The 57,671-nt window shown below is 33.0% G+C and carries 48 protein-coding genes and 1 tRNA gene (1 of these 49 running past the window's edge); 11 read left to right on the top strand and 38 right to left on the bottom strand.

The features are described 5' to 3' along the window. Both NTX22_17945 and NTX22_17940 read left to right on the top strand, forming a co-directional pair. Positions 1-1,171, top strand: partial view of a short-chain dehydrogenase gene (locus NTX22_17945; protein MCX6152413.1) — the 3' portion only. The gene continues 530 nt to the left of window position 1, outside the view; only the last 1,171 of its 1,701 coding nucleotides appear in the window; its start codon lies off the left edge, out of view; the stop codon is at positions 1,169-1,171. 67 nt (positions 1,172-1,238) lie between these two features. Beyond that, entirely contained in the window at positions 1,239-2,162 is a 924-nt protein-coding gene (locus tag NTX22_17940; GenBank protein MCX6152412.1) for a hypothetical protein, read from the top strand. Positions 2,163-2,405: 243 nt separating this feature from the next. Here the strand turns inward: NTX22_17940 and NTX22_17935 are convergent, their stop codons facing one another. From NTX22_17935 to NTX22_17885, 11 genes are all read right to left on the bottom strand, one after another. Next, positions 2,406-2,891: a tetratricopeptide repeat protein gene (locus NTX22_17935; protein ID MCX6152411.1), complete on the bottom strand. Its 486-nt coding sequence runs from the start codon at positions 2,889-2,891 to the stop codon at positions 2,406-2,408. Between the two features lie 156 nt (positions 2,892-3,047). After that, on the bottom strand, positions 3,048-3,461 hold the full coding sequence (locus tag NTX22_17930) for a hypothetical protein (protein MCX6152410.1): 414 nt from the start codon (positions 3,459-3,461) through the stop codon (positions 3,048-3,050). Positions 3,462-3,603: 142 nt separating this feature from the next. Continuing rightward, positions 3,604-4,146: an archaemetzincin family Zn-dependent metalloprotease gene (locus NTX22_17925; protein ID MCX6152409.1), complete on the bottom strand. Its 543-nt coding sequence runs from the start codon at positions 4,144-4,146 to the stop codon at positions 3,604-3,606. Continuing rightward, complete coding sequence (locus tag NTX22_17920) at positions 4,146-5,489, bottom strand: sigma-54 dependent transcriptional regulator (GenBank protein MCX6152408.1); 1,344 nt, start codon at positions 5,487-5,489, stop codon at positions 4,146-4,148. Before NTX22_17920 ends, NTX22_17925 begins: the two co-directional genes overlap by 1 nt. Positions 5,490-5,497: 8 nt before the next feature. Next, positions 5,498-7,090, bottom strand: coding sequence for an ATP-binding protein (locus NTX22_17915; protein ID MCX6152407.1), 1,593 nt, complete (start codon positions 7,088-7,090; stop codon positions 5,498-5,500). A 246-nt stretch (positions 7,091-7,336) separates the two neighbouring features. After that, positions 7,337-7,840 (bottom strand): cytochrome c family protein, encoded by a 504-nt coding sequence (locus tag NTX22_17910; GenBank protein MCX6152406.1) that lies wholly within the window; start codon positions 7,838-7,840, stop codon positions 7,337-7,339. After that, on the bottom strand, positions 7,837-8,580 hold the full coding sequence (locus NTX22_17905) for a hypothetical protein (GenBank protein MCX6152405.1): 744 nt from the start codon (positions 8,578-8,580) through the stop codon (positions 7,837-7,839). Before NTX22_17905 ends, NTX22_17910 begins: the two co-directional genes overlap by 4 nt. A gap of 1 nt (position 8,581) precedes the next feature. After that, positions 8,582-9,751, bottom strand: coding sequence for a Ni/Fe-hydrogenase cytochrome b subunit (gene hybB, locus NTX22_17900; protein MCX6152404.1), 1,170 nt, complete (start codon positions 9,749-9,751; stop codon positions 8,582-8,584). Between the two features lie 5 nt (positions 9,752-9,756). Beyond that, positions 9,757-10,515: a 4Fe-4S dicluster domain-containing protein gene (locus NTX22_17895; GenBank protein MCX6152403.1), complete on the bottom strand. Its 759-nt coding sequence runs from the start codon at positions 10,513-10,515 to the stop codon at positions 9,757-9,759. Positions 10,516-10,527: 12 nt separating this feature from the next. Then, positions 10,528-11,190, bottom strand: coding sequence for a hypothetical protein (locus NTX22_17890; GenBank protein ID MCX6152402.1), 663 nt, complete (start codon positions 11,188-11,190; stop codon positions 10,528-10,530). A gap of 504 nt (positions 11,191-11,694) precedes the next feature. Then, the gene (locus NTX22_17885) at positions 11,695-12,057 is read right to left on the bottom strand and encodes a hypothetical protein (GenBank protein MCX6152401.1); all 363 of its coding nucleotides are present in this window, start codon (positions 12,055-12,057) and stop codon (positions 11,695-11,697) included. Positions 12,058-13,105: 1,048 nt separating this feature from the next. Here NTX22_17885 and NTX22_17880 point away from each other — a divergent pair. The 4 genes from NTX22_17880 (at position 13,106) to NTX22_17865 (ending at position 16,822) form a co-directional block, all read left to right on the top strand. Further along, complete coding sequence (locus NTX22_17880) at positions 13,106-13,336, top strand: AbrB/MazE/SpoVT family DNA-binding domain-containing protein (protein MCX6152400.1); 231 nt, start codon at positions 13,106-13,108, stop codon at positions 13,334-13,336. Beyond that, a complete protein-coding gene (locus NTX22_17875) occupies positions 13,333-13,740 on the top strand; it encodes a type II toxin-antitoxin system VapC family toxin (protein MCX6152399.1) in 408 nt (135 codons plus the stop codon). Before NTX22_17880 ends, NTX22_17875 begins: the two co-directional genes overlap by 4 nt. Before the next feature lie 256 nt (positions 13,741-13,996). Further along, positions 13,997-14,587, top strand: a complete 591-nt coding sequence (locus tag NTX22_17870; GenBank protein ID MCX6152398.1) for a DUF3575 domain-containing protein — start codon at positions 13,997-13,999, stop codon at positions 14,585-14,587. A gap of 258 nt (positions 14,588-14,845) precedes the next feature. Then, a complete protein-coding gene (locus tag NTX22_17865) occupies positions 14,846-16,822 on the top strand; it encodes a DUF2075 domain-containing protein (protein ID MCX6152397.1) in 1,977 nt (658 codons plus the stop codon). Positions 16,823-17,053: 231 nt separating this feature from the next. Here the strand turns inward: NTX22_17865 and NTX22_17860 are convergent, their stop codons facing one another. From NTX22_17860 to NTX22_17815, 10 genes are all read right to left on the bottom strand, one after another. Continuing rightward, positions 17,054-18,424, bottom strand: a complete 1,371-nt coding sequence (locus tag NTX22_17860) for an aminotransferase class V-fold PLP-dependent enzyme (protein MCX6152396.1) — start codon at positions 18,422-18,424, stop codon at positions 17,054-17,056. Positions 18,425-18,539: 115 nt separating this feature from the next. Continuing rightward, positions 18,540-18,803, bottom strand: a complete 264-nt coding sequence (locus NTX22_17855) for a hypothetical protein (protein ID MCX6152395.1) — start codon at positions 18,801-18,803, stop codon at positions 18,540-18,542. Between the two features lie 243 nt (positions 18,804-19,046). After that, on the bottom strand, positions 19,047-19,529 hold the full coding sequence (locus NTX22_17850) for a hypothetical protein (GenBank protein MCX6152394.1): 483 nt from the start codon (positions 19,527-19,529) through the stop codon (positions 19,047-19,049). A gap of 37 nt (positions 19,530-19,566) precedes the next feature. Continuing rightward, positions 19,567-20,280, bottom strand: coding sequence for a hypothetical protein (locus NTX22_17845; protein ID MCX6152393.1), 714 nt, complete (start codon positions 20,278-20,280; stop codon positions 19,567-19,569). Positions 20,281-20,358: 78 nt separating this feature from the next. Further along, positions 20,359-23,364: an efflux RND transporter permease subunit gene (locus NTX22_17840; GenBank protein MCX6152392.1), complete on the bottom strand. Its 3,006-nt coding sequence runs from the start codon at positions 23,362-23,364 to the stop codon at positions 20,359-20,361. 4 nt (positions 23,365-23,368) lie between these two features. Then, positions 23,369-24,295 carry an efflux RND transporter periplasmic adaptor subunit gene (locus NTX22_17835; GenBank protein MCX6152391.1) on the bottom strand — a complete coding sequence of 309 codons (927 nt, stop codon included), beginning with the start codon at positions 24,293-24,295 and terminating at the stop codon, positions 23,369-23,371. Between the two features lies 1 nt (position 24,296). Further along, positions 24,297-25,562, bottom strand: coding sequence for a TolC family protein (locus NTX22_17830; protein ID MCX6152390.1), 1,266 nt, complete (start codon positions 25,560-25,562; stop codon positions 24,297-24,299). Between the two features lie 68 nt (positions 25,563-25,630). Continuing rightward, a complete protein-coding gene (locus NTX22_17825) occupies positions 25,631-26,635 on the bottom strand; it encodes a hypothetical protein (protein ID MCX6152389.1) in 1,005 nt (334 codons plus the stop codon). Between the two features lie 35 nt (positions 26,636-26,670). Further along, positions 26,671-27,918, bottom strand: a complete 1,248-nt coding sequence (locus tag NTX22_17820) for a HAMP domain-containing sensor histidine kinase (protein ID MCX6152388.1) — start codon at positions 27,916-27,918, stop codon at positions 26,671-26,673. Next, a complete protein-coding gene (locus NTX22_17815) occupies positions 27,915-28,592 on the bottom strand; it encodes a response regulator transcription factor (GenBank protein MCX6152387.1) in 678 nt (225 codons plus the stop codon). Before NTX22_17815 ends, NTX22_17820 begins: the two co-directional genes overlap by 4 nt. Positions 28,593-28,816: 224 nt before the next feature. Here NTX22_17815 and NTX22_17810 point away from each other — a divergent pair, with 224 nt between their 5' ends. Further along, positions 28,817-30,064 carry a dipeptidase gene (locus tag NTX22_17810; GenBank protein MCX6152386.1) on the top strand — a complete coding sequence of 416 codons (1,248 nt, stop codon included), beginning with the start codon at positions 28,817-28,819 and terminating at the stop codon, positions 30,062-30,064. A gap of 28 nt (positions 30,065-30,092) precedes the next feature. Here the strand turns inward: NTX22_17810 and NTX22_17805 are convergent, their stop codons facing one another. The 4 genes from NTX22_17805 to NTX22_17790 form a co-directional block, all read right to left on the bottom strand. Beyond that, entirely contained in the window at positions 30,093-30,848 is a 756-nt protein-coding gene (locus NTX22_17805; GenBank protein MCX6152385.1) for an MBL fold metallo-hydrolase, read from the bottom strand. Beyond that, a complete protein-coding gene (locus NTX22_17800; protein MCX6152384.1) occupies positions 30,848-31,624 on the bottom strand; it encodes a hypothetical protein in 777 nt (258 codons plus the stop codon). The genes NTX22_17805 and NTX22_17800 overlap by 1 nt, the downstream gene beginning before the upstream one ends. A 717-nt stretch (positions 31,625-32,341) precedes the next feature. Further along, a complete protein-coding gene (locus NTX22_17795) occupies positions 32,342-32,539 on the bottom strand; it encodes a DUF2892 domain-containing protein (protein MCX6152383.1) in 198 nt (65 codons plus the stop codon). Positions 32,540-32,746: 207 nt separating this feature from the next. Further along, positions 32,747-33,145, bottom strand: a complete 399-nt coding sequence (locus tag NTX22_17790) for a plastocyanin/azurin family copper-binding protein (protein ID MCX6152382.1) — start codon at positions 33,143-33,145, stop codon at positions 32,747-32,749. A 183-nt stretch (positions 33,146-33,328) separates the two neighbouring features. On the opposite strand from NTX22_17790, the gene NTX22_17785 reads away from it, so the two are divergent. Both NTX22_17785 and NTX22_17780 read left to right on the top strand, forming a co-directional pair. Continuing rightward, positions 33,329-33,829 carry a cupin domain-containing protein gene (locus tag NTX22_17785; protein ID MCX6152381.1) on the top strand — a complete coding sequence of 167 codons (501 nt, stop codon included), beginning with the start codon at positions 33,329-33,331 and terminating at the stop codon, positions 33,827-33,829. Between the two features lie 72 nt (positions 33,830-33,901). Continuing rightward, complete coding sequence (locus NTX22_17780) at positions 33,902-34,426, top strand: O-acetyl-ADP-ribose deacetylase (protein MCX6152380.1); 525 nt, start codon at positions 33,902-33,904, stop codon at positions 34,424-34,426. On the opposite strand, the gene NTX22_17775 is transcribed toward NTX22_17780, so the two are convergent. Continuing rightward, entirely contained in the window at positions 34,418-35,308 is an 891-nt protein-coding gene (locus NTX22_17775) for a DMT family transporter (GenBank protein ID MCX6152379.1), read from the bottom strand. The two genes, NTX22_17780 and NTX22_17775, sit on opposite strands and share 9 nt — an antisense overlap. Positions 35,309-35,578: 270 nt before the next feature. Here NTX22_17775 and NTX22_17770 point away from each other — a divergent pair, with 270 nt between their 5' ends. After that, entirely contained in the window at positions 35,579-36,817 is a 1,239-nt protein-coding gene (locus tag NTX22_17770) for an MFS transporter (GenBank protein ID MCX6152378.1), read from the top strand. A gap of 38 nt (positions 36,818-36,855) precedes the next feature. Here NTX22_17770 and NTX22_17765 read toward each other — a convergent pair whose 3' ends face one another. The 3 genes from NTX22_17765 to eno form a co-directional block, all read right to left on the bottom strand. Continuing rightward, complete coding sequence (locus NTX22_17765) at positions 36,856-37,245, bottom strand: hypothetical protein (protein MCX6152377.1); 390 nt, start codon at positions 37,243-37,245, stop codon at positions 36,856-36,858. A gap of 50 nt (positions 37,246-37,295) precedes the next feature. Further along, positions 37,296-38,678: a type I glutamate--ammonia ligase gene (gene glnA, locus NTX22_17760; GenBank protein ID MCX6152376.1), complete on the bottom strand. Its 1,383-nt coding sequence runs from the start codon at positions 38,676-38,678 to the stop codon at positions 37,296-37,298. A gap of 112 nt (positions 38,679-38,790) precedes the next feature. Then, positions 38,791-40,086, bottom strand: a complete 1,296-nt coding sequence (gene eno / locus NTX22_17755) for a phosphopyruvate hydratase (protein MCX6152375.1) — start codon at positions 40,084-40,086, stop codon at positions 38,791-38,793. A 153-nt stretch (positions 40,087-40,239) separates the two neighbouring features. Here eno and NTX22_17750 point away from each other — a divergent pair. Next, positions 40,240-40,316: transfer RNA gene (locus NTX22_17750), tRNA-Arg, on the top strand. Positions 40,317-40,539: 223 nt separating this feature from the next. Here the strand turns inward: NTX22_17750 and NTX22_17745 are convergent. From NTX22_17745 to NTX22_17705, 9 genes are all read right to left on the bottom strand, one after another. After that, positions 40,540-42,066 carry a beta-N-acetylhexosaminidase gene (locus NTX22_17745; protein ID MCX6152374.1) on the bottom strand — a complete coding sequence of 509 codons (1,527 nt, stop codon included), beginning with the start codon at positions 42,064-42,066 and terminating at the stop codon, positions 40,540-40,542. A 231-nt stretch (positions 42,067-42,297) separates the two neighbouring features. After that, on the bottom strand, positions 42,298-45,228 hold the full coding sequence (locus NTX22_17740; GenBank protein MCX6152373.1) for an aryl-sulfate sulfotransferase: 2,931 nt from the start codon (positions 45,226-45,228) through the stop codon (positions 42,298-42,300). A 7-nt stretch (positions 45,229-45,235) separates the two neighbouring features. Beyond that, entirely contained in the window at positions 45,236-46,264 is a 1,029-nt protein-coding gene (locus NTX22_17735) for an ROK family protein (protein ID MCX6152372.1), read from the bottom strand. Between the two features lie 55 nt (positions 46,265-46,319). Then, positions 46,320-47,324: an ROK family protein gene (locus NTX22_17730; protein MCX6152371.1), complete on the bottom strand. Its 1,005-nt coding sequence runs from the start codon at positions 47,322-47,324 to the stop codon at positions 46,320-46,322. A 248-nt stretch (positions 47,325-47,572) separates the two neighbouring features. Beyond that, positions 47,573-49,312 carry a family 43 glycosylhydrolase gene (locus NTX22_17725; protein MCX6152370.1) on the bottom strand — a complete coding sequence of 580 codons (1,740 nt, stop codon included), beginning with the start codon at positions 49,310-49,312 and terminating at the stop codon, positions 47,573-47,575. A 34-nt stretch (positions 49,313-49,346) separates the two neighbouring features. Next, entirely contained in the window at positions 49,347-51,911 is a 2,565-nt protein-coding gene (locus NTX22_17720; GenBank protein ID MCX6152369.1) for a T9SS type A sorting domain-containing protein, read from the bottom strand. A 242-nt stretch (positions 51,912-52,153) separates the two neighbouring features. Continuing rightward, positions 52,154-53,029 (bottom strand): hypothetical protein, encoded by an 876-nt coding sequence (locus NTX22_17715; protein MCX6152368.1) that lies wholly within the window; start codon positions 53,027-53,029, stop codon positions 52,154-52,156. Positions 53,030-53,088: 59 nt separating this feature from the next. Next, positions 53,089-55,584: an aryl-sulfate sulfotransferase gene (locus NTX22_17710; protein MCX6152367.1), complete on the bottom strand. Its 2,496-nt coding sequence runs from the start codon at positions 55,582-55,584 to the stop codon at positions 53,089-53,091. A gap of 78 nt (positions 55,585-55,662) precedes the next feature. After that, on the bottom strand, positions 55,663-57,477 hold the full coding sequence (locus NTX22_17705) for a family 16 glycosylhydrolase (protein MCX6152366.1): 1,815 nt from the start codon (positions 57,475-57,477) through the stop codon (positions 55,663-55,665). Positions 57,478-57,671: the final 194 nt, after the last annotated feature.

Here is a 57,671-nt window from a genome sequence, read left to right as displayed (position 1 = left end):
CGTACAAATTCTTTACTCATCAATGCACGAAGCAAAAACAAAAATTTATGTAAAGATTGGAACAAGCGGAACCGGTGGAATGGGATTAAACATTCCTTATACCCACAGCGAAGAAAAACCTTCGCGTGTATTGTTAAGCAAGTCAGCAGTAGCAGGTGCTCACACCTTGCTTCTCTTTCTGATGGGAAGAACACCTGAAGGTCCAATCACAAAAGAAATAAAACCTACAGCAGCAATTGCCTGGAAGAAAATTGCTTTTGATGAAGTGAAGAGAAAAGGAAAACCAATAGAATTAGTTGATGTTCCTTTAGATTTAGCTACTCCGCTTGAAGGTAAATTTAAGTTCAAGCTCGAGAAACAACTTCCTAAAACAGGAAAAATGTTAAAATCTGTTTTTATTGATACCGGTGAAAATGGTACATTCTCCCGCGGTGAGTTTGAAGCAATCACTGCTCAAGGACAAATGGAGTATGTTACACCAGAAGAAATTGCTGTTGATGTTATTTATGAAATAAGAGGCGGCAATACTGGACATGATATTATTAATGCGCTTGATAATGCAACGATGGAACCATCTTACCGGGCTGGTTTCTTACAACACTCTGCAGTTGAAAAACTTGCTGAGTTAGAAAAAGAACATAATGTTGAAAGTATTGCTTTTGAATTATTGGGTCCCCCAAGATTATCCAAACTGCTCTATGAGATACATCTTTTAAACAAAGTTGCCGGTAACATGAAACAAATTCTTGGTAAAACTCCAGAAGAACTTTCTGCACTTTGCGCGGATTTGATTTTGAATAATGAAAAACTCAGAAGCCAGATCGTTTCTATCGGCATTCCGATTTTACTGCCAGATAGCAAAACATTATTAAGAGGAAATGAAATAAAAATACCACCATACCGTGGAGAAGATGAACTTGACATAAATGAAAGCTCAATAAATCTTTGGGCAAAAGATGGATGGGTGGATTTGAGGATTTCCAACATGGAATTATGGAGATCGAGATTGAAAGCGATAATTGGTGAAGCAGAAAATATTCCATCGATTGATACCAGCTCTATGCATGTAAGAACAAAAGGCTATTGGAATTACTTTGAAAAAATTGATCCAGGTAAAATTGTAAGCTGGCTTTTTATACACGAAGAAAAAGGTAAAAGGATGAAAGCGTAAATTGGTTGTTAGCTTACTGAATATTAATCCAATATTAACCAATATTTGCACAATCAATGGTTAAGATATGAAGAATGAATTAAAAAAACTGATAGGCACAATTCCATCTGAAAATGATTTCAGAAAGAAGAGGATGAGATTCCATCAAGCCTGGTGGAGAGCGTTTGTCTTAGCTGAAAAAGAAGGGCAGCATCCGATTAGAAAAGAGGAATCTGTCTGCAATACAATTTTAAATGGACAAACCAACACGAAAAATTTTTTGTCTTCAAAAATAACTGAGGCAGTGAGGCAAACAATTCAAGAAAGGCAAGTGGCTAATTCAGGCATAATTGAAGAAGGCAGGTTATTTAATAATTTACTGTCCAGTCAACCCCTTTGTTTCAATTTTTTTGGTGAACTCAAAATTGATACAGATTTTGCATTGCCAGTTTTGCAGCAGTTCTGGCCAGAGTTGACCAAAGTTAATCGAGTTACATTTGAATTTGCTCCCGTTAAAAATTACACTCATGACAATTCTGCTTTTGATGTGGCTTTTGAAGTGATGTCTGATAACCAAAGTGGATTGATAGGTCTCGAATGCAAATATACAGATACTTTTTCCTCAACGGAATATGATAAGACAGAATATCGGAACATCTTTAACCAAAGGAAGGAGAAAGTATTCGCCGCAGGTTATGAGGAGTTTACGACGGCAAGATTTAATCAACTATTTCGCAATCAGTTATTAGCAGAAGCACTTTTACAACACGGTTACTATGATTTTGTTTATACTGGATTATTTTGTCATCAAGATGATAGTAGTGGTTTTCGCACTGGCTCAGAATTTCAACGTATGTTGAAAGATGGTGACAAATTTTTTAAGATAGTTACGTATCAGGATTTTATTGAAAAGATACAGCAGTTAGAGATAAGTTGGGAACGGCGAGAGTTGAGTATGTTACTCTGGGCTAGATATTGTGGAACACAGTTAAGTAAGCATGCTTTTGAATAAAATTATTCAACAAAGATATTTTGCTAAATAGGCAAGTTAACAAAAGTTTGTAATCGATTTGCTAACTTGCCTGGTTTATTTACCATCCTGTACTAGACATTATTCTTTTGGTTGGGTAAGTTTTGCTGCCCGGCAAGCGAATATAAAACAGAGTTAATACTCAATCAAGCGTTTTCAGATTTGCTTGTTTTATTCTCCACCGTTCTCTAAATCAAAGATTGAAATAGGAATGATGTGGAGGATTTAATTTAAAAGCGTAGTAATCTTTACAACTGCTTTTTGAGCAGGTTCATACTTGGGGTTTATTTTAACAGATTCTTTGTAAAACTTTAAGGCTTTAAACCAGTCACCTTTCTTTTCAAATACTTTCCCAAGATTATAATATGGTAAATGCGGTAGATTGTAGCGGGCAGCTTTAATTGCTTTTTCGAACCACTGAATTGAATCATCATACTTTTCTAAACTAACCAGGTAACTTCCAATATCATTGTAAGGATTTCCGTAATCTTCATCAATTATAATGGCAGAACAACATTCCTCAATTGCTTCATTGAATTTTCCCTGCATACTGTAAGCCCAACCTAAAAACGTATGCGCTTCTGCTGTCGGACAGAAATCGATGGATATTTTATAATAGTCTATGGCTTCAATAATTTTTCCCTCAAGATGCAGTTTATACGCTTTTTGTAAAAAGTCCTGAGCCATTTCTAATTTATTGCTTTCAATCATTTCAATGCTTAAAATAGTTAAAGTGGTTAAAAATACCCGACACAAAATAAAAACTATTTTAATTAAAAAGCAATACGTTTTTTTATTATACCCACAAAGAATTATGGGTAGATATTAGATAAGTTAAATGACTTGGTGGGAATATCTAACTGAACTTCAACTGGATGAGCTTCCTGAAACCATAAATTTATAACTTACATCATTAAAATTATTATTAGATGGAAGAGGAAGATGGTTATTCACATCATTTACAATAGTAAATCTTCCCGGCTTAGGTCTATTATTCGTTTCTGTAATTACAGGAATAGATTGTTTTACTATATACGGAACGTGTGAATTATTAGAATTTGCTACCTCTCTTGTATGAAATGAAGTTGGGTCTTGAGTCGTTTCATTTTGAACTTTTCTTATAAAATTACTATCAGATACACCAAGGTTATAAGTCGGCACTTTTTCTAATTGTTTATTCGCATTACCAAATTTGTAAGTTATATAGGAAAATAAAAGAACTATTATTAGTATTCCGATAAATATGAAAAGAGAAATTTCTATAATTGGTATCAAATCCATTTTTTACCTTTCAGTTTACTATTAATATTCCAACAATAGTGCCACTATATTTTAGGGAGATTTTCCAGTAATGTTTAATGGATTGTGTTCTAATATGAACCAGAAGTTGTATATGATACAGTAAAGTTACTTTTGCTTTATTCTAAAAGTGTTTTAGGGAAATTACTTGTTCAACTTTTTCTACACAAGATTTACAATAAGTTTTTCCTTTAATATCAATTTCTTCAATACCCTGGGAAACGTGCATAACACAATCCCAGTTCTTGCAATGAAATAGTCCAAAGTTATGTCCTAATTCGTGCATAATTTCCTTTATTGTCCGTTCAAATAGTAAAGCATCATTTGTAATTCCGGAATAGAATTCTTCGTGAAGCCTGCATACAGATACAATTGAATGCTTGCCATTAAGTTGAGCTTCCCCAAATACATAAGTAAATACAGGAACAAACAGATCAAATTCAACAATAACTAAAACTTTTCCATTGTATTTATTTGTAAGCTTAATTGAATCTGAAATAAGCTGAGTTGAAAAATATTGTTCTCTTTCCTTTGAGTATGCAGGTAAAATATCTAACGGAATATTAATTAATTTAATTTTTGAGGAAAAATAATTCGATAATTCTTTTATAACATCATTTAACAACGATGTGTTTGAAAAATGAATCGGAGCAATATGGAGATTCATTAACTTTTTCGGAAACCATATTTGTTTATTTTATTATAAAGTGTAACTCTATCAATTTGCAATTTTTCTGCACTTCGTGAAATATTCCAATTGTTATCTTCAAGAACATTATAAATATGTTTCCTTTCCACGCTAGATAAACTAACATCGCCATCATCTATTCTATTTGGAAAAACATGGAACGGCAGATCTTCAATTTTTACTGCATCTGTTTTACCAACAACCAATGCTCTTTCAATTGCATTTTCCAATTCGCGCACATTTCCGGGCCATTCATAGTTAACTAAAAACTCCATCGCTTCCGGAGAAATACTTTTAATATTCTTGTTCATCGATTCGTTAAATTTATTCAGGAAAAAATAAGCAAGGATAGGAATATCATCTCTCCTTTCACGTAGCGGCGGGATAAAAATTGTAAATACATTTAAGCGATAGAACAGATCTTCCCTAAACTTCCCTTCTTTTAATAAATCCTCAAGCGGTTCGTTTGTAGCGGCAATAACTCTAAAATCGCTGTTAATTGTTTCATTACCGCCAACGCGTACAAATTGTTTTGTTTCTATTACACGGAGTAACTCTACCTGCATCTTTGGAGATATAGAACCAATCTCATCAAGAAAAATTGTTCCACCATCTGCCATTTCAAATTTACCTTTCCGCCTATAATGTGCTCCGGTAAAGGCTCCCTTCTCATGACCAAATAGTTCGCTTTCCAGTAATGATTCTGCAAGTGCGCCGCAGTTAACCGTTATTATTGGAAAATATTTTCGTTTGCTGTTAATATGAATTGCTTTAGCAACCAATTCTTTTCCAGTTCCGCTTTCACCGCGAATCATAACAGTTGTATCAGTTTGTGAAACTGTATTAACCAGATCAAATATTTTTTTCATCTGGCGGCTTTCACCAATCAAATTATCCGGTTTGATGATCTCTTCAATTTTATCTTTCAATTGAACATTCTCATCTTTCAACTCTTTCTGATGAATTGCTTTTTCGATAATGTGTGTAAGTTCATCTGGATCTATGGGTTTTGTAATGTAATCGTAAGCTCCATTTTTAAGTGCTTTAATTGCAGATGGAACCGAAGCAAAGGCAGTGATCATAATAAAAATACAATCAGGATCTATTTCCCTAACTTTGTCAAGAAGATCGAGTCCGCTCATTCCAGGCATTTTCATATCGACAAGCATCAAATCAAATTTCCCTTTTTCAAAGTTTCTAAGCGCAGTTTCTCCATCCTCCGCAATTTCAACTTCGTATCCTTCTTCAATAAACCAATGGAATAAGGAATCTCTAACTATCTTTTCATCATCAACTATTAAAATTGTTTTTTTGTCTTTCATTTTTTTGCTCAATTATTGGTACAACATAATGGTAAAGTTACTTTGAAGGTAGTTCCTTTTAATGATGTGCTTTCAACTTCTATTTTTCCTTTGTGGTGTTCAATTATTCCATAAGCAACAGTTAAGCCCAATCCGGTCCCTTTTGCTTCCTGCTTTGTGGTATAGAATGGTTCAAAAATGTGAGGTAAATCTTTTTCCGAAATTCCATATCCCTCATCAATAATTCTCAAATATATTTTGTCTTTATCATTCTCAACTTTTAATTGAAGTGTTCCGCCATTTTGCATAGATTCGATTGCATTTATCATCAAAGAAATTAAAGCTTGCTGTATTTTCTGGGAATCACCTTTTATCTTCAATGCCACATCTGGAATTTCTTTAATCAATTTTACATTATTCATTTCAAGATGATGATTTATGATCATGACACACTTTTCAATAATTCCGTTAAGTTCTTCCGGACAAAACTCTTCTTCCCCACGATGCGAAAACAAAAGAAGGTCCTTCACAATTCTTCCGCAACGGGCTGATTCATCGGAAATAAGATTTAAATAGCCAAGAATTTTCTCATGCTCTCCATCCTTTTGCTGCTTAATCAACAGGCGCGCTATCAATTTGCTGTAAGTAAGAATTCCTTCCAGCGGATTATTTAATTCGTGTGCAACCGTAGCTGATAATTTACCAAGTGAAGCCAATTTTTCTATTTGAATAATCTGATCGTATATTTTCTTCAGTTCCTCTGTTTTCTCATTAACTTTATCATTTAATGTCTGCGTCCATTGCTGGATTTCTTTATAAGCAGAATCTAATTTACCAGACATATCATTAAACTGATTAGCCATCTCTCCTAATTCATTTTTTGCTTTAACATCAATTTTATAAATAAGATTTCCTTTACCAATCTCTTTAATTCCTTTTACAAAAATTTGAATGGGACGTTTTACGAGTATGGAAATAAAAAGCCAGATTAATCCAGAGATGATAATCGTAATTATTATTGAATTGGAAATAATTCTTGAAGTGTTCGCTTCAATTACTTTATCAATTTTATCCATCGACATTACAACATCTAGAACACCAAGCATTTTAACATCCGATTGATGGGCATGACAAGCTGAGTTTGAACAATCCTGTTCGTTATAAATGGGATTGATTAAGCCCATTACCCTTTGGTTAGAGGCATTTTTAAATATTCTTATTTTATTTTGAACCGGAAGACTTGAAACCATTTTGCCTTCAGTATGACAAGCCACACAAGCTTCTTCTTTCATATCTACTGTTTTAAAAACTTCAGTGCTATCAGTAGAAAATATTATTTGTCCCTGCTTATTATATATTCTAATTTTCTCAACACCGGGTTCAGTTCCAATTGTATTAATAATATGATGAACATCGTCACTTCGGTTTAAAAGCATACTATAGCGGGTTGATTTTTTAATTATATCACTAATGTTATAAGCATTGCTGGAAAGAGAACTGGTAAAATCCTCTTTTAATTTTTCAACTGTAAATAATGTTTGAAAGGCAAAATTGGCTATCAGAACAACAGATATTACAAGAGTTAATTGAACGCTTAGTCTATTATAAATTTTTACATTCATTTTCTATAAAGATGCTTGAATCCGTCCCAAAATTATCTAACAGATGTTTCAATAGCAAGCGGAAATGAAAGAAATTATAAACAATATCAACATTGTTGCGTTTATAATTCTTGAAAGTTGGAATTTACAGGTGAATCCTTATTTATAATGTAATGATAGAAAGCTGGAATAACGTATTAAAAAAATCCATTTAAAAGAAAATCCATTTAATCCATTATTCCTGCATTCAACTGTCCAATTATTAAATCATTTAGTAGGATGTTTTACAATTTCCCATTTAATTTTATAATCGAATGGCTTGTAAGTTGGACTTTTTTGATTGTGGCATTTTTTACATAAATCAGCGTCTCCTTTACCAAGAATTAAACCTTTTTGCTTGGCTAATTCCCTTTTTTCCATTACAGTTTTAGCTTTGTAGTCAGACCCGGCTCCATGACAAGATTCGCAGCTTATACCTTCTTCTTTCTTTGTTAAATTAGTTACATGGCAAGATAAACATTTATCAGAGGCAGATGGATCGGAAATACCCATCTTCTTTGCAATTTCTTTTGATTTATTATTTTTCAAAGTTTCAAACGCTTTTGAATGATCAGAAGCTGACCATTTTTCAAACACATTTTTATTCTTTTCTCCTTTATGGCACGCACCACACATTTTAACACCAACAAATTTTGCCTGTGCATTTGTGTTAATGAATAAAAACAAAAAAGATAAAACCGAAATTGAAATGAGTAAAACTGTTTTTTTCATAATTGTGAACCTTTAATTGATTTGTAGAATAAAGTTTTTAAAATATTAAGATATTTTTCTTTTCCAATAACTTGATATAAGAATTTAACTTCAATACCGCCATCCATCATTGTTTCACCAACATCGGCATAATGAAGTTTAACCTGGGTTAATTCTCTTGTAACACCAAGAATATCCTTCATATAATTTTCGCCCGAAAGAGAGTTTGCAGTTAATTCTTCTTTTGGTACTTCAATTAGCCCAAACCACTTCTCAGCATTGCTTTTGATTTCCTGGTTGGTAATCTTTCCAAGGCTACTAAAACTAATTGGAGAAGTAACATCGAGGCTTCCCCAATCGCCATTTACTTTTATTAATGATTGTCCTTTTTCAATTTTATCTTCATTATAACAATGTTCTATTGAATTACAATTATCTAACAAATAATTGGCAAGTGGGCTGAATCCAAGGTAGTAAGTATTGGCGAATAAATTTTTAACCATCAGGTGATTGTTCAAATATATATAATCTCTTCTAAGCTCCTCTCTGCCAATATCATTTATTAGTCTTTGTACAATATTTTCTATTCGCGAATCATCCATTTGCTCACCACTAGCCAGGGCACGGGACGAATTCATCATCGCTTTGTCGAACGGGCAATTGCTGCATTCAAAATTTCTATCGCATAGTTTATAATCAACAATTGAACCCAACATCCAAATGCATTTTAAATTATTATAAATATTGTTTTGGTTGCTCATATTATTCACTTAAAATTATTTCTCTTGCATCAAGAGCAACTTCATTTTCGTTTGTTTCATGCTCTTCAAATACAGGAAAGTTTTTAACTATTAAACCAAATGCCCACATACCAAGAACTATGATCATCAAAGTAATGCTTATCTCAGAAATTGATGGGAAGTAAGTGGAATTAGAATAACCGATAATTGAAGTAATACTTACATTCATCCGGTTCAATAAAAATCCCGCAATAACAAATACAGAAATAATGTAGAGCCACATTCTACTATTTCTAAACTTGCTTCTGCTAAGCAATGCAACTGGAATTAAAGTTCCGATTAACATTTCCAAATAATACATATATGTTTCGGTGGAAGGAATTACCAGGTAACCCAATTTATTGGAAAAAGTAAGATCGATCATCTTTACTACAAAACTTAAGACCAGCATAAAGAGCGTTACTTTTGCAATTTTGGAAAGTAAATTTAACTTTAAACCGTGCTCGAATGCTCTTGCGCTTAAGTAAGCTTCAAAAATAACCATTGCCAAACCTGTACCTATTGCGCTTAAATAAAAATAAACGGGAAGAAGCGGTGAGTACCATAACGGATGCATTTTTTGCGGCACTATTAAGTACAAAGATCCTAATGATGATTGATGAAGCGTAGAAAGCAAAACTCCAAGAATCATAATTGGAATTAAAAATTTCTTAAGAATATTTAATACTTTGTGAAGCTTGAATCGTTCAAGAATAATTGGACTGAATTCTAAAAATAGAACTGTTGTATAAAGCATTACACACCAGGCTACTTCGAACATAACAGAATGTGGATTCCACATTATTATTGCATGCCAGATGTTATATGGTTTTCCAAGATCGATAAGAAGTCCGACTATAACTAATACATAACCAAGAAAAGCTGTTAATATTGCTGGGCGTGTTAGTGGTTTAAATTTTTCTAAGTTGAAGATATGTGTTAATGCACATATAGTAAATCCACCTGCGGCCAATCCAACACCACAAAGAATATCGAACCCGATCCATAATCCCCAGGGAAAAGAATCGCTTAAATTAGTTGCGGCTCCCAGTCCTTCAGTAAAACGAATAAAAGTAGAATACAAACCTGCTGCAACAATTATTACTGCAATTGTTTTCCAGAAGGTGAATTTAAGAATAGATGTATTTTTCATAATTATTAATCCTTACCCGAGTTTTTTTCTTCTTTAGCAATTTCATTTTTGCGTTTGGTTAACCAATACATACCTGTTAAGAAAACACCGCCTACAGTTACCACACCTGGGATTTTCTCTAAAGCTCGTGCAGTAAAATTCGGTAATGGTTCATTCGGTAATTTGGATGTAAATCCTAATTTTTCAAACGGGACCGGAGATAAAATCATTACATTGCTGCCCCCGGCTTCTTCCATTCCATATACATGCGGATAATAAGTATCAGGATTTTCTTTAATTCTTTTTAATGCTTCGTTCTTTAGATCGTCAATATCACCGAATAAGGTTGCACCAGTAGGGCAAACTTCTGAACAAGCAGTACCTTCTCCTTTTTTTATTTTATCGTAACACATAAGGCACTTACGTACCTGCGGATTATTTTTATCCCATTCATATCTTGGTATATGATGAGGGCAAGCCTGCATACAATATCTGCATCCAAGGCATTTAGATGCATCATACACAACGGGACCAAGTTCTGTTTTTTCGAATGCACCCACGGGGCAAACGGAAACACACGTAGGATGAGCACAATGCATACACATCTTCCGAGTATAAATATCGCCATACTGCTCAACAACAGTGTATGTTTCGGCAGAAAGATGATCTTTCAAAAAATCTTTATTTGTCTCTGGATTATTATTTTGTTTTTTGCAAGCATTGTAACACTCTCCGCAGCCTGCGCACATTGTGGCATCAAAGAGGATTCCTTTTTGTTTCAACATTATTTTCTCCGCTTAAAAGGTTAAGAATTCTTTTTCAAAATCGTGGATTCCTTCTTCATTAATATTGGAAACTGCACCTTCCACAATATTGCCTCCATCGTGCATAGTTGCCCCAGCTAATTCCAGTTTTGGCATGTTTGAACTTAAAAAATCCTTTAACCTGGTAACTTCTTCTTTAAGCCATTTAACAAGTTCATCACCTGTTTTTAAGTATTTAAAATTCTCCTCACCTTTAGAAGGTGCCACAACCAATCCCCAGTTTGTATTGTAAGGATCAGTAACAAGCTTACCTATAATATCGCTGTTAACAGATTTAATAATACCCTCAAGCGGTGAACGGAAAGCTACCTTTTTTCTTCCAAAAGCAGCTTGAAGAATAACATCACCTCTTTTAATAATTGTGTCTTTTTGGGCAATATCAGTAATTGAAATTTTACCAAGAGCCTTAACGGCAAAGTCATCAATGCCAATTTTTACTAAGCCATCCTGAAGGACTTTTGCCCAGGTGTGACCCGGTGAAACAAATATTTTTTCTGGAAAGTTAAAACTCTTTTTATTAAATACCGCTGTTAGCGATGTTTGGAATGCGGGATGTTTTTTTCTTTGTGCTTTTAACACTAAAATGTCAATTACTATAAACAATACAAAAGTAATTGCGACAAATAAAGCTACCATGATTTTCCTCAGTTTTTATTTAATATCTGCATACTTTAAAGCAACCATAGTGCCACGAATTTGAAATTTTCAATTTTTAAATGAAAACCTTCTTTTATAACGACTTAAAGGTCAAACATGAAATATTTTTTATTTATAAAATATTTGTGTGAGTTTAATAATTCAACACTAATTCGCACATAGATTTAAATAAGTGTAAATATTTAAACGATTCGACATTAATTAGTGTTGAATTATTATGCGGCTGTGTGTTGAATGTTTATACAAAAACTTACCGATTCGAAATCTATATTTGTAAAATGTGAACAAATGAATTTGTAAAGATTGAGATTGTTTGATGTAGGATAGATTAAAAAAGATATTGAATTAAAAATTTAGTAAATGGAATAATTCGGTTGATAAAAAATGTAATAAGTTTAATTAAATAGTAATCAATTTCCCCCTGGTAAATAAATAATGCTTTTTCATAACAAAATTATAAACAGCAGGGGGAAAAAAGAATAATTATTTTACATCTTCTTTTTTAGGAGTACGGCCTTTAGGTTTTTGATACGGTTTCAAACCAAAATCCGCTACAACCTGATTTTGTTTACCGTAGAACCCATAGATCTGGAAGCAGTAAGCAGCAAAGGCAGTTTCCAACTTATCGAACTGCGTTTTGTACTCATCGAATTTAATCCTTGCCTGGTTCTCAATCATATCATATTCCGCTCGTTTTGCAATAATCTCAGTTTGCATTTGCTGGATTAGTGCTTCAGTAATATTTGGCGGAAAATTAGTATCTACAACATGAATTTTTACTCCTGCTGCAAATTTTCCCAGACTTCCGGTTAACTCGTTGTGGATTTTTAGATCTTCAGTAGCCATAATGCACCCCACTAATAAAGTTGGTAGAAATTATTTATTAAACGCAAAATTAAAATAAATTAGAATTTTGCGTTTTTAATTTGAAATATTTAAATATAATTGTCAATGGTTAAGTCTATAATAAATTTAAATTATTTTTGATTAGTCGGGAACTTTGAATAACAAACGTACTCATTTTGAACAAATTAAATTGATGATTATTATTTATCTATTAAGGAATGATTATAATGAATGAATTATTGATTATTATTGATTGCTGTTTGAATAATAACAATAAAGGAATATTTATTTGTATTAAGGTATTGAGCAATATCCGAGACGGAATTACAATTACCTTGCAGGAATTGAACAATTTAAACCTTTGAATGGGCAATAATTGATAATGAATAAATTAAAATTGTTAAGGAATGAATAATAATCTTTAATTAATGGTCAATAATTTTGAATCGCCAAGCATTATTTGTTTGAAACTGAGGTAAAAACGAAGAAAAACGAGAAAAGTAATGCTGAATTATGAATTACAGAGCTCTAAGATTTATCAAGAACAATTTGGGGATTGAGGATGTGAATAACAATGTTGTAAAGTTAAGTATATTTTTACATCAACAATCATTATTCTATTTCTGTATCATCAATCGTGGATTTGTTGTTGATAACTTTCTCATTAAATCCGGATTTTTTTTATTTTCCTCAGCCTTAATATTAAAACAATTATAAATTTTACATTCTAAATTTTACATTTATTAAATCAATTTATACTAAACGCACTTACAGGAAAGAAAAATAAAAGAGGATGTTATTTATGGGGGAATGAAACAATTAAACAATGTACACCGAGAACCGCAGAGGATCACTTAGCAAAAACAAATTGAAAATCAGGCTGCGGTAATAAATGCCAGATACAAAACTAAACTATTTTAATGCGCCTGATAGCAATTACTACTAAGCATAAATATTACTACAAAATTATTATTTCCTACAAAATAAGCGTTGACTTACTTTTTAATTAATGTTATATTTATAACAGATAATAGGAAAGGAATTAAAATTGGAAACAGCAATTATAACTTCAAAGGGGCAGATGGTAATACCTTCTAAAATCAGGAACAGATACGGAATTAAAAATGGCACCAAAGTTCATATTATAGAAGAGGAGGAAGGAATAAGAATAATTCCGATAACACATGAAACCATAGAGCGTAATAAAGGAATGTTCAAAACGGGGGGCAAATTATTAAAAGCTTTAATGGAAGAAAAGAAGAAGGAACGTGAATTATGAAAAAAATAAAAAGGTATGTTCTGGATTCATATGCATTAATATGTTACCTGGAAGGAGAAAAAAATGCTGATATAGTTGCTGACGTATTAAGAAAAGGTATTGATAATGAAGCTGAAATATTCTTATGTGTTATTAATTGGGGCGAATTATACTACATATTTTTAAGGGAACAAGGTAAGGAAGCCGCTGATTTGTTTTTAAATACGCTTAACAGATATCCCATCACAATTGTTGAAGCTAATAAAAATTTAACTATTGAAGCTGCCGAAATAAAAGCCTTTAACAAATTATCGTTCGCAGATGCATTTGCTGCTGCGCTTGCAAAAAATAAACAAGCTGCTCTTGTAACTGGTGATAAGGAATTTAAGCAGCTTGAAAATAAAATAAAAATTGTTTGGTTATGAATATTCATGAGAAACTTCTGAAAAATTGATAATTAGTTTAGCGTTATTTCCACTCCCACCCACCGTTGACAAGTTGATTAAATGTTAGATTGTTTGATGTTTTATTGACTGGACAATTATTTTGAGATTCTTTAAACTCATTCTCATCTTATGGCTTTATACCTGCTCTCTGGCAGATAGGAAATAATTATTGTTTTAAAGGTTTGATGTTTGGAATTTTTCTGAATCATTTAAATAATAATCGAGGGGATTAAAAATGAAATTCTTAAGATCATTCTCTATTCTGTTCATTTTATTATCAGTTTACTTTTATGCACAAACTCCGGTTAGTAAAGGTGTATATAGTTTATCCGGCAGTTTATCTTATTCCAGTATATCTGTACAGTGGCAATCGTATGAAGATACAGAAACCAGGTTTAATCTTAATCCCGGGGCAGATTACTTTATAATTGCTAACCTTTCGCTTGGACTTTCAATAAATTACAACCGTTCTTCATTTAATGATTTCTGGGAGTATTCGATTGGTGCAGGACCAGCTATAAAGTATTATTTTAGTGTGGAAAAGGTGATTCCATTTGTTGGTGCATTTTATAATTATACAGCAATTAATAAAGCAAACTCTTACCGTTACGGTCCTGACGTGGAGAGGAAAGTTTATAAAGTACACACTAATGTATTTTCATTCTTTGCAGGAATTGAATATTTCCTTGGAAGGAATGTTGCTCTTGAACCAAAAGTAACTTATACAATTTACAAAGAAAAGGAAGATGCAGGCACTTACTATCCGCTTGTAACTACCACAAAAATATTTGCTGTTGGAATTGGGATTAGTGTGTTTATTTATTGAATACTAATAACAAAACAATATTTGAATTTGTCTTTATAAAATATGAAGGTATAAATTCAAAATTTCCACTGCAGATGTAAATAAAACCCGAAGTTTGCAAAGAGGAAATTGAAAAGAATAAGAGAAGTATTTAAAACTAACGGAACGTTGTTAAAGGCTTTTATGAATGTGAAAGAAAAAATAAAATTGCATCTAATTATCCATGGGTTTAGTTTTCTTGTAAGTAATTTCAAATATTCCTAAAAATCGACCTAATAAATGCAACGATATTATTATTCGTCTTCCATTTCTGATTTTCTTCAAGATTCCACTAATAGAATTTTAGGTAAGCTCACTACAAACATTGAATATTCCTTAGAACAGACCCAGATATTCGCTTGGACTATTCAAATTGAAATTCTAAAAATAATTTTAGAAAATCTAAAGGGTTCAATTTTCTTTGAATATTCAATTCCAAGAATGGGAAGAAGAATTGATGTTATTTTGATTATTCAAAATGTGATTTTTGTTTTAGAATTTAAGATTGGCGAAAAAGAATTTTCAATGGGTTCTATTGATCAAGTTTTTGATTATGCACTTGATTTGAAAAACTTTCATGAAACGAGTCACAAACTTTTAATTGCACCAATTTTAATTGCAACGGAAGCAAAAAAAATTTCTTCAATTATAAATTTAACACCACATAATGATAATCTTCTTTTCCCTATTAGAACAAATTCTGCCCTACTTTACAAAGTAATAAATGATGTATTACAATTTGCGAAGGGTGAAAACATAGATTGCGAAAAATGGTCAGTAGGAAGATACTGCCCCACTCCAACAATTATCGAAGCAGCAATGGCACTTTACAATAATCATTCTGTCACTGAAATAACGCGAAGTGATGCCTCAGCAATTAATTTAAGTGAAACAAGTAGTGCAATAACTAAGATAATTAATAATTCAAAACAGAATAGAAAGAAATCAATTTGTTTTGTAACAGGTGTTCCTGGCGCAGGAAAAACATTGGTAGGATTAAATGTTGCGACAAAACATTTAGATAAAGAAAAAGGAATTACAAGTGTATTTCTTTCTGGAAATGGACCTCTTGTAAATATTTTAAGGGAAGCTTTAACCCGTGATAAATGTGATAGAGTAAAACAAAATGGGGCTAAAATAAAAAAAGGAGAGGTTTTAAGAGAAGTAAAAATGTTTATCCAAAATGTTCACAATTTTAGAGATGAATGTTTAATCCAATCTACAATTCCTCCATTTGATCATGTTGCAATTTTTGATGAAGCACAGCGTGCATGGAATTTGAAGCAGACTGCAAATTTTATGAAGCGGAAAAAAAATCAACCAAATTTCGCTTATTCTGAACCAGAATTTTTAATCTCATGTCTGGACAGACATAAAGATTGGGCAGTTATTATTTGCTTAGTTGGTGGCGGTCAAGAAATTAATACTGGAGAAGCTGGTATAAGTGAATGGATAGATTCATTAAATAAATCTTTCCTAAATTGGGATGTTTATCTTTCATCGAGATTGACAGATACTGAATATGCTGCTGGTAATGCAATTAAGCTTTTAGAAAACAGGAAAAATGTTTTTACAAATGACTGTTTACATCTTGCAGTTTCTATCCGATCATTCCGCGCCGAAAATCTCTCTTCTGTTATAAAAAACTTACTTGACTTCAAAATGGAAGAGACAAAAAGAAATTACGAACAAATAAAGGACAAATACCCCATAGTACTTACACGTAATTTGTGCATTGCAAAAAAATGGTTAAAGGAAAGAGCCAGAGGAAGTGAGCGTTATGGAATAATAGTTTCATCTCAAGCCCAAAGATTAAAACCCTTTGCTATCGATGTCAAATCACCAATGAATCCTATTCATTGGTTTCTAAATAAAAAAGATGATGTACGTTCTTCATATTATTTAGAAGATGTTGCAACTGAATTCGATATTCAAGGATTAGAGCTAGATTGGACTTGTGTTACTTGGGATGCAGATTTTCGTTATTCAAAAAATGGTTGGGGGACTTACTCCTTTGTAGGAAATACATGGAATAATATCAACCAAGAAGAAAGAAAACAATATTTGAAAAATGCTTATCGTGTCCTTTTGACTAGAGCTAGACAAGGAATGGTAATAGTTGTTCCGGAAGGTAATCCGGAGGATGCAACCCGAAAATCGGAATATTACGACTGCACATTTAATTATTTAAAAGAAGTGGGATTTTCAGTTTTATAATTTTATATCAATTCGTTTAATAAAAGTATTAAAATTAAATAGTGAAAAAAGTAAGAATTACTTTTCGCTTTTATCGTTTGACATTTGCCATTTCACAATTGAGATAGAAACTAAAATGGGAAAAAACGGTAACCCGGTGAATCTGGAATAAAAGCATTTAATTATAAATTATACATTGTACATTATAAATTATTATACATTGTGCATTATAAATTGTGGGAGCGTAAATAGTTAAACTTGTTGCCGGGAGTATTCTCTAACTTTCTTGGCTATTCTTATCATTGCTTCCAGGGATTTTTGAACATCTTCTTCAGTTGTTGCCCACGAAGAAATGCTTATTCGCATAGCTGTTCGTCCCTGCCATTCAGTAATACCGCACCAGCATGTTCCATCTTCCTGTAATTCTTTTATTATTATTTTTGTTTCATCAGGAGTTCCGAATGAAACAAGTACCTGATTTATTACAACCTCGTTCAAAATTTCAAAACCAGCTTTGCTTAAACCCGCTGCAAACATCCCGGCATAATTACAAGTCCTCTCAATCATATCACTTAAACCAGATTTACCGAGAGAATACAATGCTGCCCATACTTCAATTCCTCTTGATCGTCTTGATAATTCAGGCGAATACTGCGAAGGTTCTCTATGTCCTCCCTGTGGAAGATAAGCTGCTGTTAAAGATAAAGCGGATCTAAGTGATTCTGAATTTTTTACGAAAGCAAGTCCGGAATCATAAGGAACATTTAACCATTTGTGAGCATCTGTTGCCCAGGAATCTGCCAGGTTAATACCATCTGTTAAATATTTTTTAGATGGAACCACCGAAGCCCATAAACCAAATGCTCCATCAACGTGAACCCATGCATTAGCACTTTTAGATATTTCACAAATTTTTCTTATGGGATCGAAAGAGCCTGTGTTAACATTTCCTGCTTGTACACAAACAATTGTTGGTCCTTTAATTTCCGGAAATTTGTCTGGATTAATTCTTCCCTGATTATCAACGGGTACTTTTTTAACTCTTTCTCTCCCCAGTCCTAATAATGAAAGTCCTCTGAAGAGAGATGGGTGGGCTTCCTCACCAACAATAACATCAATAGGAGGAGCACCAAATAATCCATTTGCTTCAACATCCCAGCCTTCATTTTTTAATATTGAATGTCTTGCGGCGGCTAATGCTGTAAAGTTTGCCATCGTTGCACCGGTAACAAATGAGCCGCCGCTTTCGGAAGGCAAACCAAAAATTTCCAAAAGCCATTTCAAGCTTACTTCTTCTAAAACAATCCCAATAGGTGAACCAACAAAAAGTCCTGCATTCTGATCCCACGCCGTAGATAACCAACTGGCAGCAACAGCAGCAGGCAAAGAACCACCGATTACAAAGCCAAAAAATCTTCTGCCGGAAATTCCCATAGTTGCCGGAGATCCAATTTCATCAAGCATATTTATTACATTTTCCGGTGTACTTGGATTTTGAGGAAATGGGATATCGAATTTTTTCAACTGCTTTATAGCTTCTGCAGTTGGCACTACAGAGCGGTTAAGTATTTCTTCCCGGTAATGGATTGATCTTCTGGCGGTATCTAATAATAATTCTTTCATAAGTTTTCCTTTATCACTGTGGTTTTATGAATTCAGATTTTGGAAATTTGAAATTTGAAATTAGAAATTAGAATTAAATCATTGAGAATTTATAATGCAAATTATAAAATATTTTTTAACGGTTTACTGTATTCATCACGGCTTCCTGGTAACGGGTACCAGCTGCTGATCCAACTGGTATTATTTCATTAATTCTTTTTAAATCTTCATCAGATAAATCAATATCCAATGCAACAATACTTTCCTCATCATTTACACCTCTGGAATAGAAATCAGACATACCCATACATCCCAGTCCTAATGCAGATAGTGTTGCATCAGATTTTCCTAGCTTTCTGAATTCATTATTACTCCTTATTGTATATACGGTACTTTGCATTTTCAACTGCTACTTAAATAAATGTAGTAAAAGTAAATTGAAAATAAAAAACTATAACTTAGGAGATGGAGAGAAGCAACAAATTCGGAAAAACAATAAAAAATAATTGGCAGAGAATTATTTAAGAAAGCGAGTTAAGATAAATAACTTTTAACTTTAGATTTTTAGATTTGCAGACTGAGAGTACTTAAAAATTTAGAGGGAATGCAATGGATCAGAACCATTCCACTCCCTCATATTAACCTAATCTTTTTCCTCGTCTTCTTCTTTACCTTCCTTATCTTTTTTTCCCTTCATTTCTTTTTTAACAACAAGTTTACCGGAATTATCAAAGATAAGATCTTTCTTTTGTTTTCCTTTTGTTATTTCAACCTCATAAGTTGCAATGCTTTTAGAATCAACTATCTTTGCGGTTTCAGTAATTTTATGATCCGGATGATTTTTTTTAATAAATTCTTCTACACCCTTAGGTAATTCAGTAGTCTGAATTGTTGTCTCGGTTTCTATCAATTTACCTTTTACATCCAAAACTATAGATGTTTTAACTCCGTTTACTTTAAAGCCGGCTTCAAATTCATTCTTACCTTCTTTACTCCACTTTACTTCTGTAACTTGTGGATATAATTTATTAAATGAATCTTTAATCTTTTGCGGAACAGATGTTTTCTGAGCCATTAGAAAACCGGAAATGAATAACACTAACAATAAAGAACTTATAGATTTCATATTTACCTCTTAATTATTTTAAAATAGAACGAATATGTTATTTAGTTATATAACCAAACTTTTTTAAAACCAGCTGACCATCTTTAATAAGACCAATCCCGGGGGCATAAATCTTATATTCCTTTACATTCTTTTCTAATGGAGTAGTTTCTTCCGTCTTAAGGCAAAGTGCAAATTTTCCAGCCGATGTTTTTGAAGTAATTTTATTTGAAATAATTTCAGCTCGGTCCATCGCAATAGCTGGTGCAATTTCCTGATAATATTTTTGTCCCACTTTTATTTTACCCGGCATTGCCAACCCAAATTTTGCTCCATCCTTTCCAGATTCCCATGAACCCTCGTGGTTTATTATTTTTACATCTTTATACATATCAACTTGTTCACCAAAATAATAAACATCATTTGTTAGCTTATCAATCGCAAAGTAATTTCTAGAAATTTCCGCAACCATTCCATCCTTAACTTCTTTTTCTTCAACAATTCTTGATTCATATCCATCGACTAATTTTGTTTCATTCAATACAGTTATAGTCAGAATAACTTCGGAGCTTTCCTCTTTTCCGGAAAGAATCAACTGATAACCGGGATTTAATATGAAGTATGTATTAGCACCAGTTGAGGAAAGATTTTCCGGTTTTAATTTAAATTCATTCAACCAACCAGAATCAGTTATAGCAGATTTAGATTTATTCTGAGCTAATAAAGAACAAGAAATTACAAACAAAAGAATGAAGAAATATTTTCTTTTCATTTTTAGATCCGGATTAATAAAAAGTGTTCTACCAAAAAATATAAATTGATTCTGAAGACATTTTGAAGTACTAAGCCTTCATTCAATTTTTCTAAGTAGAGTTGGATAGACAATTAACAAAAGCGGAAGACCGAAGATTAATCCTCCGATTATTGCCACAGCAAGCGGCTGATGAAGCTGAGCGCCAGTTCCTAATCCAAGGGCTAAAGGAAAGAGTGCAGTAATTGCACCAATCGCAGTCATAAGTTTTGGACGCAGACGCATAGAGATGGAGTAAACAATCGAGTCATCCAGATTCTTTCCTTCCTTTCTTGCTTCGTTGTATTGAAGGTATGTAAATATTGCATTCTCACCGATAATTCCGACAATCATTATTATGCCGGTATAGCTGCCAACATTAAGCGGAGTGCCGGTTACAAATAATGCAATGATGCAGCCCGCTAACCCAAGGACAGCAATAAAAATTATTGATAGTGCAACTCTTATCCTTCTGAAAAGAAATAATATTACTGTAAAAACAAGAAGTAATGCCAGGAGTAAAATTATCAACAATTCCTTGAAAGCGTTTTGCTGTTCTGCATAAGAGCCACCATAAGTTATTTGTGTGCCGGATGGAAGATTGATTTTTTTTGAAATGTTTTTCTGAATATCCAGTAATGTATTGCCCAAATCTCTGTTATTCAATCGTGCTGTTATTGGAATCATGGGTTTAAGATTTTCTCTTTCAATTTCTGCCACTCCAGCCACAATTTTTATATTTGCAAACTCATTAATCGATTTGAGCTTACCATCTGGTAAAAACAATTTAGTTTGTTTAAGCTGGTTAAAAGAAGGATTAACCGGTGCCTCAAACATTTTAATATCAACTGCACGAATGGGTTCTAATATGCTTCCCAATATTGCTCCATCGGTTTTAGTCTGCATTTGAAATTGGAAATCCTGCGGAGTCATCTGGTACCGAAGCAAATTTGGAGTAATTGGTTCAAATAAAATAGAAGGACCAACAGCAATAATCCCGTTAAATACATCAGCGGTGCCGGGAGTTTCTTCTACAACCTTAGCAATTTCATCGGCTGTCTTTTTTAATTGCTGATGATTATCTCCAAACACTTTTACTTCAATCGGCTGAATCGAAGCCATAAGGTCGCCCAGCATATCGCCAATAACCTGTCCGAAGTCTACCTGCAAAGAAGGAAATGCATCTTCAATCTTTTTCCTTATCTCATCGGATACTTCTTCTGTTGTTTTATTTCTTTTCTTTTTTAATTGAATAAGATAATCACCGTTATTTTGTTCTGTTATAAAAAATCCAAGCTGCGTTCCGGTACGCCGCGAATAGCTTTCCACTTCTGGTGTTTTGCTTAGAATACCATCAATATAATTTAACATATAGTCTGTATCCTCAAGTGAAGTTCCTGAAGGACTTAAGTAATCGAGTACAATTGAACCTTCATCCATCTCCGGTAGAAAGCCGCTCGGAAGTTTCGGGAGAATTATGAGTGAGAGAATAATGAGGACACTTACAAAAATTATGGAAATAGCCGGTCTGTGTATAAAGTAATCAACCCAGTTTTTTTTCTTTGTTTCTACCGGATTAATTTTAATTGAAGAAGAATCCTTGGAAAGTAAAAGATAAATTGCCGGCAGTCCAAGCCACGTTACAAAAAAGGAACAGGTAAGCGTAATAATCATTGTATCTGTCATTACTTTAAAATAAGCACCGGCTACACCAGTCATCAAAACAAAAGGAAGGAAAATTACTATTGTACTTAACGAAGAACCAACCATTGCTGGAAAAAGATATTTTACTGCTTTTCCAACAAGTTCAAAACTACCAGTTTCCGGATGTTCTTCGTGAGTTCGGTGAATTTGTTCTACCACAACAATTGCATCATCAATTATTAATCCTATTGATGCGGCAATTGCACCAATAGTCATAATATTTAATGTATAACCAAATGCCAGCATAATTGTTAAAGTTAAACCAAGTGTAACAGGAATGGTAATAAGTATTACAGAACTTGCTTTTATAGACCGTAGGAAAAATATTGTAACTATAATGCTTAATAAAAGTCCAATCCACAAAACGTCTTTCAAACTACCAATTGCATCGCTTACAAAATCAGCTTGATTATAATAGGATTTTAGCTGGACTCCTTCCGGAAGGATTTTGTTTAATTCTTTTAGCTGCTGCTTAACACCGTCCACAACTTCAAGCAAGTTTACGTTTGGCTGTTTTAATACAGCTACCAAAGGAACATTTTTTCCATTTGCTTTTATCTTTACATATTCCTTGCGTTCACCAATTTCAACAACGGCAAAATCTTTTATGCTGATATTTCTTTTATCAGAATTTAAAACAGAAGTATTTTCCAATTCCTCTTTATTATGTATTGATGCATCAGTAACTGAAAGATAAAGCCGGTTATAATCTTTCAGATATCCATTTGCAACGATAATGTTTGATTCTGATAATGCAGTTGAAACTAATTTAGGAGTAATTCCAAGCTGACTCATTTTAGCCGGATCTAAAATGATATGATACTCTTTCACCTTTCCCCCAATTACACCAACTTCTGCAACACCTTTTACACGGGAGAGGAATGGTTTGATAGTATATTCTGCAATTTGTCTTAATTCTATCTGGCTTTTCCCTTCACCTTCCAAAGAAAATCCCATCACTGGTAGAATGGAAGGATTCATTTTCTCAATAGTAATTCCAATGTCTGGCGGCAGCACCTGGCGGATTGCATTTATCTGGGCTTCAATTCTTTGTTTGCCAAGATCAACATCGGTATTCCAATTTAGGAAAGCAGAAATTTCGCAGCTCCCACGGCTTGTAATGCTTCTTATCAAACTTAATTCTTCTACTTTTTTAATTGCATTTTCCAATGGAACAGTCACGGTAACCATCATCTTATCTACCGGTTGCTGACCATTTTCTGCAATAATTTTTATTTTAGGAAAAGTGATGTCCGGGAACAATCCTGATTTTAGTTTTTCAAGCGAGTAAACTCCACCGAACAGAATTACAAGGATAATTATGAGTATTGGACTTTTATATTTTGAGTAGAAATTATTCATATTATTATCGCACGATAATTATCTTAGCTGTATCAGTAAGACCATAACCTCCTTCAGAAATTATTTCATCTTTGATGTTAAGTTTAGGAGATAAAATTTGTATAAGCGAATCATTCTCAATTCCCTTCATTACATTCATCCTTACAGCGGTACTATCATTAATCAATTTCATAATCCAAAACTGATCAAGGTTTTCATTGCTTAATACACAAGTTTTGTTTAATACTGTTGCGCTGTTTATTGTGTGTATTGGAATTTTTACGGTAAGATTTAAATTTTCCGGAAGTACAACTAATTCATTACAAGTAATTAAATAAGTTTGGGTTTGCGATTCTGCGTCCATACTTGGAATTGAACTAGTAATTTTACCAACCAGGCTTCTTCCACCTGGAAGTATAAGATTGCATGTTTGACCAATTTTTATTTCAGACGAATTTTGGTAGGGAACGTTTAAAGTTACTTTTAAGGAATTGGGATTCGCCATTACAGCAATCTGTTCTCCTTCGGAAATATAATCACCCGAATGATAATTTAGCTGAGTAAGAATTCCGTTCGACTTTGCTTTTATTTGAACAGATGATTTAGTTCCTTCAACAGTTTTATCTGTAATATTATCCATTGCAAATGATTCTTTTGTCTGAAGTAAAAGCAGAACTTCGCCTTGCTTTACTTCATCGCCAATGTTTTTGAATATTTTTTGTATATATCCTTGAAATCCCGCGCGTACAATTTCCTTTTTTAGATAAACAGTATTAGCGTTAAGCTGAAGATAGTCAATCATTTTTGTTGTTAAAGGATTTACAAACTTAACTGGTGCTCCGGATGCAGCTTCTATCTGTTCATCTTTTTTAGAATTGCAACTGTAATATATAATTGCCAGGAAAAATAGTAATAGAGAAACTGCGCCGGTTTTAAGTCGTTCATTTTTCATTTTACCAGTTCCAATAATTATAGCTGTTTATTTCTGACTGATACTCGAATTGCACGGTAATAAAATTTTTCTTTAGCTCAATAAAGTTTTTAAGGATGGTCAGATAATCCACCATCGAAATATTTCCTTGCTTCAATTCAGATTCCGATATTAAAATAACTTTTTCATAATTTTTAATTTGGTTCTGAAGATTATTAAGATTGTTTTTCTGTGATTGGATTTTATCCAGCGAATTTTTCCGTTGGTTGTTTAGCTGATTAGAAAAATATTCTTTATAGAATGAAATGGATTTGAGTGAGAGATCATTCTGTTGACGCGTAATAGATTTCTGGTTACCATCGAAGATAGGCATTGAAAAATTTATTCCGGCACTCAATCCAAACTTACGCTGAATACCTTCAATCTCTATGGCATTCAATCCGGTATTAAAGAAAAGAGAAACCTGAGGCTGGTACTTTGATTCGAATATAGTTTGCTGATTTAATAATGCTAGGCTGTCATTTTCAAATTTCTTATTAAAAAATGATTCTTTAGAAGCATTAACCAGTTTAAGTTCAACCGAATCGATTTGAGTAATCGAAGTATCTTTTATATCACACAAAATTAAAAGCTGGTTAAGATTTGTTCTGAACTGCACCGTGGAATTGTTGATTGCATTAGTTTGATTGTCAACTTCAATTTTCAATAATAATATTTCGGATTCCTTTAACAATCCGCTCGTTAATAAAATAGCAGCAATCGATTCTTCTTTTTTAATGGAAGAAAGGATTTCATTCTCAAGATTAAGCAGCTTAAAGGAAAGGTACGTTTGCAAATAAATATCTGTAACCTGTTTTTCAAGTTCGTGCTTTAGTAAGATTATATTGTTTTTTACTGCGCCATCCTTTATTAAAATTTGCTGCTCAAGGGCATCTGTAAGGTAACCGTTGAATAAATTTTTCTCAAGATTAATTTGTGCAGAATATAAACCGCCGTTGGTTATACCAACATCATAACCAATGGCATTCGCACCTGGATTTGTAGAAATTATTTTACCATTATTGTTAAAAAAGGGAGCAAACAAATAATTAGCGGTTAAACTTATTTTAGGCAGTACATTTTCTGCGTTTATTAATTCACGTTCTAACCTGGTATTTATGAACGATTGTGAAAATTCTTTTAATTGTGGATTATTTTTGTAAGCCTCCTGTAGAAAGAATTCCAGATTATGCTGCGCAAATATTGTTTTAAGTAACAATAAAAAAAATAAAACTACTGATTTTTTCATAAGATAAAAGTTAATATTATTTTTTTAGAAACATCAGTTGAAATATTCAGATTATTATAAGCATCTGATTATTTATTATTATCCAGTATTAGAACTCCAAAACTTTTTTCTTTGCTATCAGGTTTTTCAATCATAGATAAAGTATAAACTTTGTGAGTCTTTTCATCCAACGTAATTGTACGGGCTCCTTTAACTGTTTGAATATTATCAATTACAGTATAATCGTCAGGAGTTTTTTCTTTAATAATTGTTATTGTTCCTTCTCCATTTGAGGTGAAAATTAAATTAGTACCAGGATCGAAAGCACAGCCATCTACTTTGCTGCCGATCGGCATTGTAGTTACCACCTGTCCGGATGAATAATCAACTATTGCCAGTTTTTGATTATCTCCTGTTATAAATAATCTTTTGTTCTTTCTGTCTATCGACATTCCGGTTGGAGATTCGCAAGGCGCAATATTCCATTTGGCAATAACCTTTAAATTTCTTGTGTCAATTACATCTACTGCATTTTTATCTTCAAGATTAACAAACATTTTACCTTTTAAATCGGAGGCTGCAAACTCGGGCATACCTTCTAAAGGAAAAGTTTTTAATAGCTTTCCAGATTCAGCATCAATTGCAGACGCACTGTTACTGCTGTGGTTGAATACAAATATTCTTTTGGTAAACGAATCATAAATTATTGCATCAGGATTTTTCCCATCAATTTTTATTCTAGATTTTTGTTTTAGATCATCAAGATTAAATATTATTACTGAGCTATCTCTTCCACTTGTAATAAATCCCTTATTAAACTCCGGAGCAAATTCAATTCCGTGCACTCCATTTAGTCCAATTAGTTCACCAATTTTGGAATCTGATTGCAAATCGATCACGTGAACTTTAGAGCTGTTAGAAACGAACAAGCGGTTATGAGTTTTATCTATCGATAAATAGTCCCAACGGTTTTCTCCTTCAATTAAAATTTTATTTACGATTTTATAACCTGAAGTTTGTGCAAATAAGTTTTCTGAAATAAACACTACAATGAAACAAAAAACAATTCTCAATATGTTTATATATGGTTTCATAAATCCTCCTTTAAATAAATTGTTACAATTTAATTTTACTTTATAAATTGAATCGAAATCGAGTGCCATCCATTTCTATATTTGTAACTAATATCAAAATTGTACAATAAGCAAATCTGTTTTACTATTGCCAGCCCAAGCCCAACCGATTCTGTTGAATCCACCCTTTTGTAAAATCGTTCAAATAGCCTTTCAGGATTCTCTTTTAATTCCGCACCTGTATTTTCTAAAAATAAAATATTTTCTTTAAGACAAAGTTTTATTCTACCGGGTTTAACATTGTGCTTAATAGAATTAGTAAGAATGTTTTTGATCAGGATTACAATCAGAGGTTCGTTGGCTGAAATAACAGGAGAAGAAATTATTTCTTTTTCAATCGTAATAGAGTTTAATTGGGCAAGCTCCACTATTTCTTCAACCTCTTTTTCCAATATTTTCCGCAAATCAATTTCAGTTGATTCAGAAAACTGATTTCCTTCTATCTTAGTTAATAGAAGAAGCGATTTATTCAATCTAATTAACTTGTTCACATTGTTATAAATAGATCGAAAAAGTTCTATCTGTTCTTCATTCAGGTTTTCTTTTTGAATAAACAAATCCAGCTTTGATTTAATTACTGCAAGCGGGGTTTGAATTTCGTGGGAAGCATTATCAGTAAATTCTTTTACCTGAAGATATTCTTTAATAATCTTTTCGGTCAGGTTCTGTAATATCTCATTCAAGAAATTAAATTCATCAATTTTGCTCTTTTCACTTGTAAATAATTTCTTTTCTGAAAGACTGAAAGAACGGATGCGTTCAAGGGCATTGTAAAATGGTTTTAATGTTTTATTAGCGCTACGTTTATTAATAACGAACAAAGACACAACAAACAAAAGATAAACAGAAAGAAATATTATCAGTATGGTTAATAATAAATCTTCCTTTTCGATTAAAGAAGAACGGACAATTATCTTAAAAATTCCATCGCTTGATTTCACATAGGAAATCAATTCTCTGAACTCTTCATTTTCATGTTCGTTGGAATCGTAAATAAGTGTATCCTTATAAACATCATTATTAATTCCTTCATTAACCTTTTCAATAGAAATAATTGGGGAAAGTACTAATTGTTTCTGTATTAGTTGGTTTTTAACAAGAATGTTTCGGGTTGTTATCAGCTGGTCATTAATTTCTGATTCAAGAATATAATCGATTAAAAAGAAAGAAAAGAAAGCAAGTATAACTAACATAATAAACGAATTTATAAGCAGCCGGTAACTTATTTTATTAATCAGTTTCATTCTAATGTAAATTTGTATCCTAATCCATAAATAGATTTTATATAATCACCACCACCATAATCAGAAATTTTTTTGCGAAGATTTTTAATATGCGTGTAAATAAAATCAAAATTGTCAAATGAATTGGAATCATCACCCCAGATGTGCTCCGCAATTGCTTCCTTTGTAATAACTTTTTCTTTATTTGTAACCAGATACATTAGGAGATCAAATTCCCTTTTAGTTAAATCAATTTTATTTTCTTTAATAAGTAATTCGTGCCTATCCGGTAAAATCATCATTTCGTTCAGCTTTATTTCATCTTTTCCCTGGTAAAATCTACGCCGTAAAACTGAATTAATTCTGGAGTTTAATTCTGCAAGATGAAATGGTTTCGTTAAGTAATCGTCAGCACCAAGATCCAGTCCGGTTATTTTATCCTCTAAACTGTTCTTTGCAGAGATAATAATTATCCCAGCCTGAGGTTGAATTTGCTTTATTTTGTTTATTAAATCCAAACCATTGCCATCCGGCAAAGTTATATCAATTATAAAGCAATCGAACTCATAAAGATTAACCTTTTCCAAAGCGTGTTCATACTTTGAAACTCCTTCACATAAAAAACCGTCTTGTTTTATAAAAGTAAGGATGGAGTTCTTAAGATCAAGTTCATCTTCAACAACAAGTATTTTCATAGTTCCAATATTTCCTGAATGACCAATATAAAATACAAATTATCAAAGAGATTCTTTTGGAAATTTTTGGTTGTCTTTACTGTGCGGACTTTTGGTTACCTACTCGGGAATCCATTTACTTTTTAAAATTGATACATTCTTTTTAAAATTCTTCACTCTGGCATATTAATTACGACTTTGTAAATTTTTTCATATCTTTCGCCATTAAAAATCATGGTGGATAAATGAAAAAGTACTTTCTTTATATCCCGCTATTTGCTGCTTGTTTAATTATTATTGGCTGCGGTGCTGCTAAAAGTTTAACGGAGCTTAGCGATGAAGCTTCGGAATTGCATAAGGAAATGTTAACAATAGATACTCACACAGATACCCCACTAAGGCTTTTGTATGATAATTTCGATATAAGTAAAAAACATGATTCCATAACAGATGACAGTAAGTTAGATTTTCCGAGAATGAAATCTGGTGGATTAGATGCCGCATTTTTTGCCGCTTATATTGCACAAGGTCCCAGAACTTCTGAGGGAAATGAAAAAGCAAAAGAAAGGATAATGAGATTAATTGATACAATTAAAACCGTGATTCAAAAAAATTCCACGCTTTCATCTTTAGCGCTTAGTTCAGCAGATGCGTACAGAATAAAATCAGATAATAAAGCAGCTATTTACATTGGGATAGAGAATGGATATGCAATTGGCAATGATCCATCACTGATAAAAAAATATTATGATCTTGGTGTAAGATACATAACTCTTTGCCACACAAAAAATAATGACATTTGTGATTCATCTACCGATCCTGATTCAGTTAAGCATAATGGTTTAAGTGATTTCGGCAAAAGAGTAGTTGATGAGATGAATAAAACCGGAATGATAATAGATATTTCGCATGTATCCGATAAAACATTTCTTGATGTAATTAAATTATCAAAGGTACCTGTAATTGCTTCACATTCGTGCGCGCGTTCAATCTGTAATAGTCCCCGAAATCTTTCAGACTCGCTCCTTAAAAAGCTAGCTGATAATGGCGGGGTAATACAAATATGCATTTTAAGCGATTATGTAAAAACTTTTTCAGGCAATCTTAAAAGAGATTCTGCATTTGCAGTTTTCCGTGCTAAATACCCAAAGTCTGATACACTTACATCGGAGATTCAATTATTAATTGCTAAAGAAAAAGCTGAATTAGAAAAGTTATATCCACGCATTCTTGCCACAGTTTCTGATGTAGTAGATCATATTGATCACATAGTAAATGTTGCCGGGATTGATCATGTAGGTATTGGAACTGACTTTGATGGTGGAGGTGAAGTAACCGGATGCTTTGATGTTAGTGAAATGAAGAACATTACAATTGAATTATTAAAGCGAGGATATTCCAAAAATGATATTAGAAAAATATGGGGCGAAAATTTTATGAGAGTTTTTAGAAAAGTTGAAGAATTTGCAGGCAAAAACAACGGTAACATTTAGAATAAGTCGGATAAAAAATACCGGCAAATTATTTTTTCCAATCAGATACTGCAAAATCAAAATCGTTTGTAAAACCTGAATGAGATGAAAATATAAATTTGATGCCGTTGAGTTGAGCAACTTTTCTTAAACTATATTTCATTGAATCAATGTTCATAGCAAGTATTTTAATATACGGTAATGAAAGCTTACCATTCTTAATTCGGAAGGCATCCCCTGTAAACAAATATTTATCATCAACCAGGTAACCCATCGAGCCATATGTATGCCCCGGTAAAGAAATGCATTTAATCTTTCTATTGCCGATATAAAATTCTTCATTATCATTTAATAAAGAATATTTATCAATTTTGAGTGAATTTGAAATGAAGGGAATAAATTTTAAGCGCCTTGTTTTATTCAAGATCATGTTGTTTTCTTCTTTGGATAAATAATATTTTGCATGTTTTAATAATTCAATCCCGCCCTGGTGATCAAAATCGGAATGGGTTAAAAGCACGGCTTTAACATCACCAGGAAGTATAAAATTATACTTCAGTCCTTTTTCCAAAGTACTTTCATAATAACCAGTGTCTATAGCAAAATAACCATCATTAGTTTTAACAAGATACATACTTGTGAACAGATCATTAATAACAATTATATTATCAGAAATTCTTTCGGACACACGCTCACCATAATTCAGATATAAATAATAATAGATCACAACAGTTGTTATTACTGCAGCTATAAATATTGCACATATCAGCAAGATTTTTTTATAATTTAATTTAGGTTTTTCCATTACTGATAAATATTCCTTTTCTCAATTTCATTTTTAATTGCTGTGTTGCGGATTTTTAGCAACAATTCATAAGTTACGATTGCTACCGCTGGTAATATTAAATAAAAAATATTATTTACAGTGCTGGGATTAAAGAATAAAAATATCCCCAACTTTTGGCTGATAACATTAACAGGATTGTAGTTAAAAAAGAGAATCGGCAATTCAAAAATAAAAAGGAAGATGAGCAAGTATAAACACCACGTTAATAAAAACGAGTGGAATTTGTTTTTTAATATTTTAGTTAAACTAACAAATAATTGAACAATAATTATTAAAACAATCACCCAGATTATAAACACCAACCAATTGAAAGCTTCCGCATCAGGTGCATAAAATTTATTATACTGAGTATTGAAAAAACCGATCCAGATAAAAACTATGGTACCTGAACTAACAAGCGATGTTAAAATGTGATCCTCGTGTAATTTGCGAGTACGATTTTTATTTAATATCCCATTCCGTACTACAAACATTAAAAACAAAGCACCAAGGTAACCAACAATAATATCTGTGAACTGATCTTTAAAAGTTTCCGGAGCAAAGATATGCAGGTTATAATATTTGAATAACACTTCTATTATTTCATAGGTGAATAGGATGAGAGATAAATATAGCCAACTATATTTAAGCCTTATCACTAAGAATAAAAGTAAAAGGAATGCCCCGGATGAAAAGTGAACGATTGACCAATAATCTAAATAAAATATAGAATTTTGAAGTATGGATTTATACAACCATCCTGTATGGTTAAACAACCAATCCGTAAAACATTTCATTAATTCAATTATATTTTTAATTAAAAGGTACCTGAATATAAAAAAAGGAATAATGAAAAATAAATCCCTTTCATTATTCCTCAATATCTTTAGTTCAAATATCGAGAAAAGTTTTCCAATTAAAAATATACACTTACTTGAACGCAGTTATTAGATATTTGCTAATTACATCCAAATAAATTAATAGTTGTCTTTGAAGATAAAGGTTAGTTGCAATTCTTTATCTAAGAAAAATCATACAATCAGAATTAAGGGAATCCCCTCTTAGCATTCCCTTTTAAAAACATCATTAAATAAAAATAATGGTTCATTTTGATTGTACTAAAATCAAAACCAATTTTGTACATTCATATTCATCTTCAATAAGAAAGGTATAAATTGACTATTTGAAACTATGGTATTGGCATGTAAGTATTTGTTTTTTGTGCCTGCTTGCTTCGGGCAAGTCAAGATATTTTAAATAATTTTTACATCAACCATCATCCATTGCGGTTCACTCCGCTATGACTTATACGATAAATGTAGATACCAATAATCTTCATAGTGGAATTTATTTTTATCAACTAAAGAGTAATGACTATTCTATCACTAAAATATTATTATTCCTATAACAACAAATTTCTTATTCCTTCCGAGCGTATTGCATTATTTGTGCATAAAAGAAATGGAACCTTATTAAGATTTTGTTGATTTCACTTTACAAGAGTTTATACCAAGGATAGCATAAAGTGGACAGAAGCTAAATAAGCCAGTTAGCAGTGGACCAAATCCAATCAATCCCCACCAGCTTTGGAAGTATAAACCTGCGGCAAATATAATTATTGCAAGACCAATCCTAATATTTTTATCTAATCCACCAACGTTCTTTTTCATATTTTCTCCAAATTAAAATAGAATTTATAAATTAGTTCTTTCTGTTTGATGATTTCATCAAACAAAAGATTCCAGTAGAAATCGTATACAAAATTTTTTGAAATATTCCGTATCTCAAATTAGTTTTATCATTTTTTAGACACAAATAAAGTAACCGACAAATAAATTATTAGGAGGAGGTTATTTTTTTTTCTAAATAAAGCTAACCTATTGAACAATTATTGTTGCGGTCATAAAACTCTGGTGTGGAATGCAATAATATTTAAAGGTTCCTTTGCTATCAAATTTATGGGAAAAAACTCCACCTTGACTAAGATTACCAGAATTAAATAATCCATCCGGAGTCCCCGGGATACCACTTGTTACAGTATGAATCACACCATCCTTATTAGTCCAGGTTACAGTTGTTCCTACAGCTACAGTTTTTGTGCGGGGATTGAATGCGGATCCCTGCATCCAGACTTCATCAGCACCGGGAGTAGTATTACCACCATTACCATAGGGATTAGTTACAGAATCGTTTTTACTGCAACCAACTATTCCAATTACAAAAAAAAGTAACATTACTAAAAAAGATTCTTTGGCAAAATTTATTTGAGTTTTCAATTTATTTCCTCTCGATATAAATATGTGGTGTTTTTCTATTAATTGTTTTTGAATTCTTGTTAATGCTTGAATTCTTTTCAATAGAACTAAGTTCTTATTTAATTCAACAGATAAATTAATTTATTAGTTCAATGTTACTTTTTAATTATTTATTTTACGAACATAAGATGAAGGAATATTTTTATGAATTCTAAAGCAATAGAAAAAATTGGAAAGCTGAACTTGCTTCCACATCCGGAAGGTGGATATTACAGGGAAACTTATCGCTCAAGCGAATTAGTTTTAGAAGACTCTCTACCAAAGAGATATAAAGGAAACCGCAATCTTAGTACATCAATCTATTTTTTACTTGAAGGAGAACAATACTCAAAATTTCATCGGCTTAAGAGTGATGAGATATGGCATTTTTACAGTGGCAGTTCTTTAACTATTCATTCAATAGATCAAAATGGAAATTATAAAAAAGTAAGGATAAGCAGTTCATTGGAGGATGGGGATTTTCCCCAAGTTGTTATTCCTTCCGGAGTTTGGTTTAGTGCAGAGCTTAATGAAAAGGATTCTTTTGCCTTAATCGGTTGTACGGTATCTCCAGGATTTGATTTTGATGATTTTGAGTTGGGGAGAAAAGACGATTTATTAATACAATTCCCAAAGTACAAATCATTAATTGAAAAGTTAACTTAGTGTTAAATCAAAAAGTTTTTAGTTTTCATCTATCAGTTAAATCCAATAACTGATAACTTTTTAGGAAATAATATGCAAGATAGAATCATTATTGATCAGGGAGATATTACTACTTTAAAAGTTGGTGCAATTGTAAATGCTGCAAACAGAACATTGCTTGGAGGTGGTGGAGTTGATGGTGCAATTCACAGAGCAGCTGGTAAACATTTATTGGATGAATGTAAAACTCTTGGTGGATGTGATACCGGTGATGCAAAAATTACTAAAGGATATGATCTTCCAGCTAAGTTTGTTATTCATACTGTTGGACCAGTGTGGAATGGTGGAAATTATGATGAGGATAAACTTTTAGCAAGTTGCTATACAAAATCTTTAGAGCTTGCAGTGAAAAATAAAGTTGAATCAATCGCTTTTCCATCTATAAGTACAGGAGCATACGGATTTCCATTTGAAAGAGCTGCAAGAATTGCAATAAGAGAAACAATAAAATTTCTTCAGAATGTTATTGCAATTAAAAAAGTAATCTTCGTTTGTTTTAATAAAACAGATTATGAATGCTACATTAGGTTGATTAATGAAATTCAAAAATCACCTTAGGAATAGAATAGCAATCCCCCCGACTGTTATAAATGCACCTACAATTGAAATCCAGGTTAATTTTTCTTTGTAATAAATCCTTACAATTGGAAGAAGAAGAATCGGGACAATAGACATAATTGTTGCTGCAATTCCAACACTTGTATTTGAGATTGCAACAAGACTTAAGGTAATTCCTAAGTACGGACCGCATATGGATCCAGCTGTTGTAAACGCTAAAGCTATTTTATCTTTAGAAAATACTTTAAACGGATTATCATATTTTTTTGTCAATAAAGCTATCGGCAGCATAATAATTACCGATGAAAATATCCTGAAAAATGCAGCAACAAAACTATTTATTTCTCCTTCATTAAATGCAAGTTTTGCAAAAATTAATCCTACTCCCTGCCCAACTGCTCCAAAGAACGCATAAAGAATTCCTATTTTGCTTATTTTATATTTTGAAGTTGGATGTTCTTCTCTTTGCAAGACAACAATCGCAATTCCAGCTATCGTTATAATAATTCCAAAAATTCCCAGCAATGATATGTCTTCACCTAAAAAAAAGTAAGCAAGGATGGCGGCAACCGCTGGAGCAAGTGACATAACAAGCATACTTAGTCTGGGACCAATATGTTGGAATGCTTTGAATAAATAAGTATCTCCGAATATTAATCCAATTATTCCACTCAACACCAGATTTATGATTTGAGAAGAAGATAAACTTAATGACAGGTTCATTATCGGGATTGTTATTGCCAAATAAATTGTAGCAAGAATTAACCGCGTAATATTTACCTGCAAGGAGCCAGCACGTAAAGATGCTTCGGAAAAAAATATTGAGGTTGCCGACCAAAGTATTGCGGTTAAAAGTGCACTTATTTCACCGATGTAATGCAATGCGATTTCTTTCTTAAAATGTATTAGGTATAATCAAAAATACATAATTGATTCTACTAATGGAAAATTAAAAACTGGTTGTTCACATATTAATTTCACCAATTACTATTTGCTGGTATCAAGAAAGTTTTTTTTATAATGCACAGAAAGCTATTTACCTTTAAATATTTTGTTGCTTATGTACCAGGACACTAAATATTAAATTTCAAAACCTTCCTTCTAATAATTTTGTTACCAAATATATTAACCCAAACATAATGAGATGTAATTATGATCCAACAAGAAAAAATTGAATTAAAATCCATTCTTAACTTTACAGTCATAGTAGCTTCCCTTGGATACTTTGTTGATATGTATGATCTTGTACTATTCGGCATTGTCCGTGTTTCAAGCTTAAAAGCCCTTGGTGTAACTGGCGATAACCTGGTTAATGTTGGCGTATATCTCCTCAATATGCAAATGATTGGAATGCTGATAGGTGGAATATTGTGGGGAATTTTAGGTGACAAAAAAGGAAGAGTTTCTGTTCTGTTTGGATCTATAGCTTTATACTCAGTTGCAAATATTGCTAATGCATTTGTTACTACTCCTTCAGCTTATGCAGTTATGAGATTTCTTTCAGGTGTTGGGCTTGCCGGAGAACTTGGTGCTGCAATAACACTTGTTGGTGAATCTCTTCCACAAAAAACAAGAGGCTATGGGACTGCAATTGTGGCGTCAGTTGGAATTATGGGATCTGTTACGGCTGCGTTGGTTGGCGATTTCCTACCCTGGAATACTGCCTACATTGTTGGCGGTGTTCTTGGTTTGGGTCTTCTTCTGCTCCGTGTAAAAATGTTTGAATCGGGTATGTATGCAAAACTTAAAAGTACCGATGTAAGAAAAGGTGATTTTCTTAGTCTCTTTACTTCAAAAGAAAGATTAGTAAAATATGTTAAATGTATTTTGATCGGTTTACCAACCTGGTATGTTGTTGGAGTACTGATTACTTTTTCACCAGAATTTGCAAAACATCTTAATATTACAGGAGTAATATCTGCCGGCAAATCAATAATGTTTACGTACATCGGTTTAGTTTTTGGTGATATTGTAAGCGGTTTTGGCAGCCAATTAATTAAAAGCAGAAAGAAAATCGTTTTTACTTTTTTATCTCTTACAACAATTTTTGTAATTGTCTACCTTTTTTCATACGGTGCTTCGGTTACATATTTTTATGCTTTATGTACAGTGATTGGTTTTTCAATTGGGTATTGGGCGGTGTTTGTTACAATAGGCTCAGAACAATTTGGGACTAATCTACGAGCAACTGTTGCAACAACAGTCCCAAATTTTGTAAGAGGTGCTACTGTTCCAATCACTCTTTCCTTTAATGCACTTCGTACCAATTTAGATATTATACACAGCGCAATGATTGTTGGTGCAGTAGTTATGCTTATCGCCTTCGTCTCGCTTTACTATATGGAAGAATCTTATCACAAGGATTTGAATTACCTTGAGAAATATGATTAAACAACCAAAGATAAAATTGTAGAATTCAAAATTTGAATTTATTTTTTTGTGGCTTTCCAAGTACCATGTGTTGGAACATACGTCTCCCACGTTCCATTCCCGGAAGAACCGCTTAGCTTACCTTCAATGGTCCCAATTTGTGCACCGGCAAAAAAAGTTTGTCCGGTTAAAATACCATCTGGGGATACTGTGCAATTAATATATGAATCCAAAGTAGTACTGTCACTTTTAGTAAATATTATTGGAAGCCTAAATGTATATCCTTGTCGTATAGTCGCTTCATTAGAGCCAGTATAATCACCTGAAAAAGTAAACTGCCAGGTTCCGGCAAATGGATTGGTTGTATTTTGTGTTGGTGGTGTAGTTTCTTCTTTACTACAGCTAATAAAAAATAAAGCAACTATTATCAGGAAAAAAATCTTTCGCATATTACCTTCAATATAATTATCAATTTAGGATTTAGAGCCAATAAGTTAACTTACAGATTGAAATACATTTTATATTCAAATGGATGAGGCATGGTTCCAATAGATTTAATTTCTTCTTCCTTCAACTTAACCCATTGATCCAGGAGCTCATCATTAAATAAATTCCCTCTGCGTAAAAAGTCATTATCTACTGCAAGAGCATCTAAGGCTTCATTCAAATTCCTTGGTAAAAAATGAATGTGCTCTTTTATATTTTCATCAACAATATTTTTATCAAATGGACCATAGCCTTCTTTAACCGGATCAATTTTATTTACAACTCCATCAATTCCAGCAAGAAGCATTGCAACCAAACATAAATATGGATTAGCGGTTGCATCTGAAGGACGATATTCAAATCGTGTTTCCTGCGGATTGGTAACATAGCCCGGAATACGAATTGCCGAAGCTCTGTTCCCTGTTCCATAAGTTAAAGCAACCGGTGCTTCATAACCTGGAACTAATCTTTTAAAGGAGTTAGTACTTGGATTAGTAAATGCAGAGAGTGCAGGTCCGTGTTTCAACATTCCACCGATAAAGAATCTGCCAAGTTCATTAACATTACCGTATTCCCCTTTTTTGTAAAAAGCATTTTTGCCATTCTTTGTTAAAAACAAATGAAGATGCATTCCATTACCAGCTTGTTGATACATCGGTTTGGGCATAAAGGTTACAAATAAATTTTTAAGTCGGGCAAGATTAAAAAGAATATACTTTCCCGTAACAATATTGTCTCCTGTAGCAAGCAAATTATGAAAGTAAGTTTCAATTTCCTGCTGTCCTCTTTCACCGGTTTCGTGGTGATGGTATTTTACTTTAATTCCGTACTTCTGAAAATACTTGCATGCTTCATCTCTAAAGTCGTCATAAACATCAAAAGGATTTGCAGCGTGGTAAGCTTTTTTATAAAACTCTTCAGCATGTTCAACGCGGTAGTAAGAGGCTGCTGTTCGTGTATCATACTCAACTTTCGAAAAGATATAAAATTCAAATTCAGGTCCCCACCAGGATTTATCCACACCCGTAATTTCTTTTAAAAGAATTTCTGCACGCTTTGCTAAATACCTTCCATCCTGGGAAAAAGGAGTTCGCTTTTCATCCGTAAGTAAAATGTGAGAATAAAAACTTAAAGTAGGGGCATCTCTAAAAGGATCAAGAACGGCGGTTTCCAAATCGGGTACAAGAATCATATCGCTGTTTTCAACTTTTCTAAATCCATAACTTGAACCATCAAAACCAACACCTTCATTTAAAAGTTTTGTTAAAATATTTGGGAATACCGGTAAAGAAATGTGATGCAGGCGTCCGGATAGATCGATGCATTTCAAATCAATCATCTCAATCTTTTTCTTTTTAATTATTTCATTACAACGTTGAATTGAATTCTGCAGCATAACAGATCTCCTAATTATTAGGTGGGTATTTTAATGATTTTTCAAAATTCATATTTTAGAGACAAAAAAGCGCCTGTGGTTAAGGCGCTTAAATTATAATATATCTTCTTAATTATTCAATTACACAATTTACCGCATCAATGCCAAGGAATAAGGCTGAATCATCAAGCTCTTCTTCAATCCTGAGTAGTTGATTGTATTTTGCAATACGATCTGTTCGGCTTGCAGAACCAGTCTTTATTTGTCCGGCATTTGTTGCAACAGCAATATCTGCAATTGTAGAATCTTCAGTTTCACCAGAACGATGGCTTATAACAGAAGTATATCCATTTGTCTTTGCCATTTCAATTGCATTGAAGGTTTCAGTCAATGTTCCAATCTGATTAACTTTAATAAGAATTGAATTAGCTATTCCTTTTTCAATTCCCATTGCCAGGCGTTCTGTATTGGTAACAAATAAATCATCACCCATAATTTGGATTTTACCTCCCAGCGTATCAGTAAGTAGTTGCCATCCATCCCAATCATCTTCTGCTAAACCATCTTCTATAGAAATTATTGGATATTGCTTAACCCATTTTGCCCAAAATTCAACCATCTCTGCCGCGGTTTTTTCTGATTTATCTGATTTGAAAAATTGATATAATTTTTTATCAGCGTTGTACATTTCACTTGCAGCAGGATCAAGAGCAAGACAAATATCCGTTCCAGCTTTGTAACCAGCTTTTTCAATTGCCTGAAGTATTACTTCTATAGCTTCTTCATTTGATTTTAGATTTGGTGCAAAACCGCCTTCATCACCCACAGAAGTATTATAACCTTTCTTTGCTAAAACTGATTTAAGAGCATGGAATGTTTCTGTTCCCATTCTTAAAGCTTCGGCAAAATTTGGTGCGCCAACAGGCATAATCATAAATTCCTGAACATCAACATTATTATCGGCATGACTTCCACCATTAAGAATGTTCATCATTGGTACTGGTAAAGTTCTTGCATTTGTTCCACCTAAATAACGGTATAAAGGTAATCCAAGGCATGCCGCAGCAGCTTTAGCAACTGCCATAGACACACCAAGAATTGCGTTAGCACCAAACACTGATTTGTTTGGAGTACCATCTAATTCGCAAAGAAAATTATCAATTCTTACCTGATCCAAAGCGTCCCAGTCAATCAGTTCGTCAGCAATTTTTTCATTTACATTTTCAACTGCCTTCAATACACCTTTACCCATGTATCTGGATTTATCACCGTCTCTTAATTCAACTGCTTCGTGTTCACCAGTTGAAGCACCACTGGGAACAGAGGCTCTTCCCACAAATCCACTTTCCAATTCAACTTCAACTTCAACTGTTGGATTTCCTCTCGAATCTAGTATTTCTCTTGCGATTATATCAACAATAGTCGTCATTTTATTTCTCCTTTTATTTAAATTGTAGTGTCAAAATTAGGTATAAGGGACAGGAAAATCAATTTTAATAAACTGCCTGGATTAGATTTTTGAGTAATAATGAAAATGAGTTGAAAGTTAGTTACATTTACAACAGTTAAATTAAATTTACCTGCCCCCGTAGCTCAGCAGGATAGAGCGTCGGTTTCCTAAACCGCAGGTCGGAGGTTCGAATCCTCTCGGGGGTACCAAAGATTTTACAAATCAGAAATTGTTGAAATTGTTAAAGTCAAATGTCTGAACTCCTGAGTTATTTTTAACTTTTCATAAACTACTAAGAAAATCGCTTCAAAAGCAGTAGCACCAAACGAAAAAGCAAAGACCTCGTTTCAGAAAAAAATGGAATACCAAGGATTTTCCAGGTACAATTAATCTAAAATAATTTTTAATCGTTTGAAAGTAATTGTATTAGTTTTACCATGGATTTAGAGATTCACCTTTTTCGTATTCAAATCCTTTATTCTTTAAAAGCGATTGGACATTTTTTACACGGATTAAAAAGTTATCATAGTTTTTGTCAGCGGTCTGGCTCCAAACAACTTCTGCAAAAGCAAGAATCCTCGGGAAAATCTGATACTGAACATCATTCTCAAAAACCAATTCTGTCCAAAGAGCGCATTCACTTCCAATTACAAATTTCTTTTCGCTTTCACTAAGGCTATCGGGAGTTGGATTAAACGAATAAACTTTTTTCAAGTTAAGCACTGGCATCCAATCAGGTTTATCATTTCTAGGATAGCTTGGATAATCGAAATATGTATAAATGTTATCAGCATTAACAGTATAATATCCTTTTCTTGCGGCTTCCCAGGATTCTCCTGGGTGCCAACCTTGCACTATTTGATTTTCAGGAACTCCATCTTTTATATTTTCAGCCCAGGCTAAGGTTTTAATTCCTTTACCCGAAATAAAATTGCAGATGTCTTTCATAAAATAATTTTGGAGCATGTTTTCATCCGCCAATCCTTTCAATGAAATCATTGCTTTACACTTCGGACATTTTTCCCAAACACCTTTTGGGCGTTCATCTCCACCAACATGTATAATTTCAGGATGAAAAATATTTATTATTTCTTCAATTACATTCCTAATAAACTCATAAGTCTTTGCATTACCAGCACAGTATGTTTTTCCATTTTTACCGGTTGGACATAATAATTCCGGATAACTTTCCATAACGGCACTTGAATGCCCTGGCATTTCGATTTCCGGAATAACTTTTATGTAGAGCTTTTTCGCATATTGCAAAACTTCTTTTATTTCTTCAACTGTATAGTATCCATTTCTTTCCCTGGAATTTAAGGAATCGCGGTAAGACCCAATTTCATTTAACTCAGGATATATTTTGCTCTCAATCCGCCACCCTTCATCATCAACCAAATGCCAGTGAAATACGTTGAGTTTTAGAAGTGCCATTACATCTAAAACTTTTTTAACAAATTCAATTGATTGAAAATGTCTACTGGCATCCAACATAAAACCCCGGTGAGGGTACTGCGGATAATCAACAATCTTACATCCTGGGAAAAATATATTTTCATCTTTATTTAATAGCATACCCAATGTTTGAATTCCATAAAATATTCCTTTGCTGTTTACCCCGCTTAGTTTGATCACTTTGGCATCTATTGTTAATTCATATCCATCAGTTTTTAACTTGCTGTTAGGATTTAAATCTAAAAGGAAACCATTATTTGTATTACCCTTTTTGATGTTAATATTTAATCCGGTTCTTTTATGCAAAGTATTTTTTAATGATTCAGCAAGTCTTCTTAATTCCTTGTTATCAGAAGTTAGATATATTCCACAATTATTTTTAAGTAGAAATTTTTCATTTGTTGTTATTTCACTAACAGGTTTAGGAATGATATTTAAATCTTCAGCCAGGAAGATATTAGCAACAGAAAAGAAAAAACATAAAATGCTCATTAATATTTTCATGTACTACCACATTTATTTTTAAAAGAATTTGACAATTTTTATCTTGCTAAATCCAACTTTATATCGGGGCTAAACCTGAATCTTCTACTTTAATATTGGCAAAATAATGCCCCAATTAAATGTTGTCATATAAAAACAAGAATGGAATAAAAAGAAAAAATGTATTTTTTTTTCCAGATAGATTTCCATAATTGAATAGAAAATACATTATTTACCAGCAATTTGTCCTTGCTACTTTATCACCGATAATTTTTTAGTTGCAGAAAACTTTCCTGCTTGTAAATGATAAAAATATATTCCACTGGATAATGAATTTGCATCAAATGAAATTGTATAGTTGCCGATATTTTGTTCTTTATTAACCAAACTGACCATTTCTTTGCCTAAGATGTTATATACTTTAAGCGAAACAAAACAATCCTGTGGAATGGAATATTTAATTATAGTGCACGGATTAAAAGGATTGGGATAATTTTGCATCAACGTAAATTCTGATATAGTTCCTGGCAAATCTTTTGTTACATCAGTTGCGTTAGTTATTGTAAATACTTTATCACTTATATCATACAACAATGAGTCTTTAATGCTAGTTATTTTTAATTGATAAAGAGAGTCAACCGAAATGTCTGATGGAATTTCAAATTTATATGAACCGTTACTAATAGTAGTATCAATTATTGGTTTATAGAAAACACCATCTTTAAAAAGTTCTACCTTCACATCTTCCATTATATTATCATTCCATCGTATATAGTATTCTTTACCAGATTCTAAAATTTCTCCTCCATTAGGTGACGTAATTTTTATGTATGGAGCAATTGTATAAAAAACATTTGTCCCAGTATATGAGCTATAACCACCAGTGGTATAAGCTCTCACTCTCCAAAAATATTTTGAGTCAGGATTAAGATGTTCAACTGTATAAATGCTTGACTTAAGCAAAGAATCATTTAATAATATTTCAGTAAAGAGCGAGTCCTTTGCTACCTGTAATTGAAAACCTGTTGAATATCCGTTTAGAGTCCATCTTATTTCCAATGGAAGCCGCTGGTTTACACTATCCTGATTTTCAGGAAATACTATTGAAGGTGTAGTTGCCTTTTGTGCCGGATAATATCTGCAGAAGATAAATTCGCCCATTGATGTAATGGATGCAATTAATTCATTTGTGCTTGAATTAAAAGATGTAGGCAGTTGTTTAAAAATTCCCTGCCCTTCAACCTCCCTGGAAAATACAACTACATTCTGCGGATTATCAAATTTTTTTGTAAAGGTTGAATCAAATCTAATCTCACCGTTAAAACTTTCAATACCCTCTTGTTCAACCACAATCCTTACAGAAGAAGCAATTGGTGCATCAATTAAAAATTCCGGTTTTACCGAGGCATTATTATGTTTTGTAACTTGCACCCTATTATAGCCAAAGTTTATTTGATTAAACTTAATTTTTACACCCGTTGAAAGCTCATCCTTACTAAATACATATAGATTGTTGGGCAAAAGATCAAACAGGTTTACAGATACTGATGGGATATAATTAAAATACTGAAATCTATATGCCCGGTAACTGCTAAGTTTTAGAGGCAAAGACAATTCGAAAACAACTTTTTTGTCTGGAGTAACTTCTGTAACAGCTAATTTTTTTGCTTCACTTGAAGAGCCCCAGCCGATAAGTGTATTACCATTAGGCAACCGTTGGACTGATCCACGTGAAGAAGCGAACACATCCGGTGAATGACGATATTCCCAAACCAGCGTGGCAATTTTATTCTGTTCATCCAATTCATATTCAACTGCTCTTGAATAACCAGGAGTATGTTGATTTCCATTATCGAATAAACTTAAATGACCGTTTGCCAATCTTCTTACACAATGCTGAAATGAAAAATAATTTGGTGTATTCAATTCATTTTCATTTATAAAAGTAAATTGATTTTGTTTACCTCCAAGCCGCCAAATAATTTCACCTGTAGTTCTATCTAATTTTAATACCTGACTTGTTTGTCTGCACGAAACCAAAATATTTCCATCACTATCTAATTCAATTGCATTAATGTGAATATAATCGAATGCAGAACTGCGCAGATTGACATATGATTCTGTAATTGGAATATGATCCCAGCTTCTCCACTCGAATACAACATTTTTCTGTGCATCAATTTCCTGAACGATTGAACCTGCAACAAATGCTCCCGGATCACCACCTTCAACAATTTTACTCATATCAATTGGCTGTAAATCATAGCCAAATAATAAAGCATGACCATTTGGTAAAAGTTGAAAGTCATGGCTATCTGCTACATATCCATTTCCACATCTGAATGAATCTACCACAGTAAGATTGCTATCTAATATTTTATGAGTTGTTTCCCCACCACCGGCGTACCAGTGTTCTTCTTTAATATCACCATATGAAAGAAGATTGTTTGGTTGAACTTTAAAATCGTAACTAAAATGATTTTCTTTTATATATTTAACGGGTCTACCGCTGTTATCAAGAATCATATTATAATTACCAATACCAGCTACATCCCTTGAGACGGTTAGAAAAAGATAACCTGGAGCTGGATTATTGACAGTATCAATGTGTATTTCCGGAAAGTCGGAAGGTATTGTATCATTTACTTCGGATACTTTATTCAATCCAATAGTTTGAATTTCTCGGCTTAGAACTTCTTCATCAAATACTTTCTTTTTTATTGAATCTGAGATAGGAGTTTTCCGATTAAATGAAGTTGTGGTGAATTCGAATTCCAACCTTCCGATTTCACTTCCATCAGTACATTTAATACCATTGTGCAAAGAGACCGAAACCAATTCATCCCGATCAAATTGTTTTGAAGGAATGAAAAGAATAGTTTTATTGTCATCCGCAAGTATAAGTTTTCCTTTATGCAATCCACTCTTAGAACCGCTAACAGTAATTATCATTTCATCAATTAATGAAGCGGGGTCAATCGAAATCCCTTTACGTATAATAATATTTGTTTCTGCAGAAACCATTTTAGCAAATGGTTTTGGTGAGATATATTGAAAAGAAGATTGGGGAAATGAATCTGCAGTACAGATTATTAGTAAGAATATTATTCTTACGTTTTTAGAAATTAAATATTTTAAAAACATTTTGCTGTAATTCCATTTTGGATTTGATAGAATATTCATTTGTTTATTACAAATGATTACCATTAACTAAAACCTGGTTGGTATTTGGTTTATCGGTATTAAGTAATGAGTTGGTTTTAGAGATTTCATGCCATATTAAAGCGCATGCACCAATAATAGCTGCATTTCCTTTAGTAAGTCCTGAAAGTAATATTTCAGTTTTTCCCTTAAATATATTAAGCATATTAGCTTCCATATGATATTTAGTTGGCTTAACTAAAAGATCACCCGCCATTGCCAAGCCTTCAGACAGTATAATGGCTTCCGGACTAAGATAAGCAACCGCATTTGCCAATGCTTCACCAAGAATTTTTCCGGTAAATTCAAAAACAGTTTGAGCAAGTTTATCTCCATTTAATGCCGCTTTATAAATTAACTTTGCCGTTAGTTCTTCAGGGGGAAATTCTTTTAATACACTTACTTCATTTGACTGTGCAATTAATTCGTAAAAAGTTCTTATCAGTCCACTGGTAGAAACGTAAGTTTCCAGGCAGCCTTTTCTGCCGCATCCACACAACCGACCATTTTTTTCAACAATTGTATGTCCAATTTCACCGGCAAACCCATCACTTCCATATACTAAGTTTCCATCTACAACAATGCCGCTACCAAAGCCTTTACTTAAAGTAAGTTGAATAAAATTTTTCATTCCTTTGGCAACACCAAATTTCATTTCTCCAATTGCAGCAGCATTTGCATCATTGGTAATTACAATGGGCAAATCAAAATAATTTTTTACTAATTCAACAATATTAACGTAACCCCAATTTAAATTTGATGAAAACTCCACGGTTCCTGTATAATAATTTGCACCGGGTGCACCGATTCCAATTCCTATCAATTCATATTTGTCTGCATTCTCCCGGTAAATTCTTTTAAATTTATTGAACAATCTGTCAAACAAGGATTCTGGCGATTCATTAGCTTTGGTAGGAATTTTCCCTTCTACATAACAGGTTCCGGAAATATCTACTAACCCAAAAGCGGTATGAGTGCTTCCAATTTCTATCCCTAATGTAACTTCAGTTAAACTCAAATTAACACCTCATTATAAAATAATTCTATTATTCCAATAATTCTAAATTAATAAATCATTCCTTAATTTTTCCGTATGAATGATAATTATTTTTTTTATGCTGGATATCATACCAAATAATTGCAGCGGAACCAAGTATTGCTGCATCTTCATCATTCATTAAGCTTGATACTAATATTTTTAATTTATCTTTATACAAATGTAACAGGCTGTCTTCCAGGTAATATTGAACCGGTTTTAAGATTAGATCTCCCGCTAAAGCTAATCCACCATATAATATGATTGCTTCCGGGTTTAAATGGGCTACACTATTTGCAAGAGCTTTACCTAATTTTTTCCCGGTATATTCAAACGCTTCATTTGCAATTTTATCGCCTTTAATAGCTGATTCGCAAATCAGTTTTGAAGTTAAGGAATTATAGGAGTAGTCCCTTAAACAACTATCATTATTCTGTCTTGAAAGAAGTTCAAAAACGGTTCGTTTAATACCGTTTGCTGATGCGTAAGTTTCCAAGCATCCTTTTCTACCACAGCCACAATGCCTGCCTTGTTCTTCAATTACCGTATGACCAATTTCCCCGGCAAAACCTTCTTGCCCATAAATTAAATTACCATCAATAATAATCCCGCTGCCTAAACCAGTACCCAATGTAATTTCAATAAAATTATTAAATTCTTTCGCCGCACCATATTTCATTTCTCCAACAGCCGCGGCATTTGCATCATTAGTTACAGCAACAGGCAAGGCATAATGCTCATTTATTAATTCAACTACATTTACGTAACCCCATTTTAAATTATTTGGATTTTCGACGGTACCTCTAAAATAATTTGCAGTTGGGGCACCAACTCCTATTCCTACTAATTCCATCCTGTCTTTCAATACTTCAAACTTCTTGTTAAAGTTTTGAAACAATCGATCGAACAGGTGGTTTGCAGGAAGGTGACCGTCTGTTGGAATTTGATCTTTATAAAAACAATTCCCGACTTCATCAACGATTCCGAAAACAGTATTTGTCCCGCCGACATCAATACCTAATACAACTTGTGTTAATTCCATATTCAGTAATTTATTTAGGTTTTATTTTTACATATAAAATGATTTTTAGAAATTTATACCAAAATAAGCAGCGCACATTTCATAATTGCGCTATAAAAATCTTACAACTTAATTCCTTTACCATTATTTTCCTTTGGAAAAGCATTCATTCAATTTATAATCTTTGATAAACTTTCTTATATACGTTTTCTTTATCTTCTAATATCAGTTATTTCTGTTGTATGGTTCTGTTTCGATTATTCTGCATTCTACTTCATATCTTTAACATCATTATAACCACCGTAATAATATTCGGTACCGTTATCGAACGCTTCAACAGAAAAAAAATATTCAATTCCTTTATTTAAACTGTGAATAGCTAAACTGATTTCATCATAAATCAGGTAATGATTATATGATTTGTCCGGGGCAATTCCATACTTAACTATATATCCGTCCGCGTTTGCAACTGGTTCCCATTTCACTAAAGCATTACGGCTATCAATTGAATCGCGATTTACAGAAAAGGTTTTTACGTTTGTAAACTTAACTTCATCCGGATTCCCGAATATCCGGAAATCGCGCACACAAAAATTACCTTTACCTGGTGTTTGAACATTGATAAGCTTTATATACCGGGCGCTTATGGGTTTTATTAGTTCAATATAATCGTGAGGAACATCTGTTTGATTCGTACTTTTATCAATAAGTAGCAGCCAGTTTTTATTATCTGATGATATTTCAAATTTATATTGTTCAAAAATTTGATTTGCTCGTCCTTGCACTAAATCGGGAATTGTATTATGCTCACCAAAATTAATTTGTATTGCATTTATTTTACAAACTTTCCCAAGATCAATCATTAGCCATTCATCAGCATTTCCGGTTTTGGCAACCCAATATGATTTTATATCTTCATCCACTGCATTTTGCACGCTATATCCAGGTAATGTAGAAGAAGCTTCAGCGTATTTTTTATTAGAAAGAAGCATCCAACCGGTAAAATTATTTTTTATTTGGTTAGTTTTAACATCAGGTAAATATTGCGGGTAATCACCAAAAATTGTATTCGTAAAGATTTGACCATCCTTATCAAACCCAACAGGGAATAACCCAAGTCGTCTTTCAAAGTCGTGCTTTACAGAAACAACCATAGTAACAATACGCCACCAATTTCCTGTTTTATCTTTAAAGGTACAAGCGTGTCCTGCACCAGTAACAAACCCGTTCGGTTTAATGGAGAAAGGACTATAAGGCATATAAGTAAAAGGACCAAGTGGTTTATCACTAAGGTAAATTCCATCAGCGTAGGATTTGAATTCAGTTCCAGGAGCAGAGTATTGAAGATAATATTTACCATTATACTTTGTCATCCAGCAGCCTTCTATCCAGGGTTTTTCGTCAAGAAGATTATCATCTCCTCGTCTTTCCCAACCATGCTCTTTTGCATTTGGATAAACAATATCTACCGGTACTCCAATTGGCTCGAATCCATTTTTTACATCAAGTTCTACACACTTAGTGGCATTAACATTTGAAACGCCGGAATACATATAAACTCTTCCATCATCATCCTGGAAAAGGTCTGGATCACCATACGGTTCTGTATTAGCTCTCTTTTTCCATATACCATTTTTGGGATCTGCAGTTACATATATAGCTGGTGTTCCGGAAGCTGTGTAATAAACAGAATCATCAATTACGAGAATTGCAGGGGCATAATCCTCAATTGGAAGACCGGTAGGAATAACCAGCTTCCAATCCCGGAAATCACTTGAGAACCAATAGCCTCCGGATCTGGAAGCAAAAAGATAATAGTCACCCTTGAACAATATAATTACAGGATCGGCAGCTTCCCGCGCATCAATTGCATCTATCATAAACCTATAGTTAAGGTTAAGAGGATTGCAAAATGTTTTTGCAGGATTTACTTCCTGGCTAAGGAGAAAGCCGGATAGAAGAACAACTTCTATCCAAGCTATAATTCCTTTATTTATTACATTTATCATATTTATAGAATCAACTAAATATTAGTTTGAGTTTCTATTTAACCAGCATCATTTTTTTAGAACTATTAAATGACCCAGCTTTCAATTGATAAATATAGATGCCACTTGATAGCGTACTAGCATCAAATTTTTCGTAATAGATTCCGGTTTGTTTGGATTCATTAACTAAAGTCTTAACAACCTGACCAAGCACGTTGTAAATTTTTAGTGTAACTAAACCCGGTTCTTTTACACTGTAACTAATAACAGTTGATGGATTAAATGGATTTGGATAGTTTTGCTCAAGCTTATAATTTAAAACAATAGCTTTATTATCATTCACACCCACAGTCCATTGATCGCCGATCCAGGTGTTAGTCCAAACAGAAACATCACGGTAAGATTGATCCATACTATTTGCCGAATATGTTAATATACCTTCACGTGTATAACCTGGAGGGTTATTGTCATTATCGTTACCAATTAAATCCAAAGGAATTCTCATACCTTTTGCTGGTTTAAAGACGGGGCTGGTTCCAAGAATACCTGCGATTTTAGTAAAAGGAATTTTTGCTTCAAACCTATAACCAGTTGGAAAATTTTCCGCCCAAAAATAATCAGTTGATGTCATTTCCAAAACTTTTCCACCGCCTGGCTGATCCAGGATAGTTCCATATTTATAGAAACGAAAATGATAATCTGTCTCTGATCCTTTTTTATAAGCAGAATGCGATTCGCCTCTCCAATCATACAATCCAAGGAAAACATCTATGCCATCATATAAATAAGAAAGATCAGGATTGTCAACAGAATCTTCTTTAACAACATTATCTTCCACTTTACCGGCTACATACAGGTAATCATTATCTGTTGCAAGATATATATCGAATGATAGATCTGCATCATTATCAATAAAAAGACCGCTGCCATCTACCTGATGACCAGTACCAATTGATTTTGCAATTTTAAATGGCACAATTCCATCCCAATCATTAAACTCACCATCTACCACAAAATTAGCTGGTGCAGATGGATTAATAACCGGAACCCCTTTAGCCAAATTTGTTACCTCACTCATTGATTGACCAATTATACTTTCGTTTCCAGCTTTATCAATACAAACAATTGCATAATGATAAGTAACGTTTTGATCAATAGCCGGCGCAATTAAAACGTGTTCAACCTGTTGTACATTTTCAGCAATTTTTTTTGCTATTCTATCTACATTTTTAGAAGTCAAGTCTGTAATGGGTTGTGTACTTACATAAACGTCATACACTTCACCATCTTCGTATGGAACATCTTCCCAGATAATTAAATTATTATAAGTTCCGGCAACTGCTTGAATATTTTGTGGTGCGTCCGGCGCAAGTACATCAAATACGGGGTTACCGGTCCAGATTTCATCTAAGTAAACAATTTGATTCTGCCATCTTTGATCGTTAGTCCGGAGAATTTTAAATTTCAGAACCTTGGATGAATCCATTACACCATCTACTTGTGCTGATGTAGCATCATCCCAAACTCCGGCATATCTATTAAAACTTTTTAGCGGAATATTTATTGATTTCCAGCTTCCATTATATCCAACATCATCAGCAGCTAAAATGTAAGCGGCTTCAAATGGATAGTCTAAAGTTGCTGCGCCATCTTCATCCGGATCCTGAAAAATAATTCTTAGATCACCAATTCCTGCCGGTGCTTTGATTTTAAATTTTAACGTATCTGTTTGCCATACTTTGGAAAGATTGGCTGATTTATTTAGAGTCCAGATTGGACCATCCCATTGTCCGGGTGTAGTCCATTTAAGGGAAAATAAATGAGTAGCAGGATTAGAAGTCTCTTCATTTGAAACCACACAAGATCCACCTCTACCTTCCATCAATGAAACATCCCCCGGGGTTTTTTTGCCATTAAAGAAAACCAACGACCTATTTTTAAGACCTTTCAATTCAAGATTATCAATAATAAAAGTGCCACTGGCAATTTGTGTGGTTTGACCATCAACAATAAATTCATAAACCCAGCCCTTAATCTTATCAAGGTCCAGAGTATTATTACCAAGGCTGCCACCACCCCAGGTTCTAAGCGCAAAACCTTTTCCTTCTATATTATCATTATTTACTAATGGGATAGAGACGTAATTCCATCCAGGAGATGTTTTCATAATATTTAGGAATGAAAAATATTTTTCAGCACCTTGATTTAGTGCATATGTATTATTTCCGTTTGGTGCATCACTAACATCAAAAAGACATAAACGTAAAATGAAAGGAACTGCTTGATCAGCTGGTCTTTCATTATAGTACCAAAAGCTAATACTATCATATTCTGAAAAATCGTAAGTTAATGCTGTATCGGGATTCCAATGTTCCATACCCACAAATCCACCCCAGGAATCGTAACCGGAGGTGTGATAGGTTACTTTCATTGCGCCGGAACCAACCTTAACCGGACTTGTTATATAATCCAGAATTAAAGTATCTTGAGCCGGATAGGCAATCAACATATTCCAATAAGCTGTATCTGTAGGTGCAGAGTCGAATCCATCGACTAACTGCTGTGCAAAACCAGATGCGTTAAAAACAATTATGAAGAAAAAGTATAGAAACCTTTTCATATGATACTCCTTTTTTATTAAAAGATTATTAAGTACAAATTTTGTACTTAACTTAAATAATTCTGATGTAAAAATATTCTCCATTACCACTAAAATTAGTTAAATGCAGTTAGTGCATTTATTTTGCTGTAAACGAGCAAATAGAGCTAAATAAATTATTAGCTCAACTTTAATAAAATTGAGAGGGCTATAATACAATAAATTTATTTGTAAAAGCAATTCCTCTCATCAGCGAATAAAAATTATTTACCGTTTGGAAAATATTCGACTTTATCTATGACCACTTCAACATCCTTCTTGTATAATGGAGGTTTGCCATAACCGTTACTGCCAGATACAAGCCAAAGATTAATCCGTAAATTGGTTTCTGTTCCTGGTTTGGGAATTTTTATTGCGTCGGATTTATGACCTTCAATTATTGTATGGCGGGCAGGATTAGTGTTAGAATATTTCCAAGTGGCAATCTGCTGTTGGGTTGAGATTTCATTACCATAGAAGCTTGCAAATGAAACTAAGGTATCAGTCCAGATAAAAGTATGAGTAGAATAAATATCTTTTAGCTGCATGTATTTTTGATAGTTTCTTTCAGAATATCTTCCAGATGGTACATCCGGACCAAACACAGGTTGAACCGAGTAGTGCAGATTTTTTGCTGTCGGATCTGTCCAGCGTGATATTTCAATATCAATTTCAGAATTCGCATCTGTTTGTGATGAGTTGTTATTCCAAGTAAACAAACCCAGCACCGCATTGGGGTCTAAGCTATCCACTCGACTCGAAAGATAAAATATGTACGTACCGTAACTAACTGGCACTACAGTATAAATTTCTGTGCAAGCCCAAACATCATCTTTCAAAGAAATTTTCATGTGAAGTTTTCCCGAAGCATCAACCCAAACATCTTCCTTACTTCCCGAAAAATAATTCCCACCAGGTCCAACTGGAACATTACTTTCTTTTATTTTCCATTTAAGCCCGGAGAATTCAATAGTTCCAGTATTTTCATCCGGGCTTAATGAAGGAGGAGTTGGTTGTGAATTATTGCACGCAACAAGTGAAAAGAAAGAAACGATTATTAACAATATTAATGTACAGGGATTGTTATGTGTTTTTTTCATGTTCTGTTCTAATTTAATTTTATCTTGAATTCGTTTATTCTTTCTCTAAAAAGTTGAAATCAGTTTAGCATTAACATTTTTCTGGATAGAATATAATTACCCGCCTGAATTCTATACACATATACTCCACTACAAACCGTCACACCAGAATTATCCGTTCCTTTCCATTTCATCGAATAGTAACCGGCTGGCTGGATTTCATCAACAAGCGTTTTTATATTCTGTCCTAACAAATTATAAATATTAACTTTTACTTTTACCTGTTCACTTATTTCATATTGAATTATAGTTGATTGATTGAACGGATTTGGAAAATTTTGTTTAAGTGAAAATTCTTTAGGAGCTAAATTCTGTTGTGCAGTTATGCCGGTTAATATTGCATTTCCTTTTAATATGATTTTGTAAATGCGTGGATCAGAATTAGTGTAAACGAAAAGGGAATCAGAATAAGTAATCAAGGAATCTGGCTTGAAAGAAATTTGTAGTTTAAGTGTATCACCACTTTTGATTGAATATGGAAGTGATATTTTTGGTGTAATAAATTGTCTTGTTCTTATAGTTAATGAATCAATTACTAATTTGTTTACTGAAGAATTTGTAATTAATATTTGCTTAGAAACAGTTTGATTAATCAAAACATCGCCAAAGTCCAGTTCGTTGGCATTTGCAGTTATCACCGGAGCAGGCGATTCACCGAATAAAAGAATATTTTCCTTGCCGCTATCATAATCAATTTCAAGTGTATCCGAAAAATATCCAATGGCAATCGGCTTAAAGAAAATTTTTAAATCAATAAAATTACCGGCAGGAATAGTAACGGGAAAATTTAATGGAGTATAAAAGATGGTTGAATGATTTTTTATTGAATTAATAGCAATTGGTTTATCATGTGTATTTTTAATTACCACCAGAACTGAGGTTGTATCATTTATAGCAACCGGTTTGAATGTGTTTACAAGGTTTAACATTTCAAGCTTTCCCAAAGAATGATATTTAGATTTCCATGGAAAGCGATACGCCCGGTAAGTAAACAAATTGTCTTTGAATGACATTTCAAATGCTTTAGTACCATCTGGACGAACTTCTGTAATTGTAGGAAAGGTATAACCCCAACCGATAAATGTATTTCCGTTTTTTAATCTTTGCGCATAACCTAATCCAATACTATAGACATCGGGATTATTCCTGCATTGCCAAATTAATTCAGCAGTCTTCAATTTTTCATCAAGTTTGTATTCAACTACTCTGGTAAACATTATTGATGGATTATTGCGTCTGAATCCATTATCAAACAATAAAATATTACCATTAGCTAATCTTCTAACAGCATGCTGCCAGGAAAAACCAATTGTATCATTTAAAAAATTAAATTGATTTTTTCGCCCACCCAGCCGCCAGATTATATTACCGGTTCCCCTATCTATTTTTGTAATCTCCTGAAGATTCCGAAATGAGACTAACAAATTTCCATCATCATCTAATTCTATTGCATTACCATGAGAAAAATCGAATGAGTTTTGTCGTGGGTCAGTATAAGTATCAATAACATTAATGTAATCCCAACACAACCATTGGAAAACCACATTTTTATTTTTGTCCAGCTCCTGAACAACGCTGCCAATTACCAGAGCGGTTGTACTTCCGCCAATTACTAATCGACTCATATCCATAGTCTTGGTATCAACACCTAGAATTAATGCATGACCGTTTGGCAGTAATCGCAATTCATGCAAATCCGTATAATACCCATTCCCGCACTTAAAACTATCAACAAGATTATATGATGAATCCATTGCGTAGTAAAACGAAGATTTCATATCATAATAAGTCAGCCAACCATTTGGTTGAACCTTGAAATCATAAGTACCACTTCTTGTTCGTTTATAATAAACCGGATTTCCATTGTTATCTAAAATCATTATGTACGGATTTATGGCAGAAGTAGTACCTATGAAAATATAATCTGAATCAGGATTATCCCGGACTGTTATTCTAAATTTAGGAAAATCGGAAGGCAAACTATCCAGGTTTGATTGAGCATTAACTTCATAATTTTGATTTTGCTTCGAGCTGTTAGCGTAAAAATTGTTTTCAAATTCCTTCATATAGTTAGAAGATATTTGGAATTTATAATTTGCTTTGTTAACCCAAAATTTAAAAGCTAATGAATCAATTACCTTTCCATTTTGCGCCTTAATAACTCCACGAAGTTGCACAGTAATACTTTCTTCTTCAAAAAATTCCAAATTAGCATTGAAAACAATTGTCTTTCTATCATCGCTTACAATAAGTTCACCGGTATGCTGCCCCGATTTAGAACCGAGAACTATCAATTCAGAATTATTTAAAAAATTGTTTTCATCAATTAAATCGTTTGTAGCAATGATGATATTGGTTTGAGGCAAATTATAAATTGATCCTGGTAATGGAGAGAGATAAACGATTTTAAATTGTTCATCCTGCGCGTGTAATGAAAATGAAAAACTTATACTAAAGATAATTGAGAATAAGAATAATATTTTCTTAGTAAACTCCATTTGAATTATTACCATCATTTTATATAAAGGAATTGGATTCTGGTACAATTATAAATATTTGATTACTAAAAATAACTGGTATCACATTACCCAGTTTTATTTTAACAATACCATTTTGGTTGATTTTATTTGTCCACCAGCTTGAATACTACAAATGTATACTCCGCTTGCTAACCTGCTTTTTCCATCATTTGCGGAAAATTCAATTTCATAATTTCCCTTTTGTTTTTGTTCATTCACCAAGGAAGCAACTTCATTTCCAAGAGTATCAAAAACCTTAATGCTTACAAACGCATCCATTGGAATAACATATTTTATTTTAGTTGTTGGATTAAATGGATTAGGAAAATTTTCTATATTAAAAATCAATGGAATGTTTGGTAAACCCAGCTTAACATCTGTTGGAACTAGTTCTATTTTTATTCCGCTTATAATTGGTTTGCCTGCTTTACCTTTGAAAAATAATTCTATCAGTTCATCATTTACAATAATGTGTGATAACTGTTTTTCATAAGCAGCGTTGATTCCGGCTTGCTGAAAAACATCTAAATTTTCTGTTTCAAGTTTTCCATTACAATAAACATCAAATACTCTTGAACCCGAATTATTAAATTCGGTCTCAGTCATCATTAAAATTATATTGTAAATTCCATTTGGAACTCTCGCCTTAAAAAAAGTAATTCCATCAATAGCAGATTTATAAATATATGGTTCTGTAGTTCCGGTTATTTCCGAATTATTATTTATTATTTTACCACCAATGCTGCCATAGTCTTTACCAAATTCCCAATCCTGGCTGGCTAAGTATTCGCCGAACAGATCACCTCCTAAATTTATTTTTAGAGGCAACAGTGGAAAATATTTTATAATAATTGATTTAGCAGACATCATATTTGCAGGATTTGCCAAATCCTTTATGCTTCTAACAATTAGATTTTGGCTGCCCGAAGGATTAAGACCCTCAACTGTTAAATGAACCGTTCGCAAATCCGAATCAAGTTGTGCAATTTTTACATTTGCCCCGGGGATAACATAATTAACTACCGTTTCCGCGGTAATTTTATCAAGAGCCTCTGAGAAAAAAATTGAGACATTGTTGTTATACGCTTTAGTATAAACCAAATAAGGAGCATCTATATCAACATCTTTAACTGGACCACCGCTGTAACCAGTCTCTCCTTCCTTTTTCATACAAAGAATTAAATATCCATCTTCGACAACTACGTTTGAAGATTTAAAGTCAGCAAGATTACTTCCGAATGTGCTGTTGCTTGCAGACCATTTGGTTTGATCGAAAGAATTAAAATCATCCTGCCATTTTAAAGTAAAATTATCTCCGGTACCCGGTGTATATTCATAGTATTTAACCCAATCATAAAATGCATAGAGAGGTAATTTACTTTCATCAAGTGTGCCTGCCCAATCTGCGGAATTGGGGGGCCAAAAATTCATCATTATACTTTGCGGCAAGTTTAATGTTTTAATTCGCTCGTCGTTTTGTCTATATATTTCAAAGCCATCAACACACCAGGCAACATAGTCTGGGGTCCATTCAATTGTGTAAATGTGGAATGCTCTATGTGGATTAAAGTTTACAATTTGCCTATGCGGATTTCCGGTTTGATCCGGAACAAAAGTATTATATGAAACTTCATTATTGTAGCGACCCATAATTTCAATATCAATTTCATTGTAAATGGAGTTTTTTGTATTGTAAGTAAATAACGTAGATGTAACTCCGCTTGCTTCTGCCGATTTCATTCGCACTTCAATTCTGCCATATAAATAAGTCTGTTTTGTGTTTACCTCACCGCTCCAATATTTTTTTGCTAAAGTTGATTCGGAAACTAACAATAATAAAAAAGAATAAATCAACAAATAGTATTTAATGTTTTTAAAGGATTGATTCATAATAACACTTTATCTGTACTGATTAATTGTTAAGAATGACTTATTTAACTAACGTTTCCCAGCCACGTTTTTTCATTCCAAAATAAATGATTGAACCAAAGATAAAACCAAAAATAACAAATATGATTCCGGTTATTGCACTGCCAAGAATAATTTTTCCAAAGCCAAATAGAAATGCATATATCATTGCAACA

Source organism: Ignavibacteriales bacterium (genome assembly GCA_026390815.1).
Taxonomy (GTDB): Bacteria; Bacteroidota; Ignavibacteria; order Ignavibacteriales; family SURF-24; genus JAPLFH01.
Note: the sequence above shows the minus strand (reverse complement) of the source record. Positions and strands in the feature narration are given on the sequence as shown.

Coding starts and splice junctions, on each gene's coding strand:
- NTX22_17845 (MCX6152393.1), bottom strand. CDS start 20,280: ATGAAAAGAAAATATTTCTTCATTCTTTTGTTTGTAATTTCTTGTTCT.
- NTX22_17855 (MCX6152395.1), bottom strand. CDS start 18,803: ATGCAAAGTACCGTATATACAATAAGGAGTAATAATGAATTCAGAAAG.
- hybB (MCX6152404.1), bottom strand. CDS start 9,751: ATGAAAAATACATCTATTCTTAAATTCACCTTCTGGAAAACAATTGCA.
- NTX22_17820 (MCX6152388.1), bottom strand. CDS start 27,918: ATGAAACTGATTAATAAAATAAGTTACCGGCTGCTTATAAATTCGTTT.
- NTX22_17720 (MCX6152369.1), bottom strand. CDS start 51,911: ATGAAAAGGTTTCTATACTTTTTCTTCATAATTGTTTTTAACGCATCT.
- NTX22_17810 (MCX6152386.1), top strand. CDS start 28,817: ATGAAAAAGTACTTTCTTTATATCCCGCTATTTGCTGCTTGTTTAATT.
- NTX22_17920 (MCX6152408.1), bottom strand. CDS start 5,489: ATGAAAGACAAAAAAACAATTTTAATAGTTGATGATGAAAAGATAGTT.
- NTX22_17815 (MCX6152387.1), bottom strand. CDS start 28,592: ATGAAAATACTTGTTGTTGAAGATGAACTTGATCTTAAGAACTCCATC.
- NTX22_17780 (MCX6152380.1), top strand. CDS start 33,902: ATGCAAGATAGAATCATTATTGATCAGGGAGATATTACTACTTTAAAA.
- NTX22_17785 (MCX6152381.1), top strand. CDS start 33,329: ATGAATTCTAAAGCAATAGAAAAAATTGGAAAGCTGAACTTGCTTCCA.
- NTX22_17930 (MCX6152410.1), bottom strand. CDS start 3,461: ATGGATTTGATACCAATTATAGAAATTTCTCTTTTCATATTTATCGGA.
- NTX22_17830 (MCX6152390.1), bottom strand. CDS start 25,562: ATGAAAAAATCAGTAGTTTTATTTTTTTTATTGTTACTTAAAACAATA.
- NTX22_17835 (MCX6152391.1), bottom strand. CDS start 24,295: ATGAAAAATGAACGACTTAAAACCGGCGCAGTTTCTCTATTACTATTT.
- NTX22_17730 (MCX6152371.1), bottom strand. CDS start 47,324: ATGGAATTAACACAAGTTGTATTAGGTATTGATGTCGGCGGGACAAAT.
- NTX22_17895 (MCX6152403.1), bottom strand. CDS start 10,515: ATGTTGAAACAAAAAGGAATCCTCTTTGATGCCACAATGTGCGCAGGC.
- NTX22_17865 (MCX6152397.1), top strand. CDS start 14,846: ATGCAACGATATTATTATTCGTCTTCCATTTCTGATTTTCTTCAAGAT.
- NTX22_17710 (MCX6152367.1), bottom strand. CDS start 55,584: ATGATGGTAATAATTCAAATGGAGTTTACTAAGAAAATATTATTCTTA.
- NTX22_17840 (MCX6152392.1), bottom strand. CDS start 23,364: ATGAATAATTTCTACTCAAAATATAAAAGTCCAATACTCATAATTATC.
- NTX22_17705 (MCX6152366.1), bottom strand. CDS start 57,477: ATGAATCAATCCTTTAAAAACATTAAATACTATTTGTTGATTTATTCT.
- NTX22_17745 (MCX6152374.1), bottom strand. CDS start 42,066: ATGAAAATATTAATGAGCATTTTATGTTTTTTCTTTTCTGTTGCTAAT.
- NTX22_17825 (MCX6152389.1), bottom strand. CDS start 26,635: ATGAAACCATATATAAACATATTGAGAATTGTTTTTTGTTTCATTGTA.
- NTX22_17765 (MCX6152377.1), bottom strand. CDS start 37,245: ATGCGAAAGATTTTTTTCCTGATAATAGTTGCTTTATTTTTTATTAGC.
- NTX22_17770 (MCX6152378.1), top strand. CDS start 35,579: ATGATCCAACAAGAAAAAATTGAATTAAAATCCATTCTTAACTTTACA.
- NTX22_17875 (MCX6152399.1), top strand. CDS start 13,333: ATGAAAAAAATAAAAAGGTATGTTCTGGATTCATATGCATTAATATGT.
- NTX22_17915 (MCX6152407.1), bottom strand. CDS start 7,090: ATGAATGTAAAAATTTATAATAGACTAAGCGTTCAATTAACTCTTGTA.
- NTX22_17795 (MCX6152383.1), bottom strand. CDS start 32,539: ATGAAAAAGAACGTTGGTGGATTAGATAAAAATATTAGGATTGGTCTT.
- eno (MCX6152375.1), bottom strand. CDS start 40,086: ATGACGACTATTGTTGATATAATCGCAAGAGAAATACTAGATTCGAGA.
- NTX22_17860 (MCX6152396.1), bottom strand. CDS start 18,424: ATGAAAGAATTATTATTAGATACCGCCAGAAGATCAATCCATTACCGG.
- NTX22_17925 (MCX6152409.1), bottom strand. CDS start 4,146: ATGAATCTCCATATTGCTCCGATTCATTTTTCAAACACATCGTTGTTA.
- glnA (MCX6152376.1), bottom strand. CDS start 38,678: ATGCTGCAGAATTCAATTCAACGTTGTAATGAAATAATTAAAAAGAAA.
- NTX22_17890 (MCX6152402.1), bottom strand. CDS start 11,190: ATGGTAGCTTTATTTGTCGCAATTACTTTTGTATTGTTTATAGTAATT.
- NTX22_17935 (MCX6152411.1), bottom strand. CDS start 2,891: ATGATTGAAAGCAATAAATTAGAAATGGCTCAGGACTTTTTACAAAAA.
- NTX22_17870 (MCX6152398.1), top strand. CDS start 13,997: ATGAAATTCTTAAGATCATTCTCTATTCTGTTCATTTTATTATCAGTT.
- NTX22_17905 (MCX6152405.1), bottom strand. CDS start 8,580: ATGAGCAACCAAAACAATATTTATAATAATTTAAAATGCATTTGGATG.
- NTX22_17940 (MCX6152412.1), top strand. CDS start 1,239: ATGAAGAATGAATTAAAAAAACTGATAGGCACAATTCCATCTGAAAAT.
- NTX22_17910 (MCX6152406.1), bottom strand. CDS start 7,840: ATGAAAAAAACAGTTTTACTCATTTCAATTTCGGTTTTATCTTTTTTG.
- NTX22_17740 (MCX6152373.1), bottom strand. CDS start 45,228: ATGAATATTCTATCAAATCCAAAATGGAATTACAGCAAAATGTTTTTA.
- NTX22_17885 (MCX6152401.1), bottom strand. CDS start 12,057: ATGGCTACTGAAGATCTAAAAATCCACAACGAGTTAACCGGAAGTCTG.
- NTX22_17850 (MCX6152394.1), bottom strand. CDS start 19,529: ATGAAATCTATAAGTTCTTTATTGTTAGTGTTATTCATTTCCGGTTTT.
- NTX22_17715 (MCX6152368.1), bottom strand. CDS start 53,029: ATGAAAAAAACACATAACAATCCCTGTACATTAATATTGTTAATAATC.
- NTX22_17725 (MCX6152370.1), bottom strand. CDS start 49,312: ATGATAAATGTAATAAATAAAGGAATTATAGCTTGGATAGAAGTTGTT.
- NTX22_17805 (MCX6152385.1), bottom strand. CDS start 30,848: ATGGAAAAACCTAAATTAAATTATAAAAAAATCTTGCTGATATGTGCA.